Origin of the sequence: Clostridium neuense (assembly GCF_045310695.1) — a bacterium.
GTDB classification, from domain to species: domain Bacteria; phylum Bacillota; class Clostridia; order Clostridiales; family Clostridiaceae; genus Clostridium_S; species Clostridium_S neuense.
In genome coordinates this window covers 1-57,671 of the sequence record NZ_JBJIAA010000015.1, presented here as the reverse complement: position 1 = coordinate 57,671, position 57,671 = coordinate 1, and the positions used below count along the sequence as shown (strand labels likewise).

Here is a 57,671-nt window from a genome sequence, read left to right as displayed (position 1 = left end):
GAGAAGATAATATGTACCAAACCACATTTAAGGAATATATGGATATTGCTTTAGGCAATGAGTTTATAAAGGAAAACTATTGCGAGATGATGGAATATATTCTTGCTTCTAAGAAAAAAGCTTCTTATCAAAAGAGAATAAGCAATATAAAATTTAAAGCTTCTGTGGAATTTCTATATATATTAAAACAATATGTATCTTATTTAGAAAAACAGGATAGAAAATTTACTGATATAATTTTCAAAGGCAATTTGATAATTTCTTCAAAGGACATAGGAGAATTATTTTTTAAAGACTACAAACGCCTGCCACTGAAAAGAAGACTTGAAAAAATTCGGGGGAGAATTTTATTTCTATTAGAGCCTTATGAAAAACAGCTTATAGAAGAAATCGAAAGTGAGCTTAAGGCTGGGGATACTTATATAGATGAAGTGGAAATTATGAAACGAAGTACGATTATTGTAAATGAGCAAATGAAAAATATTTATTATGAAATTAATAGGATAACGGAATTTGATTTGTTAGATATTTATAAAAAACTTTTTCAGAAACTTGAGCTTTTTTATACAAATAATAAATACAATAACACAGAAATTGATGAAATAAAAAGCTATACTTTGGAAAATTTAAAGGTTCGAAGACTTAATTATGAGGATCAGCTGCCGCTTTTATATTTAAAGGTTGCCCTTGGAGATCTTCAAAAAACATCAGAAATCAAATATGTTATTATTGATGAAGCTCAGGATTACACACCTTTACAATATGAGATATTTCATCAGCTTTTTAAAGCTGCTAACTTTACTATACTAGGAGATTTACATCAATCTATAAATCCGTTTATGAATGTAGGAGATTATAGTAATATATCAAATACATTTTCAAAAGATAATACTTGTATAATAAATTTAACCAAAAGCTACAGATCAACAATGGAGATTACTAGGTTTTCAAGAAGGCTGCTTAATAAGGAAATTTCAGACGGATGCGTAGAAAGAAGTGGTACTGAACCTTTAATTCTTGGCTTTATAGATAAGGAAGATATAAAAGAAAGAATTCTTAAAGATATAGAAATATATAAGAAGAAAGGTTATAAATCAATCGGTGTTATAACAAGAACCGTAAAAGAAGCTGAGGAGGTATATAAGGTTTTACAAGACAAGATTAATGTTAAGTTAATCATAAAGGAGGATGATGAATATGTAAGTGATACATTGGTAATTCCGTCATACCTTTCTAAAGGCTTAGAGTTTGATGTGGTGCTTGTATATAATGTAGGGGATGGGAATTACAGCTCTGAGGAAGAAAAGCTGCTGCTTTATACTGTTTGCACAAGGGCACTTCATGTTTTATGCATATATTATTCTGGTAAGTTAACACCATTGCTTAAAAAAAGTTTTTAGTTTTTGATAAAAATAGTATAAAAAATTAACTATTATAGAAGCTTACTAATGAAATATTTAAAGTCAGTTATACATCTAAAGGTGTAGCTGACTTTTTCATGTGAACTATGATTTGCTTTTTATTATTTTGTAACAAAAACTCCTTGCTCAGGTACAGCAATTTCATCAAAGTTATTAACTAGTATATCTAAATGCTTAGTAAGTTCTTGACCATTCATGGGCTCACCATGACTTGGAATTGCTAAGGATGGTTTTAAATCTCTAAGAAGCTTTACTGAACTTTTTGCTGCTTTCCAATTTGTAGTTAAGTACTTTGGTGGACCACTTATTTGTTCTTTGTGTGATAATACGGATAGTATAGATTCCTGTTTTGTAGTGGAAAAAGCATCCCCAACAATAAGTGCACCATCTTTTTCTCGGAATAGAGAAATATGACCATCTGTATGTCCCGGAGTGTGAATCCATTTCCATTCAGGCATTTCAGGTACACTTCCATCACTAGGCAGCGCTTTTACATAAGTAGTTATATCAATACTTGTGTGTGGGAAAGTTGGAGATAATTTTGCAACTATGCCTTTATCAACAGTAGAATCACCCACAGGATAGTCTTTTTTGCCTGTTACATAAGGCATTTCTAATTGGTGAATATATACTGGAATATTCCATAATTCGGATAACTTTTTAACTGATCCTACATGGTCAAAGTGTCCATGAGTGAGAACTATTGATTTTGGTTTGCTATTTTTGCCAAACTTATCTTCAATGCATTGTAATATAAATTTTGCTGAATTTTCAAGACCTGTATCTACAAGAATATAGTTTTCGGCGGTGCCAACCAAAAAAGCATTAACAATTGTAAAATTCATTATTAATATATCTGGAGTAACTTGTAAAGATTTTGTGTTAATTGCAGATAGACCTTCTACTAACTTATTTCCCATTGTATAGCCTTCCTCTCTTGTAATTATAAATAAACTTCTCTAAATTAGTATGCACAATTATTGCACATATTTACTCTATTCGTAAAAATAATGTTTTGGTACTCTTTCTGTGATATGCTGAATTTGCTCGTCTATATAGGAACCAAGTGGTCTACAAGCATCTTCCCAGGTTATTTGCTCCTTACCCTGACTTCCTATAATTACCGCTTCGTCAAATTCACTTACAGGTTCCTTCAAATCTGTTATATCTACCATAATGCCATCCATAAAATAATTAACAATAGGAACTTTATGCCCAGCTATTAAAACTTCCTTCCAACCACGGCTCACACCATCTCCAAATCCGATTCCAACTATAGCTGCCTTAGTGTTTCTTTGGGCTATAAAGTTCCTCCCGTAGCCACCAACTTCACCTTTTTTAATTGTAGAAAGCTTTAGAATACGTGCTTTAAGAGTTATAAGTGAGGCTATACCTTGAGGCAAAGTTATTTGTCCTTCTTTATGTTCCAATCCATATAGCATAATTCCACAGCGGACCATATCATAATGTGCTTCGGGATATTTTAGTATTCCAGAAGAATTGTCAATATGAGCTATTTTAGGCCTTAAGTTTTCTTTTTCTAAATTAGTAATTAAACTATCAAAGCATTTGATTTGTTTATGTGTCATTTCAGCGTTGGAATCAGGGTCTTGAAGATGTGTATATATTCCTTCTATATTTATATGGGGACATTCGTTATGGAGCTGTTTAATAAATGCTATTGCCTTATCACTGCCAATACCATATCTGTTAAGACCGGTGTTTATTTTAATATCTACATTTATAATTTTGTTTTTATTAGAAGCATGCTCTTCTAAGTAATGGACAATTTTATAATTGTCAACCATTGGCGTTATATTATATGTAATTATCCAGGAAACTTGGTAGGGAGCAATTGGCGATAGCATTAAAATGGGAGTTTTTATGCCAGCGTTTCTTAAAGTATAGGCTTCTATAAGTCTAACCAAGCCAAAAGCATCACATTTACAATTTTCTAGTTCACGTGCAATAGGGATTAAGCCATGTCCGTAGGCATTTCCTTTCAGCACAGCCATAAATTTTGTATTTGGCTTTAATAGATTTCGAATAATCTTATAATTTCTGTGGAGCTGACTTAGATTAATATCAAGCTCGTTAATTTCAGGTATAGGATACTTTGAAATTTCATTGCTATTTATATTAGTAGAGGCTGCAATACTATATACTATTTCATCATTCATCTTACTAAGGCTCCTTCATATGTATTTTAAATATATATAATAGTTTTTTTAACCGAGATATTTTTATACGTAAAAGTTAATGTGACAATGATGCATAGTGATATGGAATTTATATTCGTTTATGCGGAATATTTACAAAAGAGTTTTTGATGTTACTTGTATAAGTTGTTTTAATAGAATGGAAGACTATTAAAGAGTGAATGGTAAAAGTTTATTTTGGAGTGCAGTGTATTAAGTGTAAGTTAACTTACCATACAATGATAATATAACTTATTGCTTTAATAAAAACAATTCTTGAAAATAAAAAAATGGCTCCGCGAAAAGGATTCGAACCTTCAACCTATCGGTTAACAGCCGAGCGCTCCACCGTTGAGCTATCACGGAACATCATAATTTGTATTACGATAATATTATGTTCAATATAATGTTATATTATACATCTATACAAAAATTTTATTTTTACAATTGATTTTAAGTAAAAGAGAAGATAAGCAGTTAAGCTGCTTACTTCTTATTTTCTATAGGAGCAGAAAAATGCCCCTATAAAACATTTGGAATTGAGTTAGTTATTTTTGTTGTTATCATTGTTATTTTTGTTGTTATTATTGTTTTGATTGTTGTTATTATTGTTGTTATTGTTGTTGTTTTTGTTGTTATTATTATTATTGTTATTATTGTTGTTGTTGTTTAACATGGTATCACCTCCAATGTTAAATAGCATTGACTAAACTAGTGCATATTATGTGTGGTTTATATTGGAAAATATCATTTGTTTGATTAATCAGTGATGCTTCTTTAATTAATTATAAAAAATAGAAGTTAGAATTTTGATGTGTTATATAAATTTTATATTTATACTGTTTTTATAGATAAGTATGTTAATGTACCCCCTTAAACAAGGTTTGTATTGCGTATTAATTTATGGGATATTATACGGAATAATAAACAAATAAGCGAAAAGAGAATAGTAATTGGCTAATGAGTTTTTAAGTTGGTGGTGAAAACATGCTAAATCAAGGACAAATATTAGAAAGAAAATATGAGGTAATAAAGATTTTGGGGCAGGGTGGTATGGGAACGGTGTATCTCTGCAGGAATAATAGGCTTGGCAATCTTTGGGCAGTTAAGGAAGTAAATAGTGAGCTGAAAAATAAAGTGGATTTTCTTACTGAGCCTAATATTCTAAAGAAATTAAATCATACGGGGATTGTAAGAATTGTTGATATATTTTATGAAGATGATAATTTATATATTGTGGAAGATTATATCGAGGGAAGAAATTTAAAGGAGTATATAGATATTAATGGTCCACTGTCTTCAGAGTTGGTGGTGGATATATCCCTTCAGTTGTGCGGCATATTGGACTATTTGCACAGCTTTAAGCCACCCATTGTATACAGGGATTTAAAGCCGTCTAATGTAATGCTGACCTCAGACAACAAGGTGGTGCTAATAGATTTTGGAATAGCACGAGTTTATAAAGAAAACCAGAAAGGAGATACTGTGATTTTAGGTTCTAGAGGATACATGGCACCGGAACAGTTTATGAATAATCAGTCCAATGTGAAGACGGATATTTATTCTCTGGGTGCTACTATGTTCTTTATGTTAACAGGAAAATCTATAAGTGTTCCTATAGATCCTATGTCTCAGAAAAGCTATCCTGAGCATACAGCTAAAGGATTGGTTGAAATTATTAAAAGGTCCTTAGCTGCAAGGCCTGAAAATCGTTATAGCAGTGTAAAGGCGATTATTTCTGAATTTAATAATCTTGTAGATAATAAGCAATATACTAAAACAATATTGGGACATTCTAATAGATCTTGTACTAAAAGTGTTAAAACAGTTGTTATAAAAAATAAAAAGTATAATAAAAGATTTAAATTAATTATGATAGCAGCACTTGTTTGTATAATAATTTTATCTGTTTTTTTAGCAGCACTTTTAAAAAAGCAATCTAACGAGAAGAAGGTTGGAATTCCTGATGCTCCTAAAACATCTGTAAAAACTGAACCTAAAGAGGAATTAAAGAAGGTTGAACCTAAATTAGAGGAAGAACAAAATAATCAGGAACAAAATGTTAATGACCAGCCTAAGAAGCAATTGGAGAAGAATGTGGAAGAAATAAAGAAAGCAGAAGAAGTAAAGAAAGCAGAAGAAAAACAGAATAAGCTGCAAAAGAAAGCAAAGAAAAAGCCAAAGGTTAAGCATAAGTATGAGAATGGCAAAGATTAAAATAATATGGGCATGGAAATTAATGTAATAATATTTTTTCTACGAACTTGAATCAATGGTATGGGGTTTTGACCCTCAAGATAAAGGAAGTGCAAGGGTATATTATTTTTTAAAGCATACTAAAAAGCGGGTATTCTAAAAAATTAAAGAATATCCGCTTTATTAAAAGAATTATTTTCATAAGTTTAATGCTGCATAATTTAATCATTCAGTTTATCCATTTCTGCCATTCTTTCTAATATAGTCTTCATACACATACGTTTTCTTTTAACCACAAATAGTAGTATTTCTAAAAAGCGATAAATAAATATTATGCTTGATAATGTTTAAGATAAATATAAATTGCACATACTAGCTTAGAAAAAAATATTTAAGGAATAGAATGGAGTGTGATAGATATGAGAAAGCTTTCAGAAGGAGAAGTAATTTCTTTAGCAGGAATATTAAAACTTGAAAGCGACGGTTTAGCTGTTTCAAGAACAATGCATCCACTTATAAATGATGAAGAATTAAAAAAACAAGCAGAAGCAGGTATATTAGCTGCAGAAGGTAGAGTTAAGGGATTACAGCAATTTATTAACGAAAATAGTGTTGTAAAATAGTAAAAGGAGGGAAAATATATGCCAAGTATTTTAGATAATATAGTTAGAAGTACTACAGATATAAATGATGAGGTTATAGCTGCAAATATGCTTGCGTCAGCGAAAGGTGCGGCAGATGCATATTTGAATGCAACAATGATGAGTGCTACTCCAGAATTAAGAGCACTTTATTCATCAAGTCTTTCTGAGATAATTGCTGGTCATTCAGCACTTACTGAATTAAGCATAAATAAAGGTTGGGCTAAACCATATGATCAACCTATAGACCAGCTCACAGAAACTGTAGATAAATCTCAAAGAGTAGTTGAATAATTTAATCATTATTAAGATCAGTGGATAGCTTTGCTTTTACACAATACTATCCACTGTTTTATTAATCTATATGCATTGACAAATATTTTAATTAAAATTATAATTGGTTAGAAGTCTAACAAAACAATGTGGAGGTAAAAGTGGATAAGGAAATACGTATAGGCAAAGAAATACTTGTTCTTGCTCATAAGCTTAAGAGAACAATTGACAAAGATACTGCACAATATGGGGTGACATCTATACAGGGAAGAATAATTGGTTTTGTGTATAATCAATCTAAAAGCAGAGATATTTTTCAAAAAGATATAGAAGCAGAATTTAATATTAGACGCTCCTCTGTTACAAGTGTGCTTCAACTGATGGAAAGAAATAAATTAATTAAAAGGGTAAATGTTTCAGAAGATGCAAGACTAAAAAAAATAATACTTATGGAAAAGGGATTAGAAATTCAAGAGCATGTGCATAACTCTATTGATAAAATGGAGAGCCGTTTAAAGGATGAATTTACAGATGATGAATTAGATACATTTATAAATTTGATCCGTAGATTATCAAAAAAGGTTGATGAGTAGTTGTCATTTTTCAAAGTATTAGTTAGAAATCTAACAAAAGGAGGAAATGTATGATAAAAAAACTAATAAATTACGTAGGAGAATTTAAGAAAGACTCGCTTATAACACCTGTATTTGTTGCCTTAGAAGTAATAATGGAAATACTTATTCCGCTGCTAATGTCAATGATTATAGATAAAGGAGTCGGAAAGGGAAACATTAAGTATGTTTGTATTGTGGGAATAATAATGCTTTTGGCATCATTCTTATCATTATCTTTTGGCATATTATCTGGTAAATTTGCAGCTAGAGCATCTACTGGTTTTGCTAGAAATTTGAGAAGGGCGATGTATTATAATATACAAAACTACTCTTTCGTTAATATAGACAAGTTCTCAACAGCAGGATTAATAACGAGATTAACTACAGATGTAACAAATGTTCAAAATGCTTATCAGATGATAATAAGAATGTTTGTAAGAGCACCATTTATGCTGATTTCAGCTATGGTTATGTCTTTTTATATCAATTCAAAATTAGCCCTTGTATTTTTGGGTGCAATAATTTTTCTTGGTGTACTATTATATTTTATTATGACAGGAGTGCACCCTATATTTATGCAGGTCTTTAAAAAATATGATAATTTAAATGCTAGCGTTCAGGAAAACTTAACGGGAATTCGTGTTGTAAAGGCATATGTAAGAGAAGAGCACGAAATAGCTAAGTTTCATGGGGCCTCTAAAGTTTTATATAATTACTTTGTAAAGGCTGAAAAAATAATAGTGCTTAATGGTCCTTTAATGCAGTTTACGGTTTACGCATGTACCATACTTTTATCTTGGCTTGGAGCAAAAATGATAGTGGCAAAATCCATGACTACTGGAGAACTAATGAGTTTATTTACATATACAACAAATATAATGATTAGTCTTATGGTTATTTCAATGGTATTTGTAATGGTAGTTATGTCAAAAACATCAGTAGAAAGAATTATTGAAGTATTAGATGAAAAAAGTGATTTAACAAATGGAGACAACCCTATTTATGAGATGAAGGATGGCTCTATAGAATTTAACGATGTTAGCTTTAGTTACAGTAAAGATTTAGAAAAATTAAGCTTAAAAAATATTAATGTAAGCATTAAATCTGGTGAGTTTATAGGCATTATAGGTGGAACTGGTAGTGCAAAATCAACTCTTGTTCAGCTTATACCAAGATTATATGATGTAACAAAAGGAGCAGTAAAAGTTTCGGGAATTGATGTTAGAGATTATGATTTAGAAACTCTTAGAAATAAGGTTTCAATGGTACTTCAAAAGAATGTATTATTCTCTGGAACAATAAAGGAAAATTTGAGATGGGGAAACAAAGAAGCAACAGATGAAGAACTTGTTGAAGCCTGCAGAGAGGCTCAAGCAGATGAATTTATACAGACTTTCCCTGATAAATATGATACTTTTATTGAACAAGGAGGAAACAATGTATCTGGTGGCCAGAAACAGAGACTGTGCATTGCAAGAGCACTTCTTAAAAAGCCTAATATATTGATTCTAGATGATTCAACCAGTGCTGTAGATACAAAGACTGATGCACTTATAAGAAAATCCTTTAAGGAGACAATGCCAGATATAACAAAAATTATTATTGCACAGCGTATTTCTTCGGTTCAGGAAGCGGATAGGATTATTGTATTAGATGATGGACAAATAAATGGATTTGGAACCCATGAAGAATTGTTAGCTTCAAATGATATATATCGTCAAGTATATGAATCTCAAGTGAAGGGAGATGATGATAATGCCTAGAATGAATAGAATGCATGGAAAAGGCAGCAAGAATCCTATGAAGACATTAAAGAGGCTACTAGACTATGTATTTAAAAAGTATAAATTCTTGCTTTTCTTGGTCGTAATATTTATCATCATAAGCTCTATTGCCAATGTTATAGGAACACTATTTATAAAAAATTTAATTGATGAATATATAACACCATATTTAAATAAAGCATCAGTTAATTTTACACCACTTTTAAAAGCACTAGGAACCATGGCTACAGTTTATATGATAGGAGTTTTATCAACATACATATACAGCCGCATAATGATTATAGTTGCGCAGGGCTCACTTAAAAGAATAAGAGATGACATGTTTGAACATATGGAAAAGCTTCCTATTAAATTCTTTGATACACATCCTCATGGAGATTTGATGAGCCTTTATACAAATGATACAGATACGCTTCGCCAAATGATAAGTCAAAGCTTACCGCAAGCATTTTCATGTGCAATAACTATCATAAGTGTATTTATTTCAATGATTTTTTTAAGTATACCATTGACTGTTGTTCAAATTTTAATTGTGCTTTTAATATTAAAAGTTACTAAATTTATTGGTGGAAAAAGTGGACAGTACTTTGGACTTCAACAAAAGGATTTGGGTATAGTAAATGGATATATAGAAGAAATGATGGAAGGGCAAAAGGTTGTAAAAGTATTTTGCCATGAAGAAGAAGCAAAGGCTAGATTTGATGAAATAAATGATGCGCTTTTTGATAGCGCTAATAATGCCAATAAGTATGCAAATATATTGATGCCTGTTATGGGTAACATAGGATATCTTAACTATGTATTTGTTTCTATTTTTGGTTCTATTATTGCTATTTCAGGTTTTGGAGGTTTTACTCTTGGTGCACTTGCGTCTTTTTTACAACTAACTAGAACTTTTAATCAAATGATAAACCAGGTATCTCAACAGCTTAACTTTGTTATTATGGCATTAGCAGGAGCAGAGCGTATATTCAAAATCCTTGATGAAAAACAAGAAAAGGATGAGGGATACGTAACCTTAGTTAATGCTAAAGAGGATGAAAATGGAGAAATTACAGAGGTTAAGGAGCACACTGGAACATGGGCATGGAAGCATCCACATGGAGATGGAACAATTACTTATACAAAGCTTAATGGTGAAGTAGTATTTGATGATGTTGACTTTGGTTACAATGATAAAAAAATTATACTTCACAATATAAAGCTATATGCAAAGCAGGGGCAAAAAGTTGCTTTTGTAGGGGCTACAGGCGCAGGAAAGACTACTATTACAAATTTAATCAATCGTTTCTATCAAATTCAAGATGGTAAAATAAGATATGATGGCATTAATATTAATAAAATTAAAATTGACGATTTAAGAAGATCTCTTGGAATAGTGCTTCAAGATACGCATCTTTTTACTGGCACGATTTCAGATAATATTAGATATGGAAAATTAGATGCAACTGAAGAGGAAGTTATTTCAGCAGCTAAACTTGCAAATGCAGATCAATTTATAAGGCATTTACCAAAGGGATATGAAACAGTGATTTCTGGGGATGGAGGAAGTTTATCACAAGGTCAGAGACAGTTACTTGCTATTGCTAGAGCAGCCATTGCTGATCCACCAGTTTTAATACTTGATGAAGCAACTTCTAGTATAGATACAAGGACAGAAATTATTGTTCAAGATGGAATGGATAAACTTATGCAGGGAAGAACCGTATTTGTAATTGCCCACAGACTTTCTACGGTTAGAAACTCTGATGTCATAATGGTACTAGAACAAGGACGTATAATTGAAAGGGGGAGCCATGATGACTTAATAGAGAAAAAAGGCAAGTACTATCAACTATATACGGGAGCCTTTGAACTTGAGTAAAGGAATAGTGTTTCAAAACATTAAATAACATCAATAAATCTAAGGGGAATATCCTCAAAAGTCTAAGAAGTTTCAATAACTCGTTAGTCGCTCAGACAATTGAAACATCTAAGTCTTTTGAGGATATTCCCCTAAGTTTTATAAGATGTTATTTAAATCGTTTCTTCAACACTATTCTTTTACTCCAACAGGAAGTTAAGGAAAAAATTCCTTGGTACCTATGGAATTTTGGATGAAGTAAAAAAACATTTAATACAAGCTAATTAACCAATATATCTATTTTCCTCTATTCTGAAATAATTTTGGGATACTAAACATATTATATATTAGTAAATAGATTGTTAAAGGAGTAATTATGTTTGTATTTATTCTTTTTCTTATAATTGTTGGAACAGCTGCTTATTTTATATTGACTTATAGCAAAAAGATAGAAGAGCAAAAGAGAAAAATAATGGTTTTAGCTAGACAAAATAAAAAGTTAAAAAGTGAAATAAAATATAAGTCTCAAAGTTATATAGAAGAGCAAAAGCTTATTGTAAAATATATTTACAGTGATGTTTCAAGTGGAGTTGTAAATTGTAATGCCGAGTTATATGCTGCACCTACAGAAGAAATTTTCAGCTTGGGTAAAGTTATGAATGGATTAAGTGTTGAAATTTTAGATAGCTGTATTGTCAATAATGAAAAATGGTATGAAATTAGATTTCATTCAAACCAGAATATAAATAATAAGGGATGGATGAAGACAGAGCATATAACTGTTTAAAGTAGTTGGAAATTTTAAATTGCATATGCTAAATGTACACTGCTAAACTGAAAGCTTAATTAGTGCACAATAACTGTGCATTGTGCACTGAGTTAAGTTTGTGCTGTAAGTTCTTCAAAACTTAAAATAAATTTATCTGATTTTTGCTTCAAGTATTCTACTGATGTTGTTGAATATTTATCATGAACAGCTACTACCCTCATTCCTGCTTTTTTTGCAGAGATTAGGGCCATAAGTATATCTTCAAATACAACACATTCACTTGGAAGCGCACCAAGTTTTTTTGCTGCAAGAAGATATATGTCTGGGAAGTCTTTGCATTTTCCAACCTCGTCAGTTATGGTTATTGAATCAAAAAAATCGTATATACCGAGTCTTTTTAGTACAGTTTCGGTGAGAAGAGTGCAGTTGCTTGTGGCGAGGCCAATTTTTATTTTTTGAGATTTCAAAAATTGCAAGTACTCTTTTACTCCAGTTTTTAGTTTTACATCATTTAAATAATGCTTGTATGCCATTTGGTTCCAATCATTCATGATGTCATCTATAGAGTCGGATATATTAAATCTATTTTTAAAATATTTTGCTGTTTCACTAAAATTAAGGTGTTCTATATCACCCCTAAGGTCATTTGGAATTTCTATATCAAATTTTTTTAGATATTCTATATCTATTTTTTCCCAAACCCACATAGAATCAATTAAGGTTCCATCCATATCGAAAATAGCTGCTTTTATTTTGTCAGACATAATTATCACCTCGTCTATAATTTTAACATAAAGCTAAGTTTTAAATAAGAGGTGATTTTTTATGTTAATTTAAATATAATAATTGAGCATAAACTTCCAAGAAATGTACCAAAGGCTGCATCTGTAGGGTAATGAACTCCTAAGTATATTCGAGATATTCCAACTAAAGTACTTAAAATTATAAACAAAGGAGAAAGTTTTGGAAAGAATAAGCTTAGCATTACTGACATTGTAAATGCAGAAGTTGTATGCCCTGAAGGAAAAGAATAATTGTCTACACCTATTTTTATAGCATTTAGGTTACTTAGTTTTATATAAGGGCGTATTCTATTGACACTTTTTTTTATTGTATTAGATAAGAAAGTACTTAATAACATTGCAAGAGTTAATTTAAAACCAAATAAATTTGTAGAAAACCTTGTTAGTATTAATGAAATGAGGCAGAATAAAACTCCAAATGGAACTGAACCAATGTAGGTTATATAGGTCATAAACTTGTCTAAGAAGCTGCACTTTATTTTGAGATTAAGCATTTTCAAAATATCTATGTCATGCTTTTCGATATTTAACAGAAGTTTACTCATAATAATTATAACCCCTTTATATAGATAAACCACTTAAGATATATAGTGAAACTAGCTCAACTACAAACTATTTATGCACCATAATTCCTTGAAAATTGGTATTTTAGAAAATAAATAGTTTAAGTTTTACTATAGATAAACCATTTCAACTATTAAAATTCATGTGCCCCATAATGCACAGAAGACGGCATTTTGATACAAATAAATTTTAAGTTTCAAGGTGGTTTATCTTTAATAAAGTAAATTTGTAGAATGATGTATGGAAGGTTTTAATATACAAATATATTTTTAGTCTTTAAGTGGTTTATCTTTATTTATACACTATAAATATATTATATAAGTGTATTGTTAAGGTTATATTAAATAAATTTTAAAAGTCTCTTTCAAATATTTTTACTTTATCATGATTCTTGAAATCTTCTCCTGAATTTATACCAATTTTATTTAAAATGTCCTTCATGCAGCTGCTATCAAGAGAAATTTTTATCTCCGAGTTTTCTGCTGTTTTATTAGCTTCAATTGTTCCTTTATCTGTTGAAATAATAGCTTTTGGACCGCCAACACATCCGCCAACACATCCCATACCTTCTAGAAAGTTAGCATCAATTCCTTCACTTTGAGCTTTTTCAAGTATAGCTTTACAATCTTTAACACCATCAACATGAAGATGTTTAAACAAATCCTTCTTATTTGGAAATAGCTGCCCTACTGCTTCACCTACTGCAATAGATACACCGCCTGCGCGAGCATATAGTCTCCCCTCTCTTGAAGCATAACTTTTTGTAGGTTCAGGAGGCAATTCCTCAGGAACTATATTTAAAGCATCAAATATATCTTTTACTTCTTGAAAGGTAAGAACGAAATCTATATTTCCTAAAAGATCCTTTTGCTTGATTTCAGCTTTTTTAGCTATGCAAGGTCCTACAAAAACAACCTTGCAATCTGGATTTAATGCTTTTATTACTCTGCCAGAAGCAATCATTGGTGATACTGATGGTGATACGTACTTAACTAAATCCTTGTATGCTCTTTTTACCATTCCGACCCATATAGGGCAGCAGCATGAAGTTATAAGTAAATCATCCTTTGAACTAACATGCTCATCAAACTCAACAGCTTCCTTTAAGGTGAGCATATCAGCAAAAAAAGCTACTTCAACCATGTCAGAAAAACCAATTTTTTTGAATGCACTTCTAAGTTTATCAAGACTTACATTTTCTCCAAATTGACCAGCGATTGCCGGAGCTACTGCGGCTATTACAGTAGTATTGTTTTTTAATAGCTCAAGAATTGGCATAAATTCAGTTTTGTCTAATAAAGAATCCGATGGGCACACTTCTACACATTTTCCACAGTCTGTGCATAAATCAGGATCTATGTATGTGTTCTTTTTTTCCTTGTCTAACAATATTGCATCGAATGGGCAGGATTTTTGACAGAAAGTTTCTTCACCATCATTTGAACATTGTGTAGAACAATCTTTTATTTTTTCAACAAGTTTTATATTGGGATTGTAGTTTTTAATTGCATTTTTTAAAGCTTTGCTAAATTCATTTATATTGGTAAACTTTATATTCGTTCCGCATAAAGCTGATATTACGCTGGCAAGTTCTTCTTTGTTTACAGAATCATCTGAAAGCACATGGTAAACAAATGAATCAAAGGTATCAGAATAATAAGAGTCAACTAAAGATTTAAATAGTTCTGTGTATTTATCAATCAAAATAATCCCTCCTTTATTATTTAGTATATCCAATTTTAAATGTATCTATTTTGCAAAATATAATTTAAATCATAGACAAAGAAATTTTATTGTTATAAAATTTATTATTGTAGACAAATAAATAGTTTAGTTGAAATAATTGTAATAATTTAAGGGGGAACTAATAGTGAGAGATGTCGTAAAAAAGATACTTTTATGTGTGGCAATGGCTGTGTCAATTCAAATGTTATCTGGGGGAAAGCTTATTTTTGCACAAACAAATAGTGTACAAGCTACCTCTGGTAATTCAGTTGGGCAAGCAACAAGTTCTTCGAATACAACTAGTGTTAATCAAATTGCTGAAAAGAGTGGAGTATATCCAGGTAAGATATGGACTATTAGATTGTCAAAACCTGTAGATCCTTCTTCGGTTACTAATGATATAATCAAAGTTGTTGAAAAAGATACTGGCAATTCTTTTAAGGTAAATTTACATATTCAAGATTCTGATTCAAGTTGTATAAACATAATTCCAATAGATAATTATACGAATGGTAAAGAATATTCAGTGATTATTTCAAAAAATTTAAAGTCTAAAGATGGCTCTAATTTAAAAAATGATGTTCAAATGGATTTTAAAATACAGGATCTACCAACATCTGCGGATGACATAAATCAATCAATTATGGAATTTGATAGCTATACGCTTCCAGACCAAGTTCAGGCTAAACTACCTGATGGAAGTACTAAACAGTGGAATGTTCAATGGGACAATAAATCTATTGATACAGCTGTTGTAGGAACTTATACAATTACAGGAAAATTAGAGGGATTAGATGTAACAGTCAAATATAATTTAACAGTTACACCTTATCAAGTATCCAAAATAGGAAATCCGGGAAGACCTCAGCAGTCTGCTATACAAGTAAGCCTAGTTAACTATCTAATGGCTAGTAAGGCTAACAGAGATTCTGTTTACCAAAGGGCTATACAGCTTCATTATGGAGATGCAAGCAATACCTGCGTATATTTTGCAAGTGAAGCCCTAAGAAGAGTAGGATTAAATTTGCCTGCAGACACATGTAATACTGGAGATCTTACAAATAAATTATCAAATCTCGGCTGGAAAAGTGGATGGGATAAAAATGATTTGATTGCAGGAGATTTATGTTTTACTAGAGACATTTCAGGTACCGATTATCCAACTCATGTATACACGTTTATAAGATGGGTAAATCCTTCAGACCATTCATTGGCATATATAGTTGATAATCAACCTTATAGAACTGATGATAATGATGAACTTCATACTAGAGATATAGAAGTAGTTGATGTAGCTGATTACGATGCTTTTAGATATTATATGTACAAGCCTAATTAATAAGAATGAATTTTAGTTAAAGAATTCCTATATAGTTTTGATGATTTGTTTTAAATAAGTATGTTTTTACATTTATTTAAAGCAAATCTTTTTTTTGCAGATAGACAATCTGAAAGATTTAAATTGCCAATACCAAAGTTATCCCTACAAACTGGAATTTATCTCAGTGGACAGTTGACAGAGGACAATTGACAGCTAAGGATGATTTACCTTTTGCTTTGCTCAGGTAAATCTTAAAACTTAATAGTGCCAGCTGCGCTGAGTACTATATTTTAAGCGCTTCGCGCCCATTAAGTTTAAGATTTTTCAAAGCATCGCGGAGAAAAATCATCCTTAACTGTCCTCTGTCAATTGATATATGTTCATATAACCAATATGTTCCAAAATAGAATTCGGCTGATTTTAATATTACAAGTGGTTTATCTTTAGATAACCTAAGATTTGAATTATAACTTTTGGTTCACGATAGTTCAGATATTCTATAAACATGTACACTTTTTTGAAATTTACTATTGCTTTTTTATTGAAGTTCATATATAATAAAACATGTTTGCGGGGTGTGGCGCAGATGGGAGCGCGCGTGGTTTGGGACCATGAGGTCGCAGGTTCAATCCCTGTCACCCCGACCAGTGTAAAACCTCATATTATTTGAGGTTTTATTGTTTTATACAGAAATATTACATCGGGGTGTAGCGCAGTGGTAGCGCGCATGCTTCGGGAGCATGATGTCGCAAGTTCAACTCTTGTCACCCCGACCAAATTTTATCAATTCACAATGCACAGTTCACAGTGAAGGATGATTTTTCTTCGCTATGCTTCGAAAAATATTAAACTTAATGTTCACGCATGGCGTAAAACATAGTGCTCAGCGTAGCTGACACTATTAAGTTCTAAGATTTACCTAAGAGAAACGAATAAATCCACATTCCCTTTAATATCTACTCTGAGTTAAATTCCAGTTTGTCTATCTATATATAGTATAATTTGTAAAATAAGAAGGGGACAACAATATGAAATTGGGTTCAAGTTTGTTTAAAGTAATTGCCAAAAGTCAATTGTTGAGTATCATTTTTGCTGGCATTAGCAGAATCCACATAGACTTATTTACATGTTATAAATATATGTTTAAAAATACTATAATGTTATCTTTAAGTCTCGTTGTTTTTGCAGTATTTTGCATAATAACAAGTATTATATTTTTAAACAAAAGTGTAGTGAATATTTTTTTAGTATCTATAGGTTATATAATATACTGGAGAATATTTTTGAATGTACCGTTTTTTTGCATTGATAATCCAAATGATTATGGTGCTGGACTTTTAGGACTATCTTTAGAAGTGATTTTAGGAATATTTGATTATGTTATTGTAATTTTTTCTAGTATAATTGCTGTATCAATACACATAATTCGTATAAAGAAAGATTTTTATTAGGTTGTCTAACAAAAATGAGCTGTAAATATACATAATCATTTATATATTTAAATAATTATATAACTTAAAATATATTATAATAGTTTATATAAAATTCCGTAGGTACGGAGTAATTTTTTCCTTGCACTACTGTGGGAGTGAAGTAACAGCGATGAAGGAACGATTTAAATAAAGTTTAATAAATCTTAGATTTATTAGCTTTACTTAATGTTTCAAATCGCTGTTACTTCGCATTTTATTGTTTAAAAATACTTATTAAGGGTAAACTATACTCAATATATTAAAAAAATAGTAGGGAGTGTTTTACATGGCAAATTTTTTGATTTCGGCGGTAGTTGATATAGTTCTTATTTTTGCATCATATTTTATATTTAGAAGTGTAATAAGTGGACCTACAAGACATAAAATATATGAAAAGTTTATAAGCTCTTTTGGTAAATTTGTTATATATATTTTTGTAGTATCAACAGCTATAACAGGCTTAGCCGCTTTTATATTATATAGAACAAGGTATGTTGGGTATCTTAACATAATATCGCCAGCGCTGGTTTCAATGTTTATAGGATTTGTTGTATCTACTGTTCCGACAAGAGGAATTAATGAACATAAAAAAAGTGCACATTGATTTTTTATGAGCGTGTTAGATAGAGCTTAAGATTTATTGAGCTCTATTTTTTAATATGTTATATTTTTAAAATATAAACCACGTTTTACTATGTATAGCATGATAATGTAACAAATAATTTGATATTTAATATTATAGTAGTAGAAGAGTATATATAGACAAGGCTATATATCTAAGAAAAGCTAATGATAAATTTACCTTCATTGTGAATTATAATCTTAGTAGAGTTCTAATTTGTCATAATAAACTTCAAATTTATGACTTTTAAGTTTTATGCTACTTATCTATGATGCATTAATAAATTTTAATGGTAATTAGGAGGAGCTTATGAAAAAAATAGTATTAATTGGCAGTGGAGGACATTGTAAAAGCATAATTGATTCCATAAAAGGGTTAAAGAAGTTTGATATCGTAGCAATCGTTGAAAAAAAAGAAGATGGTTTAGGTATAAACAAAATAGAAAAAAATGAAGAATTAAGTTTGCTATATAAATCAGGTATAAGAAATGCATTTATTGCAGTTGGTTCTATAGGAAATCCTAGTGCTAGGATGAAACTTTATGAATTACTCAAAAATATGGGGTATAAATTTCCTGTAATAATTGATAAGACCGCTATAGTATCAAAGAGTTCAAAAATTGAGGAAGGAGTTTTTATTGGGAAAGGAGCAATTGTTAATGCTAACGTTATAATAAAAAAGCAATGTATTATAAATTCAGGAAGTATAGTTGAACATGATTGTATAATAAATGAGTTTGTACATTTAGCACCTGGGGTAACATTAAGTGGAAGAGTTTCAATTGGAGAAGGAACACATGTTGGTACTAATAGTACAATTATTCAAAATGTTGTTATTGGAAAAAATGTGCTTATAGGTGCGGGATCTGTTATTATTAGAGATGTTAGTGACGGAGTTAAGATTTATGGTAATCCTGGTAGAGCCGCAGGGACTAATGAGTAATACTATTATTAAGAAGTTTATTGTTTGTTAAAAATTTGATATAAATATATTTTATTGTTTTAAGTCATAAGAGAATATAGTGAAACTTAAACTATTTATATTCTCAAATACCAATTTCTAAGAAATTATGGTATATAGTTTATAGTTGAACTAGTTTCACTATAAATAGGTATTTATAATAGATTATATATGATTTTTATAAGATTAAAATTTTTTTAAAAATGTTTCTCCAACCTTATAAACATCTCCAGCACCTATTGTAAATAGCACATCTCCCTCGGTTAAATTTTCTTTTAGATAAGCTACTATATCATCAAAGCTGTGGAGGTTTTTACATGGAACTCCATTTTTTCTTATTGCATCTCCAAGCATATCTGAACTTACTACGCCAGTATCTTTTTCTCTAGCTGCATATATGTCTGCTAAAACCAACATATCAACATTAGAAAATGCATTAGAAAATTCATCGAATAAACTTTGTGTTCTTGAGTAAGTATGAGGCTGAAAGACACAGAATATTTTTTTGTGAGGATAGTTCTGTGCAGCTGCAAGAGTAGCTTTTATTTCTGTTGGATGATGTGCATAATCATCTATAACTGTAATGCCAGCTTTTGTTCCTTTTATTTCAAAACGTCTGTGAGTACCATTAAAGCTTTGAATTCCCGCTATTATTGATTTTGCATCAATATCAAGTACAAGAGCAGTTGCTATACTTGCAAGACTATTTAAAATATTATGCTTACCAGGTACATTTAATCTTACATTAAATAAGAATTTATTCCCATCATAAACGTCAAATACTGCACATCCATGATCATCATAGCCTATGTTTTTAGCATTTATTTTACCATTTTCTATACCGTAAGATACTACATTGCATTTTGCTTTTGAGGCAACACGAACAGTTCTTTCGTCATCGTAATTAGCTATTAAATAACCATCTTTAGGTATCAAACTTGAGAATTTTGTAAAGGCATTTTCAATATCATCTATGTCTTTATAGTAATCAAGGTGATCAGCATCGATATCTAGTATGACTCCTATATAAGGAAAGAACTCAAGAAAGGATGCTTTGTATTCGCAGGCTTCTGTGATAAAGTAGTCGCTTTTACCAGCACGTACATTTCCTCCAATTATATCTAAATCTCCTCCTACTAAGATTGTTGGATCGAGATTTGCCTTTAATACTATATGAGAAATAATAGAGGTAGTAGTTGTTTTTCCATGAGTTCCTGATACTGCAACGTTGTATTTATGATCTTTCATTATAGAACCTAAGAATTGAGCTCTTGTCATTAAAGCAATGTTTGATTTCTTGGCATATTCTAGCTCTGGGTTATCATTAGAGATTGCAGCAGTATAGACTACAAGATCTACATCATTTATATTTTCACTATTGTGACCTATATATATTTCTGCACCATTTTTTCTTAGTTTATCTGTAACAGGTGATTCTTTTGCATCAGAACCAGAAACTTTATAGTTATGTTCAAGCAAGATTTCAGCAAGGCCGCTCATGCTGACTCCACCTATTCCTATAAAGTGTATTTTTTTATTTGTATCATGTTCAAAATTAAAAGACATAAACTATTCACTCCCAATATTATATGATTTAGTACTTGAAAGATTAAAAGTAGCTTGATTTAGTTTTAATGTATTTGATTATGTAGCCATATAACAGTTAACAGAGGACAGTTTCTGAGAGAGATAAAAGATAAATCATCTTTAACTGTCAATTGTCAGCTGATTAAAGGATACAAGACTTACTTACAAAATTATAATATTAGTCATTTTAACCTTTCAAGTTGTATATATTCATAGTATTCAGTTTTAATTATATACGAATCTTAAGAAAAACAATACATAAATTCAAAAAAAGTTTAAAGTTTTGAAGATACCTATTGCTTAACGATAGAAATAAGAATAAAATATGAATAATAGTAAAAAATAATTTGCTATAGTTCGTATACAGAATTTAAATAGAACAGGTGGTAAAATGGAAAAGTTCAGCAGAAATAATAGAGTTTCAGCTATAACTAAAATCTTAGTAGAAAACCCTAACAGTATTATAAATCTTAATACATTTACTGAAAAATTTAATGCAGCAAAGTCTACAATAAGTGAGGATATTGTAATTGTAAGAGATGCAATGGAGAGATTAAAAACTGGAAGGGTAGAGACAATTTCTGGAGCAGCAGGTGGAGTTAGGTATATTTGTGATATATCAGACGAAGAAGTGGAACAATTTATAACAGACTTATGTTTAATTTTGAGACAAAAGGAAAGAATAATACCAGGAAACTTTTTATATATGACTGATATAATGTCTGATCCTAAAATAATACACTCAGCTGGATTAATACTTGCTAAACAATTTAATCATATAAACATTGATTATGTAGTTACAGTTGAAACTAAGGGAATTCCGCTCGCATATGAAGTTGCAAAACTTTTAGGAGTTCAACTTGTTGTTGTAAGAAGAGAAAATAAAGCTACAGAGGGACCGGTTGTTACTATAAATTATGTAACAGGTTCATCTAAAAGAATTCAAAGCATGTCTTTATCTAGAATGTGTATAAATAAAGGAAGTAAATGTATATTTATAGATGATCTTATGAAAGCTGGAGGAACAGCATTTGGAATATCAGATTTACTCAAAGAGTTTGATAGCGAATTGGTGGGGACAGGTGTACTTGTAGATAATATGGAAAATCCACAAAAATTAGTTCATGATTATTACTCAATGGTTCAATTTAAAGGTATTTCAGAGGATAATTTTCCAATTGTTGAACCTTCACAAGGACATAAATAATAAAATTTTCAAAAAATTTAATTTTTTTTTCTAAATTTAGAAGGAAAAATATAAATTATAGAGAATATTATATTAAATCATAAGGTAAAGCATCTTTGGAGGTGTATTGTATGCAGATTACAGATGTAAGAATAAGAAAAATTACTTCAGAAGGAAAAATGAAGGCAATTGTTTCAGTGACTTTTGATAATGAATTTGTTGTTCATGACATAAAAGTTATTGAAGGACAAAATGGTCTCTTTATTGCTATGCCTAGCAGAAAGACACCTGATGGTGAGTTTAAAGATATAGCTCATCCAATAAACACATCGACTAGAGAAAAGATTCAGACATCAATATTGGAAGAATATGAAAAAGTAAAAAATGAAGAAGAAACAAAACCACAAACAGAGGAATAAAATAAAAAGGAGTTTAAATACTCCTTTTTATTTTATTCAAAATTATTATACTATTGAAATTATAGTTGCAATAAAATATAATAAGACTTGTTTAAAGCTTGAATATAAATTCAATATATATGTGTAATAGGAAGGGAGTTGAAAATCGTTGGCTTGTATAAGGCTGAACGATGCTTAAATGTATAAATGTGCGTTAATATTAGCCGCAGGTAAGGGTAAGAGAATGAAATCGGACTTGCCTAAGGTCCTTCATAAAGTATGTGGTAAAGAAATGGTGAATATAGTAATAGATACTATGAAAAAATCTGCAATATTAGATTTAAATCTAGTAATAGGAAAAGGGGCAGAACTAGTAAAAGAAGCAACGAAGAATCAAAATGTGTCTTATTCTCTTCAAAAAGAACAGTTAGGAACAGGTGATGCTGTTAAATGTGCTAAGAAATTTTTAGAGGGAAAGAAGGGTACTGTTGCTATATTTACGGGCGATGCTCCTTTAATTACAGAGGATACAGTGAAAAAGGCTATTGAATTCCATGAAAATGGACAATATGCAGCCACTGTTTTAACATCTATAATAGATAATCCAGAAGGTTATGGAAGAATAATAAGAAAAGAAGATGGTTCTTTAAAGAAAATAGTAGAACATAAGGATTGCAATGAAAATGAACTATGTGTTAAGGAAATAAATTCCGCAATGTATTGTTTTGATATTCAAAGTCTTCTTGATAATTTAGATAAAATAAAGAATAATAATGCTCAAGGTGAATATTATTTAACTGATGTTATAGAAATTCTGGAAAGCCAGGGAAAAAAGGTAGGAGCAATTTTAGTTCCATTTGAAGAAACACTAGGAGTTAATTCAAGAGTTCAACTATCTGAAGTAAGTACAATAATGAGAAATAGAATTAATAAGTACCATATGGAAAATGGAGTTACTATAATAGATCCTTTAAATACATATATAGGTCTTGATGTTAAAATAGGTGCAGATACTATAATATATCCTGGAAATGTTCTTGAAGGAAATACTGAAATTAAAGATGGATGTATTTTGTATCCTAATTCAAGAATAGATAACAGTGTTATTGAAAAAGGTGTAAGTATTCAAAGTTCTGTAATACTTGATAGTGAAGTTGGGCAAAATACAACAGTTGGACCTTATGCATATATAAGACCAGAAAGCAAAGTTGGAAATAACGTAAGGATTGGTGATTTTGTTGAAATTAAAAAATCAACAATTGGAGATGGAACTAAGGTATCACATTTAACATATATAGGAGATGCAGAAGTTGGTGGAAACTGTAATTTTGGTTGTGGAACTGTAGTTGTAAACTATGATGGAAAAGAAAAGCATAAAACAATTATAGGAAATCATTCTTTTATAGGGTGCAATACAAATTTAGTATCGCCAGTTACTGTGGAGGATAATACATACATTGCAGCTGGATCGACTATAACAGACAAGGTTCCAGAAGGAGCTTTTGCAATTGCTAGAGCAAGACAAGTAGTGAAAGAGGGGTGGACTAAGAAAAAGGGATTAAGTAAATAAGAATAGGGAGGAATTTTTATCAATGATAAACCATGGAAAAAATATAAAAATTTTCACTGGAAATTCTTATCCTCAGTTAGCTCATGATATTGCGGACATAATTGGAGTTAATGTTGGAGACTCCAAGGTATCAAAATTTAGTAATGGAGAAATATCAGTTGATATTAATGAAACTGTAAGAGGAACAGATTTATTTCTTGTTCAAACCTTATGTGAGCCAGTTAATGATAATATTATGGAACTTTTAATTATGCTTGATGCTTTCAAGAGGGCATCTGCAGGAAGAGTTACAGCTGTTATTCCTCATTATTCATATGCAAGACAAGATAGAAAAGCTAAGGCAAGGCAGCCTATTACAGCTAAATTGATGGCTGATTTAATTCATACCGCAGGTGCGGATAGGGTTCTTACAATGGATTTGCATGCTCCTCAGATACAGGGCTTCTTTGATATACCTGTTGACCATCTTGAAGGAGTGCCTATAATAGCTAAATATTTTAAAAGCTTAAATTTTGAGGCTGATGATGTTATTGCTGTTTCTCCGGATATAGGTGGAGTAAAGAGAACAAGAAAATTTGCAGAAAAACTCCATATACCTATAGCTATAATAGATAAAAGAAGACCAAAACCTAATGTTTCAGAGGTTATGAGTATAATAGGCGATGTAAAAGATAAGAGGGTAATACTTGTTGATGATATGATAGATACTGGTGGATCAATTGTAAATGCAGCAGAAGCCCTTCTTAAAATGGGAGCAAAAGAAGTTTATGCTTGTTGTACTCATGGAGTTCTCTCAGGACCAGCAATCGAAAGGTTAGAGAATTCTCCAATAAAGGAAATTGTAACTTTAAATACAATCCCAGTTGAAGCTAAGAAGCAAATAGAAAAAATAAAGGTTTTATCTGTAGCACCTATATTTGCTGAAGCTATAAGAAGAATATATGAAGATATATCGGTAAGTAAAATTTTCCATGAAGAATAAAAAAGGCGGTTTTAAACCGCTTTTTTAGTTAATAATTTATTAATAATGGTGATTTAATTAAAAAAGTGTGCTAAATTATAATTATATAATATTTAGTGTTTGGAGTGAGTATATGGATAATTCATTGGGTAAAGTTCTAATAGTAGATGATGATGAAAATATAAGTGAAGTAATAAAATTGTACCTTGACAGCAGCGGATATTCAACTAAAGTGTGTAGTGATGGAAAAGAAGCTGAGGATAATTTTTTAGAATATAAACCAGATATAGTACTTTTAGATATAATGTTGCCTAAAATAGATGGCGTAGATGTACTTAAGTGGATAAGAAAAGAATTTAATACTCCGGTTATAATGCTTACTGCAAAAGGAGAAACTTTTGATAAAGTACTTGCACTTGAACTTGGAGCTGATGATTACATAGTTAAGCCATTTGAGCCTAAGGAACTTATAGCAAGAGTAAAAGCTGTACTTAGAAGAACAAGTATGGAGGATGTATCTAAAAATGAACTGGATTTTGAAGATTTAAAAATAGATATGGGATCTTATACTGTAATTTATAGGGGAGAGGAAATAAAAATGCCTCCTAAAGAATTTGAACTTTTATTTTATCTTGCAAATAACAAAAATAAGGTTTTTACAAGAGAACAGCTGTTGTGTGAGGTATGGGGGTATGATTATCCCGGAGATTCTAGAACAGTTGATGTACATGTAAAAAGGTTAAGAGAAAAATTAAAAGGTGGACCTAATTGGCAAATAGAAACAGTATGGGGCGTGGGATATAAATTTGAGGTTAAGTAGTATGAAAAATGGATTGTTTTCTAAAATGATAGCAGCCTTTACTATAATTATTTCACTTAGTTTTGTAATAACTTCGGCATTTTTATCATTTTGGTTTCAAAATTATTATTTAAGTCAAAGAAGAAGCCAAATAGTGACTGAAGCTCAATTTGTGAGAAATGCCGCAATACAATATTTTGCAGGGAACATATCACAAGATAGGCTGAATGATACTCTTGAAACATTGGCTGAATATCTAAATCCAGATATAAAGGCAGATATGTTTATAATGGATGGATATGGATATGTTTATGCAACATCTAATTCTGAGTATTATAAGCTCATTGGAAAGCAAATTGTAAGTAAGGATATAAGGGATGTAAGAAATGGCAAGATGGTAGAAAATACCGATGTATACAACAAAATATTTGGAAAAGCTGTTCATACATATGAAATCCCTATAACTTATAATGGCACATTTGAAGGAAGTATAATGATAAATACTTCTGTTAATGATATTAGACATCCACTTAGAAGAGTATATATAATAATATGGATATCAGCTATATTTGCAATAATTGCAGCATGCTTTGTAATATATTATTTTTCACAGAAAATTATAATTAAACCTTTATGGGAAATTAATAGTGTTGCAAGAAAGATAGCGAAAGGTGAAGTTGATAAGAGAGTTGATGTTAAATCTGAGGATGAAATAGGTGAACTTGCACAATCTTTTAATTTTATGGCAGATTCCCTTGAAAAAGTGGAGAATAATAGAAGGGAATTTATATCAAATGTATCGCACGAAATTAGATCACCTATAACGTCTATAAAAGGGTTTATTGGTGGTATACTTGATGGAATAATACCTAGAGATAGAGAAAGATATTATCTATCTTTGACTTATGATGAAATAAATAGACTTACAAGACTTGTAAATGATTTGCTTGATTTATCTTCTATGGAAGCTGGCCACTTAAAATTAAATATTGTAAAATTAAATATTAATGAAATGATAAAAAATACTGTAATTAAATTTGAAACAAAAATAAATGAGAAAAAATTAAAAGTTGATGTGTGCTTTAACTCTGATGATTTATATGTATTAGGTGATGAAGATAGGATAAATCAGGTTTTGACTAACCTTATAGATAATGCTATAAAATATGTAAATGACGATGGAAGTGTAAGAATATCGACAAAAGAAAAATCAAATAAAGCATATATATCAATTTATAACAATGGACCCCAAATTAATGAGGAGGACTTTAAACATATATGGGATAGATTTTATAAATCCGATAAATCACGTACCACTAAAATGAGTACTGGTCTTGGACTTCCCATTGTAAGAAGTATACTTACGCAGCATGGAGAGGATATACATGTTGAAAACAAAAAAGAAGGCGGAGTTGAGTTTACTTTTTCACTTAAACTGTCAACTTAATTTATTGAATTATAATAATTTATTCATAATTCTTTAAAGTACTAAGCTTATAATATAATAAATAATCCTATATGGGGGTGCACTAATTGCCAAACGATGATAATGAAGTAAAGGATGTTGATTGGAGAGAAGTAAATATAGAGGACAATGACAATAGTCTAGGCCAAATTAAGTTTAAAAAGAACAGGAATAGGTCTAGATTAAAATCGGCATTAAGATTTGTTCTTATGGTGGTTGTTGCGTCTATTTCTGGTGCTGTTACAGCTGCATATATTGTTAATGTTAAATATTCAGATTCTTTGGTTAAGAGCAATACTCCTATATTTCAAAAAAAGAAAGCGTTAAGCAGCAATAATATCAATAGTGATACTTCAGTAGCTGAAAATTCTATAAATAAAGTTGCGCAGGAAGTTGGACCGTCAGTTGTTGGAGTAACAAATGATCCAAATGGGTTTAAGGGAAAAGGCGAGGATGCTGCAGGATCGGGAGTAATAATTAGGTCAGATGGGTATATAGTGACTAATTATCATATTGTGCAGGATGCAAATACTATAACTGTTAAATTGCCTAATGGGAAAAATGGCAATGTATTTAAAGCTACACTTGTTGGCTTCGACGATTTATCAGATTTAGCAATAATTAAAATAAATTCGCGTAATCTGCCTGCTGCAGTGTTTGGAGATTCTTCAAAGATAAAAATTGGAGATAATGCTGTAGCTATTGGAAATCCGCTTGGTGAAGAGTTTCAAGGATCTGTTACGCTTGGAATTATAAGTGCTATAAATAAGAGTATAAATATGTCCGATGATACCACTGGAGAGATATCGAAATATAAAATTATTGAGACAGATGCTGTAATAAATCAGGGGAATAGTGGAGGAGCACTATGCAATGAAAACGGAGAAATTATAGGTATAAATAGCCTTAAACTTGGAACTAAATATACCGATTCTGGTATAAGTGTTGCAATATCAATAAACGAAGCAAAGAAAATAATAGATCAAATTATAAAAAACGGTAAAGTTACAAGACCATTTCTTGGTGTAGTTGGAGGAACTGCACTTGCCGATAAGAATAATGGAATTCAAGGGGCTTATATAAAAACAGTTGTAAGTGGAAGTGGGCTTGCAAAGGCGGGAATAAAGCCAGGCGATATAATAGTTGAATTAGATGGAGTTAAGGTCACAAGTATTGATGACATAAGAGACATAATTCAAGACAAAAAAATTGGAGATAAGCTTCCATGCAAGGTATATAGAAAGGGTAAATATATAAAGTGTGAAGTTGCATTATCTGAAAATAAAGAATAAAACTAATAATTTAAGAAAGTAATGAAAGTAGTGATAGATAGTATGTTTTTAGTAGTTGGACTTGGAAATATTGGAGAAGAATATGCCCATACAAGGCATAATATTGGGTTTGATGCAGTGGATACATTAGCGAATAAGTTTAATGTAGCAATAAATAAGTCTAAGTTTAAAGGAATGTATGGAAGCTTAAATATAGGGGAAAATAAAGTTATATTATTAAAACCATCCACATACATGAATTTAAGTGGAGAAAGCGTTTTGGAGGCTGCTAATTTTTACAAAATAAAAGAAGAAAATATTATAGTGCTTTACGATGATATAAGTTTTGAAGTTGGAAGGCTTAGAATAAGAAGAAAAGGAAGTGCTGGCGGCCACAATGGAATTAAAAATATTATTCAGAACTTATCTTCAGATGAATTTACAAGAATAAAAATAGGCGTTGGACAGCCTAAAGGCGATCTTGTTAAACATGTTCTTGGACGTTTCAGTGATGATGATAGACAAAAGATAGAAAAAATTTTAAAAGTAACTTGCGATGCAGTTGAATGTATTATAGACAAAGATGTTGAAAGTGCTATGAATAAATTCAATTGCATTGAAGTTTAATAAATTTAAGAGGTGTTAAGATGAGACTTAAAGGGCTTATGCAGCCTCTGAAAAGTGATAAAAGATTTCAAGATGCTGTTCACAATATAAAAAATCATGAGTTCCCTATAGAACTAAGAGGAATTTCGGAATCGGGAAAAAGCTATATTATAAACGGGTTGTATGAAGAAACAGACAGCCCATTTTTGGTGATTACAGATAGCGATATTGAGGCAAAAAAGATATATGAAGATTTATCGTTATATATGTCAAATGTTTATTATTTTCCTACAAAGGAGATAGTTTTTTATAATATATATGCTATATCCGGAGATTTAAGGTGGGAAAGGTTAAACGTTATAAAGCACATGCTTTCTAGAGGTAAGAAAATAATAGTAACTTCTTCGGAAGCTTTAATTTCAACATATATACCGGTAGAGTTATATAAAAAGTATACTTTTAAACTTTCACTTGGAGAAACATTAAATTTAGATGATTTCATAGCAAAACTTGTTCAATCAGGATATGATAGAGTTGAAGCTGTAGACTCAAAGGGTCAATTTTCAGTTAGAGGGGGAATACTTGATGTTTATCCTCCGACATCGGTTGTACCATACCGAATTGAATTTTTTGGAGATGAAATTGATTCAATTAGAAGTTTTAATACTGAATCACAGAGAAGCATAGAAAAGGTTAACAAAATAGAAATTTTTCCGGCAAAAGAAATAGTACTTCCAGATGAAAATATAAAATATGGATACGAAAGAATAAAAAATGAGTTAGAAGCTTCAGTAAAAGCATTTTTAAATAAAGATGAAAAAGAAAATGCAGAAAAGTTGAAAAAAACTATAGAATATAATCTTGAAAGCCTTAAGGAAAAAGGTACATTTGAAACTATAGATAGTTTTATGCCTTATTTTTTTAAGAGTACTTCATCATTTTTTGATTTTATGAAGGATGCAGTTATTTTTATAGATGACTTTGAAAGATGTAAAGGTAAAATAGAAAGTGCATATTACGAATTTGAAGAGAATTATAATGGATTTTTAGAAAGAGGAGACATACTTCCAGGACAAGGCAATATCGTTATTTCCAGGGAACAACTAGAGCTTATGCTGGCTGAGGGCAGAGTTGTAAAATTATTTTCTCTTGAAAATTCAAGTGATAAAAATTTAACAAGCAGAAGCTTTTATTTTAAGGAAATTACTCTTTTAAGTTATCAGGGAAAAATGGAGATGCTGATAAATGATATAAAAGAGAAAAAGAAAAATAGATATAGCATACTGATACTTAGTGGTACAAGAGCTAGAGGTCAAAGATTGGTTGATACTTTAAGAGATTTAGATATAGAAAGTGTGTATAGGGATGATGTTAGTGATATAAACCGTGGTGAAGTTGTAATTACGTACGGCAGCCAGATTAAAGGTTTTGAGTATCCTGAACTTAAGCTTTGTGTAATAGCTGATAAAGAGATATTTGGAGAATCTAAAAAAAAGAAGAAAACAAGGAAGAAGCAAAAGGGTGTAAGTAAAATAAAGAGTTTTACTGAACTCAAGCCAGGAGATTATGTTGTACATGTTAATCATGGAATAGGAATATTTAAAGGAATAGAACAGCTTGATGTACAAGGCCACAAAAAGGATTATCTTACTCTTAGCTATGCTTTAGATGATAAACTTTATGTTCCAGTAGAGCAGCTTGATTTAGTTCAGAAATATGTTGGAAGTGAAGGAAAGGCACCTAAAGTAAATAAACTTGGCACAAATGAGTGGAATAAGGCTAAAAGTAAAGTAAGGAAATCAATAAATGAAATTGCTGAGGAGCTTGTAAAATTATATGCAGTTAGATCCACTGTGACTGGATTTAAATTTTCAAAGGACACTGTTTGGCAAAAACAATTTGAAGAGGAATTTCCATACAATGAAACGCCTGACCAAAATTTAGCTATAGAAGAAATAAAAAAGGATATGGAAACTGGAAAGGTAATGGACAGATTAATTTGTGGAGATGTTGGCTATGGAAAGACAGAAGTGGCTATAAGAGCTGCATTTAAATGTGTTATGGACGGTAAACAAGTAGCCTTTTTGGTTCCAACAACTATTTTAGCAGAGCAGCACTATAATAACTTTGTAAAAAGATTTTCTGATTTTCCAGTTAAAGTCGATATGATAAGTAGATTTAGAACTACTTCTCAGCAAAACGCTACATTAAGGGCTCTTAAGGAAGGCAATGTAGATATAATAATTGGAACTCACAGAATACTTAATAAAGAAATAAAATTTAAAGATTTAGGACTTTTAATAATAGATGAAGAGCAAAGGTTTGGAGTAAATCATAAGGAAAAATTAAAGCAGTTTAAAAAGAATATAGACGTACTTACTTTATCTGCAACGCCTATACCTAGAACGCTTCATATGTCACTTACTGGTGTTAGGGATATAAGTGTCATAGAAACTCCACCAGAAGAGCGATATCCAGTTCAAACCTATGTAGTTGAATATAATGATCAACTTATAAGAGATGCGGTTATGAGGGAAATGGGCAGGCATGGACAGGTATTCTTTGTTTATAATAGAGTTGAAAATATAAAGGAAATGAGTGCTTATATTTCTAAATTAATACCAGAGGCAAGAGTAGCTATAGCTCATGGACAGATGACAGAAAGAGAACTAGAGAAAGTTATGGTAGAGTTCATGAATAATGAACATGATTTATTGATATGCACAACAATAATAGAAACAGGTATTGATATTCCTAATGTAAATACTATGATAATATATGATGCTGATAAAATGGGACTTTCTCAACTTTATCAACTTAGAGGTAGAGTCGGAAGAACAAATAGAATGGCATATGCTTATTTTACTTATAGAAAAAATAAAATTTTAACAGAAGTTGCAGAAAAAAGACTTAAGGCTATAAAGGAATTTACAGAATTAGGCTCAGGCTTTAAGATAGCCATGAAGGATCTTGAAATAAGAGGTGCTGGGAATATAATGGGCTCAGCCCAGCATGGTCATATGGCATCGGTGGGATATGACTTGTACTGTAGAATGCTTGAAAATACTATAAAGCAAATAAAAGGTGAAATTGATGAAGAGCCTGTAGAGTCAACTGTAGATCTTAAAGTGGATGCATATATTCCATCTTCGTATATACAGAATGAAACACAAAAAATTTCTATTTATAAAAAGATAGCAGCTATAGATTCGTACGATGAGATGCTGGAGGTTAGAGAAGAGTTAGAGGATAGATTTTCTGATATACCAGAGGCGGTTAATAATCTTATAGATATAGCTTACTTAAGAAATATTGCAAGCAGTCTTGGGATACTTGAAGTAAAGGATAAAAACACTCAGATAGAGCTCCAATTTGAAAACAATGAAAAAATTAACGAAAGTTTAATAAAAGGTCTGCTTGAGAATTATAATAAGGAAATTGTATTCAAAATGGGTGAAAAGCCAACCGTAGTATACAGTTTGAAGAATATAAAAAGGGATAATATGATAAAAAAATTAAAAGAACTTTTACAATATATGAAGTCTATAGTTGAAACAAAGTAATTTTATGATACAATAAAGTTTGTGTATAATTAAAAAAGTTACTGATATGAGATTTAATTAAGTAAATAATTAGAAAAGTGAGGTAAGTTTATGAAGAATGCAAAAAAGATTATAAGTGCATTAATGCTAGGAATGTTTGTATTTTCAGCTGTCGGATGCGATATGATAGAGAAGACGCCAGAAGGAATTGCAAAACAAGTGGTTGCAAAGGTAAATGATGAAAAGATAACAAAAGGTGATATGGATAAGCTACTAAAACAGTCTGGAGTAATCGCAAGTATTGAACAGCAATATGGAACTAACTATTCAAGTAATGAAGAAGCAATGAGTGCTTTACAGCAGCAAAAAGAACAGCTTCTTGATCAAAAAGTAACTGAAGTATTAGTGCTTCAAAAAGCAAAAGAACTTAAATTAGTGCCAAGTGATTCTGAGTTAGATAAACAGGTAACTACTCAGTATAATGCAACAAAGAAAAACTATAAAACAGAGTCAGCTTGGAACACAGTTCTAAAAAATGCAGGTTTTACAGTAGCTGATCTTAAGCAGCAAATAAGAAATGGCATAATAGAACAAAAAGTTTTAAATTACATATACAAGGGAATAAGCATAACTGATGCACAAGCACAAGCATATTATGAAAAAAATAAGAGCCAATATACAGAACAACCAAATACAATTAATGTATCACATATATTACTTAAAACTGAAGATGATGCCAAAAAAGTTGAAGCAAGATTAAAAAATGGAGAAGATTTTGCAAAGGTTGCTAAAGAAGTATCTACTGACGATGGTTCTAAGGTGAAAGGCGGAAACTTAGGAAATATACAGCAGGGTGATACAAATTATGATCCAACATTTTTGGCTGCAGCATTTAAATTGAGTGATGGTCAAGTAAGTGATCCAGTTCACACCCAATTTGGATGGCATGTAATTAAATGCATAAAGAAAACAACTTACCCTGTAAAAGCATTTGATAAAGTTAAGGCAGAGATAAAAAGTACTCTTTTAAAGCAAAAGCAGCAGACTAAGCAGCAAGATACTATAAACAAGTGGAAAAAGGCAGCTAGCATAACTAAATATGAAAAGAACCTATAAATAAAAAAATCCATAGAAGGTAACTTCTATGGATTTTTTTATAAAGAAACTATGCATATATGCATAAAATTTCAAAATAAGTTGGATACTATAAATGTAAAAAAATTTTAGGAGGGAAACAAGTGATGAAAGCAACAGGTATTGTTAGACGTATAGACGATCTTGGAAGAGTTGTAATACCAAAAGAAATAAGAAGAACTCTTAGGATAAGAGAGGGAGATCCTTTAGAAATATTTACAGACAGAGAAGGAGGAGTAATTTTAAAGAAGTATTCTCCTATAAATGAACTTAATGATTTTGCAAAAGAATATGCAGAGTCATTAAATTCATCAATAGGGCAAATGGTAGTAATATGTGATAAAGATGCCATAATATCAGTCAGCGGATCTGCTAAAAAAGAGTATCTTGATAAAAGAGTAAGTGATGAAATTGAAGGCTTAATGGATGAAAGAAAAGCATTTAATATGGCTGAATCAGGAAAGCCAATGCCATTATATGATGAGGATGAAGCTGAAGGAAAGTACACAGCACAGGTTGCAGCACCTATAATAGCAGAAGGTGATGCAGTTGGTGCAGTAGTCATTTTTTCAAAAGATGAGGGTGTAAAATTTGGAGAAATGGAAGAAAAAATGGCGGAAACAGCAGCTTTATTTTTAGGAAAACAGATGGAGCAATAACATAATACAGTAATAATACCTCTAAAATTTAAATATTAATACTTATAGAAATTTTGGAGGTATTTTAATATGAAAAAACAATCTTTAATAAAGGGGACATTTATATTAGGCATAGCAGGTATAATTGCTAAATTTCTAGGACTATTTTTTAGATTTCCACTTGTCATGCTTATAGGTGATAATGGAATAGGATATTATCAAATGTCATATCCTCTATATACTTTTTTTATTGCAGCAGCATCAGGAATACCTGTAGCTGTGTCAAAAATGGTTTCAGAAAGAAATGCAGTTGGAGACAGAAATGGCATAATACTAATACTTAGAAAAGCAATTCTTCTTATGGCTGTGCTTGGGGGAGGATTTACAGTTTTTCTTCTAATATTTTCTAGAGAGCTTGTAAGATTCCTTAATTGGGATAGTCATGCCTTGTATTCCTTAATGGGTATAGCTTTTGCACCACTATTTATATCTATAGTAAGCCCGCTTAGAGGTTTTTTTCAAGGACTTCAAAATATGACACCAACAGCTATATCACAGATATTAGAGCAAATAGGAAGAGTAATCGTTGGAGTTGGACTAGCATATATGCTTTTGAACAGAGGCGTAGAATATTCAGCAGGTGGTGCTGCGTTTGGTGCAACTTTTGGAGCTATAATGGCTGGAATATATTTGTTTTTTAAGTACATTAAGGCTCAAAAACAGCTTGGTAAAGTTAAGGTTAAAAATGATAGTTCAATTTTAACGAAAATAATATGTATAGCTATACCAGTATCACTAGGTTCAGCTGTGGGAAGCATAATGAGCCTTTTAGATTCCATTCTAGTACCACAAAATTTGCTTAGAGCAGGCTTTGACTACAGACAGGCTACTGAGCTGTATGGTCAGCTTACAGGAAAAGCATTTGTGCTTGTTAATGTTCCTCTTACTCTATCAATGGCACTTTGCATTTCAATTGTTCCAATGATTTCAGAAGCATTCATCTTAAATAAAAGATTTGAATTAGTTAATAAAGTTGATACAGCATTAAAAATGTCAATGATTATAGCAATACCATCATTTTTGGGATTATTTTTTATGGCTAATCCAATAATGCGATTAATATTTCCAGGACATTCGTCTGGAAGCTATATTTTGAGATATTTAAGTATAAGTATACCTTTTATAATTTTATTTCAAGCCACTACAGCTATTTTACAGGGGATAGGAAAGTATCTACTGCCTGTTATAAATTTATTTATAGGATGCGTGATTAAGGTATTTATAACCATACATTTTGTTCCTGTAGCTAATATAAATGTTTACGGTGCAGTAATAGGAACCATAGCTGGATATTTTGTTGCTACTATGCTCAATGTAATAGTATTTACTGTGAAGTTAAAAATTAAGCCTAAATACTATGATATTTTAATAAAACCTGCTTATGCTTCGATAATTATGATAATAGGTGTTGTAATTATTTACACGTATGTTTATAATAAAACAATGAATAATATAATAAGCTGTGGTGTTTCTGTACTTCTAGGTGTTATAGTCTATTCCATGCTTATTGTTGTTTTTGGAATATTTAGCTATGGTGATATTAAACGGAGAATTGTTAAAAAGTATAGATAATCAAGGTGAAACTTAATTTATATATGTTCCCAAACCTCAATTTTTATGGTATTATGGAGCATGCATAAATTAATAATTAAATTATATTTACCATAAAAGAAAAGAGGTAGAAGGTTTAGTGATTAAAATTGTTGGACTTGGACCTGGATCAAAGGATGCAATTACTTTTGGTACTTTAGAACTATTAAAAAACAGCAGTAATGTTATTCTAAGAACGGAAAAACATCCTACAGTAAAGTATTTAAAAGAAATGGGCATAAAATTTCAAACTTATGATGAAAAGTATGAAAAAAGTGAAAGCTTTGATGATGTGTATAACTCTATAGCAGAAGATATAATAAAAAAGTATTCTAAAGCTGAAGAAATAGTTTATGCAGTTCCAGGGCATCCTCTTGTTGCAGAAAAGTCTGTTGAGATACTATTAAAGCTCTGTAAAGAACAGGGTATACAAGCAGAAGTACTTCCAGCAGTTAGTTTTATTGATGTTGTTATGGAAAGACTTCAAATTGATCCTGTTAAAGGATTAAAAATAATAGATGCGTTTGATATGAAAAATCAAATTTTGGATAAAAGAATAGGTTTAATAATAACGCAGGTATATAATAAGTTTATTGCTTCAGATGTAAAGCTTGCACTGCTTGAGTACTATAATGATGATACAGAGATATGCTTTATAAGAGCAGCAGGGGTAAAGGGTATGGAAAGCATAAGGACCATGCCGTTGTATGAACTTGATAGACAAGAGGACATAGATTATTTGACCTCTGTATATATACCAAGAGATATAGAAAATAACAAAGACTTTTATGATTTACTTGGTATTATGGATAAACTTAGAAGTAATGAAGGCTGTCCATGGGATAGAGAGCAAACTCATGAATCCATAAAAAAAGCTATGATTGAAGAAAGTTATGAGGTTGTTGAAGCAATTGAGAAAAATGATGATAATGCTATAATTGAAGAACTTGGAGACGTTCTCTTTCAAATAGTTTTTCATGCTCAGCTTGGAAAAGAAGAAGGAATGTATAATATTAATGATGTAATATCAGGTATATGCAATAAAATGATATATAGGCATCCTCATGTATTTGGAGATTCAAATTGTGAAACATCTTCAGAAGTAATTAAAAAGTGGGATGAAATAAAGAAAGATGAGCAAGGATTGAAATCTTATACAGATGAATTAAGGCATGTTCCTAAAATTTTACCTTCACTTATGAGAGCAGATAAAGTTCAAAGAAAAGCTGCCAAGGTTGGATTTGATTTGGACAATATTGAATGTGCATTTAACAAGGTTTTAGAAGAACTTAGTGAAGTAAAATGTGAATATAAAGGTGACAAAAAGGATAGAATACTAGAAGAAGTTGGAGATTTAATATTTTCTGTAGTAAATGTTGCTAGATTTCTTGACATTGACAGTGAATTTGCATTAAATTATACTATAGATAAATTTATAAAACGCTTTGAGTACATAGAAAACGAAGCTTTTAACCAAAAGTTAAAATTAGAGGACATGACCTTAAAGCAAATGAATAAACTTTGGGATGAAGTTAAATCAATTAAAAAAGACAAAATTCAATAAAAATATCTTTCGAAAGAAGGATTTTTATAATTTATGCAGAATATGCTAATGTATAGTTAAGCATACTCTTAAAATTTAAGGAGGTAACAAAAGTGAATAAGGCAGAATTAATAGCTAGTATAGCAGAAAAAGGAAATTTAACTAAGAAGGATGCAGAGACAGCATTAAAAGCATTTATAGAAAGTATTGAAGAATCTCTAGAAAAGAACGAGAAAGTTCAATTAGTTGGATTTGGAACTTTTGAAACTAGAGAAAGAGCAGAAAGAAAGGGTAGAAACCCAAGATCAAAAGAAGAAATAACAATACCAGCTTCTACTGTACCAGTATTTAAAGCAGGAAAAGAATTTAAAGAGAGAGTAAATAAATAATAAATTAGTTACAAATTAAAAATCCCGGTTTATCCGGGATTTTTAAGTTAATCTTACACGGGGTTTGGGCGAAGCCCATTATCCTTCTATAACGAGGATAAAGCACTCGGTATAATACACGGGGTTTGGGCGAAGCCTATTATCTTTTGTTATGTGTTATGAACTGAATTAAATATAGACTCACTGAATATTTGTTTAAATCATATAATAACCATTAGGAGGAAAAAATGAGATTAGATAAATACTTAAAGATTTCAAGAATAATAAAAAGAAGAACTGTTGCCAAAGAAGCCTGTGAGAGTGGAAGAGTATCTATTAATGGGAAGGTTGCAAAACCAAGTACAGAGGTAAAGGAAGAGGATATAATAGAAATTAGATATGCTTCAAAAGTATTAAAGGCTAAAATTTTGAACATTTCAAATCATGTACTTAAAGAAGAAGCAAAACAAATGTATGAAGTAATATCAGGTGAAGAAATTTAGGTTATAACTTCCATCTATTCTACATATATATTAAAAAGTAGAGTAGGAGGTAATCTGTTATGGAATCAAAAAAAGAATCAAATACTGATAATAATAAGAAAAGTCTTATGACCATAGAGAATAGAAGAAAGCTTTTACTTACAGGTGTAAGCGAAGTTGTTAGTTTTAATGATGAGCAAATTATACTTAATACCAATGTAGGCTCGCTTGTTATTAAGGGAAGAGAACTTAAAATGAATAAATTAGATGTACAAAACGGAGATATAATTATAATCGGTATAATAAATTCCTGCGTATATAATAGCAACGAGGATAAGCATAATAAAGATAGCATCTTATCAAGATTGTTTAAATAGGTGAAAAATTATGGTTTTGACTATATACGGTCAGTTTGTTTTTTTATTATGCAATTTCATAGCAGGAATTGTAGTTGCAGGACTTTTTGATTTGTACAGGGTTATAAGAAATATAAAAAAGGTAGGCAGGATACTTGTTTTTATACAGGATATAATATTTCTTATCTTGTGTGCATTAATTGTATTTGCATTCTTATTGTACACAAATGAAGCTTACATAAATATTTATGTATATGCATTTATGATATTAGGAATAATTTTTTATGCCAAGGTAATAAGTAAAGGTTATGTAAAAATCGTAGATAGTATATTAAGAAAGTTAATGAAAATTACGAGGATTACCATAAATTTTATAATTTTCATTTTTGAATCAATATTCTTAAATAAAAAATAAAAATTACTAAATAAATATCTTGAATAAATTTGAAAAAGCTTTTAAAATGTATATATGGGTATTAAAGTTTTTACTCTAGAGGAGAGTTTTATTTATGAGAAGGAAATCAAAAATAAAAATTATAATACTTGTAGTTCTCGTTATAAATATAGGATATATATTTGTTAATCAACAGCTTACTATGTCAAGAATTAAAGATGATATAAAAGCTAAGCAAAAGACTGTAGATAAACTCAGCATTGAGAATAGAAAGTTACAGGATGAAATTAAACTTACTAAGACTGATAAGTATACTGAAAAGCTCGCAAGAGAAAGATTAGGTCTTATAAAACAAGGCGAAACTCCTGTAATAGATTCAAGTGAAAAACACAAATAGTTTAATAAATTATAATTAACATACACAATATATATAATCAAGGAGGAGTCTTTTTAATATGACCTTAAAGGCAGGAAGTATTTTAGAAGGTACTGTTGTTAATATCACCAATTTTGGAGCTTTTGTTGAAGTAGATGGAAAAACTGGACTTGTTCATATATCCGAGGTGGCAGATTCATTTGTTAAGGATATAAGAGAATATTTAAAGGAAAAAGATAAAGTAAAGGTTAAAGTTCTTTCCGTAGATGACAATGGAAAAATAAGTTTGTCGATAAAGCAAGCTTCTGCACCTAAGAAATCAGCAAGACCAATTGAGATAGATTGGGCAAAGAAAGGTAAGCCTCAGCCAACTGTAAACTTTGAGGATAAGTTATCAAAGTTTTTAAAAGACAGTGAAGAAAAATTTCAAGATTTAAAGAAGCATCAAGATTCTAGAGCAAGAGGATATAGAAAAAATTCAAGTAGTTAAGATGAGTTTGTAATTTTAGTTTAAGAGGGTTTATGGGTAAAATGCTGTAACTATTGAGGTTTCAATGTTGTTTATCTTTAATAACCCTCTTAAATTTTGTTTAAATTAAAAAATCATTTGATGATAAAAATGCCTAATTTACTAGTTATCTCTTATATTTTGAAGAAGTGAATTTAAGGTAGTTTTAAGTTTTTTAATAAATAAACAAAAAAGTTTTAAATTATTGTTGACAATAGTGTGGGTATCATATATAATAAATACTGTCGCTGATGAGTGGCATGCCGAAGTGGCGGAACTGGCAGACGCACAGGACTTAAAATCCTGCGGTGCTAATCACACCGTACCGGTTCGATTCCGGTCTTCGGCACCACATATATCGCGGGGTGGAGCAGTTGGTAGCTCGTCGGGCTCATAACCCGAAGGTCATAGGTTCAAGTCCTGTCCCCGCAACCATTAGTTTTGACAATGCCGAAGTGGCGGAACTGGCAGACGCACAGGACTTAAAATCCTGCGATGCTAATCACATCGTACCGGTTCGATTCCGGTCTTCGGCACCATATATATCGCGGGGTGGAGCAGTTGGTAGCTCGTCGGGCTCATAACCCGAAGGTCATAGGTTCAAGTCCTGTCCCCGCAACCATTATGGCGGAATAGCTCAGCTGGCTAGAGCATTCGGTTCATACCCGAAGTGTCGTAGGTTCAAGTCCTATTTCCGCTACCAAAGGCTGTTTGAATAAAACAGCCTTTTTGTTTTTTTTAAAATGCTTTATTAATTTTTTGTATGTTAATATTGCATGTTTAAAATATGAAATTTTGTACATAACGTTATAAAAAAAGTGAAATGTGAAAATAAAAAAGTATGCGTACTCATAATGTAAAGTTATAGTATTTTATATATAGTAAAAATAAGTAAATAAGTATTGTAGGGATAAATGTCTTAAAAAAAACTTTTTTAATAAACACCAATTGACAAACATTTCCAGAAGGCTTTGCTATAATTAATTTAAATTGTTTGTTATGGGTGGTGGATGTTAGAATGCAGTACGATAGCAATGTATTAACCTATGAGAGAGTTTCTAAAGAAAGCAAGAAAGACACTAAAGTTAACAATATAAATAAAATATTTATTATAAAGCTTATGCTATTTGTAGTTAGTTCATTTTTTATAAGTAGAGTTGTAATTGTTGATTCTATGGCTCCATTTGGAATTGCTTTTATAATGGTAATTTTAAATTTTAAGGTTGATAAAAGGGTAGGTGCAATATCATGTATTTCATCTGCACTTGGATATATTTCTATTCACAGTGAGCTTAAAGATTTTCATATGTATATAATATCTATTTTAATTATGAGTGTTACAGCTTTTGCTTTAAGTAAAATTTCAAAAGTTAAAAGGTTAATCTTTATGTTTTTTACTATTTTTATAGAGTTTACTATTTTTAAACTTTTGATTTTAAATTTGACAGCAGAGTCAGCCTTTTTATTTTCATTAATACAAACTGCTTGCACAGTGTCATTATATTATATTCTCAACTATTCTATTATATGCTTTGAGAATATTAACTCTAGACATCTTTTTTCTAATGAAGAAATAATAAGTATGGCGGTAACGATTTCTATTGCTATTTCTGGAACCAAGGGAGCTGTTCTTTTTAATGTATCAATAAGAAACACATTATCGATGTTTTTTATATTGATTTTAGCATATGTAAGTGGAAGTGCAGTAGGAGCAGCATCTGGTATAGCACTAGGGGCTATAGTTGGAATGAACACAGATAATATTCTTATATATATAAGTATATTTGGTATAGCTGCACTAATCGTTGGTGTTTTTAAGGAATCAGGCAAATTAACATCAGGTTTGTCATATGTTATTATTCTTTCTATATTAATTTTATATTGCAAAAATCATGGAGATTTAAATTTTATAGAAGTTTTTTTAACTTGTGGTATATTTTTTGCAGTGCCAGATAAGATTTATGAAAAAATTAGAAAAGAAATTAACTGGGATGAAAAGCAGGAAATTATAAATGATAATTATATTGACAAAATAAAAGGTGTTTTTGTGAGTAGGCTTGATAATTTCTCGGAAGTTTTGTTTACTATGTCAAATATATTAAATAATTTAGCAGATAACGATAAACTTGCACTTAAAACTAAGAGCTGTGGACTTATTGAAAATCTTGCAGATAGGGTTTGCGGCAGCTGTAACATGCGAAGTATATGTTGGAAGAGAGAAACTTATTATACTTATGCAGCATTTGAAGAGCTTATCCAAAATTATCAAAATAATATTTTTAAATTGCCTAAAGAAATAGAAAAGAAATGTGTAAAAAGAACATCGCTTATTAAAAACACTGAAGATATAGTTAATAATTATATCATTAATGAAATGTGGAGGATGCAGCTGAGCAAGGGAAGAGAAATTATGTCATCACAGATAAATAATATGGGAGGCTCCATTAAAGAGATATTAGCCGAATTTAAAAGTGAATTAAAATTCAACAGTGATATGGAAAGAAAACTAATAAAGATTTTAAGCAAAAACAATATTGAGTTTAAGGATTTGATATGTTTAAATTCTAAAAATGGAAAATTAATAATAAAAATGACAATGAGGGCATGTGGAGGAAGACAAATTTGTGTTAAGGATGTACTGCCTATTATAAATAGATCTGTAGAAAAAATTATGTGTGTCGGGGATGATGGATGCAGTATATCTCCTGAAAATAATTTATGTACCGTAGTATTTGAGGAAACTCCTAAGTACTATGTAGCTTCATATGTTAGTAGAGTTTGCAAAGATGGTGAAAAACAAAATGGAGATAGCTATAGCTTTGGCAAAATGAAAGACGGTAATTATATGGTAATGATAAGTGATGGTATGGGCTATGGACCTCAGGCTCAGCGTGAAAGTAAAGCTGTTGTGGATTTGATAGAAAAGTTTACAACTGCTGGTCTTAGCCAAAATACCGCTATAAATGCTGTTAATTCTATTATGACACTTAAATTTAATGAGGATGAAAAATTTTCGACAGTTGATTTGTGCAACATAGACCTTTATTCTGGTAGCACAGAATTTTTGAAGGTTGGAGGAGTTAATAGCTTTATAAAGCGTAAAAATAAGGTTCAAGTAATTAATTCCAAGACCTTGCCAATTGGTGTACTTGATAAAGCAGATATCCAGGTTACTAGCAAGAGCGTACAAAATGGTGATGTAATAGTGATGATAAGTGATGGTGTAATGGATTGTAAAAAAGAGGATAAGGGGGAATCTAAGTGGATTGTAGATTTCCTAAGTAAATGCGATGGATCTAAACCTAAAGAACTTGCAGAAATAATTATGAATAAGGCATTGGAATTTTGTAGTGGAAAGGCAGAAGATGATATGACAGTAATAGTAAATAAGGTATATAATTTGTATTAATATTATAAAGTAATTTTAAAAAATTGTGGTATAATAGTAAAGCAATATGCATTGATAATTACATGAAAGATTAAAACTGCAACTACTACAGTTTTGCAAATAATGATATTTTATATCTTAATCAATTTACAGAGTACAGTTGATGATTAGAGGTTGAAAGTTATTTGTTTTTTATACTGAAAACTGTAAAACTTTTCAACTGTTAACCTCAAGCTATCCACTATTAATTGTCAACTAGAGTGTGGGAGTGTTATTTTTGATAGATAAGGTTATAGAAACTATAGAGAAAAATTCTATGTTTAATAAAGGCGACAGAGTTGTAGTGGCTGTTTCCGGAGGCCCTGACTCCATATGCCTTCTTCATCTTTTAAACTCCATTAAGAGTAAATTTGACATGGAAATTTGTGCGGCCCATGTTAATCATTGCTTGAGAGGAGCCGAGGCCGATGCAGATGAAGAATTTGTAAGAAGGTTCTGCGAAGAATTAAATGTAGATTTTTATGTTAAAAGGGTAGATATAAATAAGCTTGCTAAAGAAAAAAAATTATCTAGTGAACTTGCAGGAAGAGAGGCAAGGTATGATTTTTTTGAAGAGGTAATGGAAAAGTTTCGAGGTAACAAGATAGCAATTGCGCATAATGCAAATGATAGGGCGGAAACAATACTCATGAGAATAATAAGGGGTACTGGACTTGATGGAATGGTAGGTATAAAGCCTATGAGAGATGAAGTCTTTGTAAGACCGCTTATAAATACAAGTAGAAATGATATAGAAAAATATTGTTTGGATAATAAAATTTCTCCAAGAATAGATAAAACAAATCTTGAGAGATTATATACTAGGAATAAAATAAGGCTAGATTTAATACCTTACATAATGAATAATTTTAATGAGGATGTCGTGGCAGCTTTAAATAGATTAGGTGACATTGTAAGTATTGATAATGATTATATGCAAAAAATTGCAAATAAAAAATACGATAGTTATTGTTATCTAGATGAAAAAAATATTATAATAAAAAAGGAAGCTTTTTGTGAACATGAAGCTGTTTTATCAAGAATGATAAGAAGAGCTATTAGTGAGCTTACTGGAAATGTGTATAATATTGAAAAGAAACATGTAGAGGATATAATTCATATTCAGCAGGTAGGAACTGGTAAGAAGGTTAATCTCCCTAATAATATTGTTGCACACAATAATTATGGGGATATTTGTTTTGAAGTTAAAAGTAATGATATTATTGATAATAAAAAAATATATGAGGCAAGCATAGAAAATTCACATGTAATATCGTTTAATGGATTCAAATTTGAGGTTACTTTGCTAGAAAGCAAAACTGATATAAAGCTTAAACAGGATGATTATGTAAAATATTTTGATGCTAATAAAGTAGGAACAAATATAAGCATAAGATATAGGAACGATGGTGATAAATTTAAACCACTTGGTATGAAATCATTTAAAAAGCTTAAGGATATATTTATCAATCTTAAAATTCCACGTGAAGATAGGATAAAAATTCCTCTTATATGCTTTGGCAATGAAATAGCATGGATTGTAGGGCATAAAATAAGCGAGGACTTTAAAATAGATGATCAAACAAAAACAATTTTAAAAATAAAGGTTGAAAGAGAGGATAACTAATGAGGGAAGACATTGAAAAAATATTAATTGATGAGGAACAAATAAGTAAGAAAATCAAAGAAATTGGTAACAATATAAGTAGAGACTATAAAGAAAAAGATCTTATACTTATAGGAGTACTGAAGGGTTCAGTAATGTATATGGCTAATCTTGCTAAAGAAATAGATATTCCGTGTACAATGGATTTTATGTCAGTATCAAGCTATGGTAATTCCACAACTTCATCAGGAGTGGTAAAAATATTAAAAGATCTAGATGCTAGTATTGAAGGAAAAGATGTATTAATAGTAGAGGATATAATAGATTCAGGAATTACTCTTAAATATCTTCAAAAGTATCTTAGAGCAAAGAATCCAAATAGTGTAGAAATAACAACACTTTTAAATAAGCCAGAAAGGAGGAAGGCTGATATATATGTAAAATATGTAGGCTTTGAAGTTCCTGATTATTTTTTAGTTGGATATGGACTTGATTATGCTGAAAAATATAGAAATTTACCTTACATAGGTATTTTAAAGGAAGAAATTTATAAATAATTAATATATATTTTATTGTAAACAAAAATACGTTGTGATACAATCTTTAAATAACTAACTATACATATAGAGAGGGGGGCCTAGATTGAAAAAAATTTCTAGTGCTACGATATGGATTGTAGCAATTATATTGTTTATTGTTGCTGTGTTTGCTTTGTCCCAACAAGGAAAGAGCAGCAATGTAATAAGTTTTAATGAATTTCAGAAAGAATATACTCAAAATAATATAAAGAGCTTCCAAATGAAAGATGATAAGATGACAGTTGATGGAAAGCTAAAAGATGGAAGAACTTTTGAAACAGTTGTGCCACTTGAAAGACTAGATCAATTTCTTTCAGATCATCCTAATAATGGAGAGGTTGAAGAGTCTTATGTACCTCCAACAAATGTTCCAGCTTGGTTTGGTTGGATACCTAATATACTGCTTATATTGATGATGGTAGTGATTTGGGTAATGTTTATGCAGCAAGCCCAAGGTGGTGGAGGAAAAGGTGTTATGGGCTTTGGAAAAAGCAAAGCTAGAATGACATCACCAGATGATATGAAAAAACGAGTAACCTTTGAGGATGTTGCAGGTGCCGATGAGGAAAAGGCAGAGCTTGAGGAGGTAGTTGACTTTCTAAAGCAGCCTAAGAAGTATATGGAAATGGGTGCAAGGATACCTAAAGGAGTTTTATTAGTAGGACCACCAGGAACAGGAAAAACTTTACTTGCTAAGGCTGTTTCAGGAGAAGCAGGAAGACCATTTTTCAGCATATCAGGTTCTGATTTTGTTGAAATGTTTGTTGGTGTTGGTGCTTCAAGGGTAAGAGACTTATTTGATCAAGCAAAGAAAAATGCTCCATGCATAGTTTTTATAGATGAAATTGATGCTGTAGGTAGACAGAGAGGTGCAGGACTTGGTGGTGGCCATGATGAAAGAGAGCAAACACTAAACCAGCTTCTTGTCGAAATGGATGGTTTTGGAATAAACGAAGGTATAATTGTAATAGCAGCTACAAATAGACCAGATATACTTGATCATGCACTTTTGAGGCCTGGTAGATTTGATAGGCAAGTTTTTGTAGGTGCACCAGATGTAAAAGGTAGAGAAGCAGTATTAAAAGTACATTCAAAAAATAAAAAGCTTGATCCAGACATTAAACTTGATGTACTTGCTAAAAGTACACCTGGTTTTACAGGAGCCGATCTTGAAAACTTAATGAATGAGGCAGCACTTTTAGCTGTTAGAGATAAAAAGAATTCAATTGGAATGGTTGAACTTGAAGAAGCAGTTAAAAGGGTTATAATGGGACCAGAAAAGAAGAGCAGAGTTATAGATGAAGAAGACAAAAAACTTACAGCTTATCATGAAGCCGGCCATGCAGTTTTAGGAAGACTTCTCCCAAATGGTGATCCTGTTCATCAGGTAAGTATAATTCCTAGAGGTATGGCTGGAGGATATACAATGCATCTTCCGGAAAAGGATAGTTCTTATATGTCTAAGAGTAAGTTGCTTGACGAGATGGTTGGTCTTCTTGGAGGAAGAGTTGCAGAAAAGCTTGTAATCGGAGATATAAGTACTGGAGCTAAAAGTGATATAGAAAGAGCAACAAGTATTGCGAGAAAAATGGTTATGGAATATGGTATGAGTGAGGAACTTGGAACTATTAGTTTTGGTAAAGATCAAGATGAAGTTTTCCTTGGAAGAGACCTTGGAACAAACAGAAACTTTAGTGAGGAAATTGCAGCTAAGATTGACAGCGAAATTAAGAGATTCATTGATGATGCATATATGAGAGCTGAAAAGCTGCTTAAGGAAAATATGTCAAAGCTTGATGGTGTTGCAAAAGCCCTTCTTGAAAAAGAAAAAATTGAAGCTGATGAGTTTGAAGAGATATTCCAGAATAGTTAATGTGATACAAAATTTAAAAAGTAAAACTAGTATAGTAAAATGGAGAAGAAAACTTCTCCATTTTCTGCAAATGAAGAATAGTGTAAGAAAGCAATTTAAATAAAATTTAATAAATCATAGGGGGTATATTTTAAAAAGATCAGACCTTTCAATTTATTTGAATGATAATGAGTTGTTGAAAGGTTTTGAAATTTGAAAAATGTGCCCCCTTAAATTTTATTTAATGCTGCGAAAGATTATTTTTTCATGTTTATTGTGCTATAATTAAAAAGTAATTTTTGATAAACATATATAATGAAGGGAGGTTCCGCTGTTAAATATATATTATAGGAATAATGGCGGTGTTTATTTATGAAAACAGATATTGAAATAGCTCAAGAAGCTAAAATGGAACCCATAGTAAAAATTGCTAATAATATTGGACTCACAGAAGACGACATTGATTTATACGGTAAATATAAATGTAAAATATCACTTGATGTTTTACAAAGGAACAAAGACAAAAAGGATGGAAAGCTAATACTTGTGACGGCTATAAATCCAACTCCAGCTGGGGAAGGAAAATCTACTGTAACTGTTGGGCTTGGCGAGGCTCTATGTAAAATGAATAAAAATACTGTAATTGCATTAAGAGAACCATCACTTGGACCTGTGTTTGGAATTAAAGGTGGAGCTGCTGGCGGCGGTTATGCGCAAGTAGTACCAATGGATGATATTAACCTTCATTTTACAGGAGATATGCATGCTATAACTTCAGCAAATAATTTACTTTGTGCTGCTATAGATAATCATATTCATCAAGGAAATGCATTGAGAATAGATCAAAGAAGAATTGTATTTAAACGAGTCATGGACATGAATGATAGAGCGCTTAGAAGTATAGTTGTAGGACTTGGTGGAAAGGTTAATGGATTCCCACGAGAAGATGGCTTTATGATTACAGTGGCATCTGAAATAATGGCTATACTATGCCTTGCAAATAATCTTATGGATTTAAAAGAGAGAATGGGAAAGATACTTGTTGCTTATGATCTTGATGGAAATCCCGTGTACTGTAAGGACTTAAATGTTCAAGGAGCAATGGCACTTTTGATGAAAGACGCCATAAAACCTAATTTAGTTCAAACACTTGAAAATACTCCAGCAATAATACATGGAGGACCTTTTGCTAACATAGCCCATGGATGTAATAGTATATTGGCTACTAAAATGGCATTAAAGCTTGGGGATTATGCTGTAACAGAGGCAGGTTTCGGTGCGGATTTGGGAGCAGAAAAGTTCCTTGATATAAAGTGCAGATATGGAAATTTAAAACCAGATTGTGTTGTTGTAGTTGCAACAATAAGAGCACTTAAACATCACGGTGGTATAGATAAGGCAGAGTTAAGCACACCTAATGTTGAAGCACTTAAAAAAGGTATTTCAAATCTTGAAAAACAAGTTGAAAATATTAAAAAATACGGTGTTCCTGTAGTAGTTGCTATAAACAAATTTATAACTGATAGTGAAGATGAAGTTAAATACATAAAAGATTTCTGCAGTAAATTAGGAATTAAAGTTGCACTTACTGAAGTATGGGAAAAAGGTGGAGAAGGCGGACTTGATCTTGCAAAAGAAGTAATAGATGTACTTGAAAATGAGAAGAGCAATTTTAAATGCTTATATGATGAAAAACTTAGTATAAAAGAAAAAATGAATATAATAGCTAAGGAAATATATGGAGCTGATGGGGTCGAATATTTACCTCAAGCGCAAAAACAAATAAAAGAAATAGAAAAGTTTAATTTGGATAAACTACCTATATGTGTTGCAAAAACACAATATTCATTATCGGATAATCCAGCACTTTTAGGAAGACCAGAAGGTTTTAAAATAACTGTAAAAGAAGCAAGAGTATCTAATGGAGCGGGATTTATAGTAGTTCAAACAGGAAATATAATGACTATGCCAGGACTTCCTAAAGTACCAGCCGCTAATAAAATGGATATATTTGAGGATGGCTCTATAGTCGGTTTATTTTAAGGAGTGTAAATTATTGTGATATTGGTTTTAGACGTTGGAAATACAAATATAGTTTTAGGAGTATATGATGATAAAAAGCTTGTGGCTGAATGGAGGCTAGCAACAACGTCTGCAAGGACTGCTGACGAGTATGGAATACAAGTTTTAAATCTTTTTTACCATGATAAACTTGAGCCAAACAATGTTGAAGGGGCTATAATTTCTTCCGTTGTTCCTAATGTAATGTATTCCCTTGAACATATGATAAGAAAATATTTTGATATTTATCCAATAGTAGTTGGACCTGGAGTTAAGACTGGAATAAATATAAAATATGATAATCCTAGAGAAGTTGGAGCAGATAGAATAGTTAATGCTGTAGCTGCTCACGAACTGTATAAAAGGTCTCTTATAATAATAGACTTTGGAACAGCTACGACCTTTTGTGCAGTAAGAAAAAATGGAGATTATTTAGGAGGGGCAATATGCCCAGGGGTAAGAATATCTTCTGAAGCCTTATTTCAAAGGGCAGCTAAGCTTCCAAGAGTAGAGCTTATAAAAACTCCAAGTTTAATCTGCAAAAATACAGTATCTAGTATGCAAGCAGGTATTGTTTATGGGTATATAGGTCAAGTTGAATATATAGTAGAAAAAATGAGTAGGGAGCTTATTGAACTAGGAGAAGAAAAGCCTTTTGTAGTTGCAACCGGAGGACTTGCTAAACTGATAAGTGAAGAATCAGATAAAGTTGATGTTATTAATCCTTTTATTACACTAGAAGGACTTAGAATAATTTATGAAAAAAATAGAAGTAGGTGATTTTTTGAAAATATCTGGACTTGAGTTTGAAAATAATGTATTTTTGGCTCCTATGGCTGGTGTTACGGATATTGCCTATAGAAAAATATGCAGTGAAATGGGCTGCGGTCTTACTTATACTGAAATGGTAAGTGCTAAAGCCCTATATTACGGAAGCGAAAAAACTGAAGAGCTGTTTAGAATATCAGATGAAGAAGGTAGAGCTGCTGTTCAAATTTTTGGAAGTGAACCTTTGATTATGGCAAAAGCATGTGAAATTTTTAATAAGGATGATAAGATATGTATCATCGATATTAATATGGGATGTCCTGCACATAAAATTATAAAAAATGGTGAAGGTTCAGCACTTATGAAAAATCCTAAATTGGCAGCGGAGATAGTGAAAGAGGTAAAAAAGGCCACATTTAAACCAGTTACAGTTAAATTTAGAAAAGCATTTGATGAAAATAGTATAAATGCAGTTGATTTTGCAAAGATTATTGAAGAAGCTGGCGCAGATGCTATAACAGTTCATGGGAGAACGGCTGTACAAATGTATACTGGAACGGCTGATTGGAATATCATAAAAGAAGTAAAAGAAAATGTAGGGATTCCTGTAATAGGGAATGGAGATGTATTTTCTCCAGAAGCTGGACTTAGATTGATTAATGAAACAAATTGTGATGGGATTATGATTGCAAGAGGAGCACTCGGAAACCCATGGATTTTTAATCAGATAAGGGATAATATAAAAACTGGAAGTTATTCTTACCCAAGTGATACAGAAAAAATAGATATGTGCATAAAACATTATAAAACTGCGCTAAAATATTACGATGATGGTAAGGTTGTTAGAGAAATGCGAAAACAGGTAGCATGGTACATAAAGGGAATAAAGAATTGTACAGATATTAAATGCAAAATTAATACTACTAGCACCAGTGAAGAGGCAATAGAAGTTCTAAAAAATTATAAACAAATTTTATTATAAATATTGTAATTAAAAATTAAAAATGGAATAAATATATTGTAAAATACAAATCAATATTGACAATAGTAAAGGGCTGCTTTATAATTACTTAAATCAATATATTTATAAGGGTTTAGACTTTAATCTTATGTAAAGGGGAGAATTATAATGAGTGATGGAAAAAAGTATGTCATTACTTATTCAGGAGTAAAAAAGTTAGAAGAAGAATTACAGTATTTAAAAACTACTAAGAGGAAAGAAATAACTGAAAAGATAAAATTAGCTCTTTCATTTGGTGACTTAAGCGAAAACTCTGAGTATGATGAGGCTAAAAATGATCAGGCATTTCTTGAGGGAAAAATAGCACAAATAGAAAACATGCTTAAAAATGCCGTGATTATAGATGAAAGTGAACTTAAAAATGATATTGTAAGTGTTGGATCAAAAGTTAAAGTAATGGATTACGAATTTGATGAAGAAGTTCTATTTTCAATAGTAGGTTCTGCTGAAGCTGATCCTATGGAAAATAAGATATCAAATGAATCTCCAGTTGGTAGTGCTCTTATAGGTAAAAAAGTTGGAGATGTTATAGAAGTTCAAGTTCCTGATGGCGTGAATAAGTACAAAATATTGGACATAACAAGATAATTTGGAGGTGTAGTAATGTCAAATGAGGAAAAGCAGTTGACAAAAGAAGAAATTAAGAGGAGAAAGCTTGAAGCAAAGGCTGAGGCTGAAATGAATGATCTTCTAAGGGAAAGAAGAGAAAAATTATCAGCTCTTCAGGAACAAGGCAAAGATCCTTTTGATGTATATAAGGTTGAAAGATCACATACAGCTAAACAAATAAGCGATAATTATGATGAACTCGAAGGAAAAGAAGTATCTGTTGCTGGAAGACTTATGTCTAAAAGAGTTCATGGAAAAGCAGGTTTTTCAGATTTATATGATAGATATGGAAAAATACAGTTATATATAAAAATAGATGATGTTGGCGAAGAAAAATTGAAAGAATATAAGACTTTCGATTTGGGAGATTTCTTATCAGTTACAGGTAAAGTATTTAAAACAAAGACTGGTGAGATAACTTTACATATAACCGATTTTGAACTTATAGCTAAATCACTAAAACCACTTCCTGAAAAGTTCCATGGACTTAAGGATCCTGACTTAAAATATAGACAAAGATACGTGGATTTAATCATAAATCAAGATGTAAGAGAAACGTTTTTAAAGAGAACAGCTATAATTAAGTACATAAGAGAATACTTAGATAGCAGAGATTATTTAGAGGTTGAAACTCCTATATTATCTCCAATAGCTGGTGGAGCAGCAGCTAAACCATTTGTAACTCACCATAATGCTCTTGATATTGATATGTATCTTAGAATTGCAACAGAATTATATTTAAAGAGATTAATTGTTGGTGGCTTTGAAAGAGTTTATGAAATAGGAAAGAACTTTAGAAATGAAGGTATAGATGTAAGACATAATCCAGAGTTTACAGCAATGGAATTATATGAAGCATTTTCTGATTACAATGATATGATGGAACTTACTGAAAACTTAGTTGCCTATGTGTGTGAAAAAGTTAATGGAACTACTAAGGTTACTTATGAAGACACAGAAATAGATTTTGCACCACCATGGAGAAGAATAACTATGGTAGATGCAGTTAAAGAGTATTCTGGAGTGGATTTTAATAATATTAAGACTGATGAGGAAGCAAGAGAAATTGCAAAGGAAAAGCATATAGAGCTTAAGAAAGAACTCAAGGATTGTACAAAGGGTGATATCTTAAATGCATTCTTTGAAGAATTTGGTGAAAAGAATATGATGCAGCCTACATTTGTATATGATTATCCAGTTGAAATATCACCACTTACTAAGAAGAAGAGAGGAAATCCTGATTTCACAGAGAGATTTGAAGGTTTCATATATGGAAGAGAAATATGCAATGCTTATTCAGAATTAAATGATCCTATAGTTCAAAAAGATAGATTTTTACAGCAGCTTAAAGAAAGAGAGCTTGGCGATGACGAAGCGTACATGATGGATGATGATTTCATAAATGCTTTGGAAATAGGCATGCCTCCAACAGGTGGACTTGGAATAGGAATAGATAGACTTATTATGTTCCTAACTAATGCATCATCTATAAGAGATGTAATACTATTCCCAACAATGAAACCAACCCCAAGCAGAGAATAATAAAAGCATAAATATAAATGGAAAGTCAAAGTTTATGACTTTCCATTTATATTTATATAATTTTACTAGTAAAGTGCTAATGTTGTGTAAACCTTGATATTTCTAGGCATTATATGACAATAATTACCCAGTTTACTTTAAAATTTATATAAATAAGAAAAAAATATAAAAAAATTTAAAAAAACTATTGCATTTTTTCTGGTGCGTGATATAATAATATACGTGGTCAGCAAGAACACAAAACATTCCGCGATAGCTCAACGGTGGAGCACTCGGCTGTTAACCGATAGGTTGAAGGTTCGAATCCTTTTCGCGGAGCCATTTTATTTTTTGATAAGTTAATATTCATACAATGATAAAGATAAGTAGTTGTGTATTTTTTAAGAGAGACTGTGGATGGTGAAAACAGTTAAAGGTGCATAATGAAGTGGAGTCTTTGGAGTAATAATATAATGTAAAGCAGGGCTATTGCCAAAAAGGGTGGAACCGCGGAATTTTATTTCGTCCCTTTGAGGTGATGGCTTTTTTTGTATATAAAAATAAAAGATAAATTTTAGGAGGTAGTAATATGGCTGTTGAAAAGACTATGGATAAAATAGTATCACTAGCAAAGAGTAGAGGATTTGTATATCCGGGCTCAGATATATACGGAGGTCTTGCAAATGCATGGGATTATGGTCCTTTAGGTGTAGAACTTAAGAATAATGTAAAAAAAGCATGGTGGAAAAAGTTTGTGCAGGAAAGTAAGTATAATATTGGATTAGATTGTGCTATTTTAATGAATAGAGAAGTTTGGGTTGCATCTGGCCATATTGGAGGATTTTCAGACCCACTTATGGATTGTAAAGAGTGTAAATCAAGATTTAGAGCCGATAAATTAGTAGAAGAAGATTTAATAGCTAAGGGAGAAGAAAATGCTAGTGCCGATGGATGGACTAATGAGCAGCTAAAAGAGTATATAGAAAAAAATGAAATAGTATGTCCAAAGTGTGGAGCTAAAAGTTTTACAGATATAAGAAAATTCAACTTAATGTTTAAAACCTTTCAAGGAGTAACAGAAGATGCATCGTCAGAAATATATTTAAGACCAGAAACGGCTCAAGGAATATTTGTTAACTTTAAAAATGCTCAAAGAACTTCAAGAAAAAAGATACCTTTTGGAATAGGTCAAATAGGAAAAGCATTTAGAAATGAAATAACTCCAGGTAACTTTACTTTTAGAACAAGAGAATTTGAGCAAATGGAATTAGAATTTTTCTGTAAACCAGGAACTGATTTAGAATGGTTCAATTACTGGAAGGATTATTCTTGGAACTTCTTACTTAACTTAGGATTGAGTAAAGAGAATATAAGATTTAGAGATCATGCACCTGAAGAACTTGTATTTTATAGCAAAGCTACATCAGATATAGAATATTTGTTCCCATTTGGCTGGGGAGAACTTTGGGGAGTAGCGGATAGAACTGATTATGATTTAACACAGCATATGAATCATTCAGGTCATGATATGAATTATATTGATCCTGTAACAAATGAGAAGTATATCCCATATGTTATAGAACCATCATTAGGTGCAGATAGAGTAACATTAGCATTTTTAATTGATGCTTATGATGAAGAAGAACTTGAAAATGGAGATAAAAGGACTGTGCTTCATTTCCATCCTGCAATAGCTCCAATTAAAGCGGCGGTATTACCATTAAGTAAAAAGCTGTCAGATAAAGCTTCTGAAGTATATGATAACCTAAGCAAGAAATTTAATATAGAATACGATGAAGCAGGAAGCATAGGAAAGAGATACAGAAGACAAGATGAAATAGGAACTCCATTCTGCATAACAGTAGATTTTGATACACTAAATGATGAATCAGTTACTTTGAGAGATAGAGATACAATGGATCAAATTAGATTAAAAATAGATGAGCTTGATAAATTTTTAGAAGGAAAAATTGAATTTTAATATAAGCAAAGTATATTATAGAGGGAAAGAGTATTAGCTCTTTTCCTTTAAGTTTTATTTTATAGTATTTAATCAAAAAAGAAAAATGCCGGATTCAAAAATCCGGCAAAATAGGGTTTAATCATGGGGATATGTTATATGTTCAATTAAAACTTGGGGAATTATATTAATGTTTTCCTTACGGCACAAATTTATTATATCATAACATTCATTAATTTTTCAATACCCTACACAAAAATTTTTATAATAATTAAATTTATTAAAATTCGACATAAGTAAATTGATGAATTTTGTTATAATATAGTTTGATTATTTATAATTTACATTAAAGAAGCTTTAACTCCTTTTTATTTTATATCAAAGTGGTATAATAAAAAATTAGAAATAGGAGGATGGAGAAATGAATAAGGATTTTAAAAAATTTAAACAATTTATTTTTGGCAAAAAAACAGCAGTAGTTGGTATGGGAATAAGCAACAGACCATTGATACACTTTTTAGTTAAGCTTGGAGCAAAGGTAACTGCTTTTGATAAAAAAAGTAAGGAACAACTAGGTAATGATGTTATAAGTGAATTTGAAAAAGTTGGAGTAAAATTAGAACTTGGAGAAAATTATCTTAGTAGATTAAATGGATTTGATGTTATATTTAAAACTCCATCTATGAGAATAGATAGTGAAGCATTGCTCAAGGCAAAAGAAGAAGGGGCATATATAACTTCTGAAATGGAAGAGTTTATAAAATATTGTCCTGCAAAAATATTTGGAGTAACAGGCAGTGATGGAAAAACAACAACTACTACTTTAATATATAATATGCTAAAAGAAGAAGGATATACAGCATGGGTTGGAGGAAACATAGGTATTCCTTTGTTTTCAAAAATTGAAGAAATTAAAGCTTCTGATAAAGTTGTATTGGAACTTTCTAGTTTTCAACTTATGACTATAGATGTATCTCCAGAAGTTGCAGTTGTAACAAATTTAAGCCCAAATCATTTGGATATACACAAAGACATGAATGAATATATTGAAGCCAAAAAAAATATATTTAGATATCAAAACGAAAATGACGCTTTAGTGTTAAATATGGATAATGATATAACTAGAGGCATGGTAAAAGAAGCTAAAGGTAAGGTTCTTTTATTTAGTAGAAAAGAAAAAGTGGAAAAAGGAGCTTATTATAGTAATGATAAGTTATATCTATTTGGAAAAGAAGTCTGTGATAAAGACGACATAGTTATTAAAGGAATGGATAATGTAGAAAATTATATGACTGCTTTTTGTGCCGTTAGTGACGATGTTTCTATAGAAAATATGAAAAAAGTTGCAAGAACTTTTTCGGGAGTTGAGCACAGACGTGAATTTGTAAGGGAACTCGATGGAGTAAAATATTATAATGATTCCATAGCTTCAAGTCCAACAAGAACTCTTTCAGGATTAAATGCTTATGGAAAACCAGTTATATTAATAGCAGGGGGATACGATAAGCATATACCATTTGAACCTTTAGCTGAAAAGGGATATGATAAAATAAAAACTCTTATATTAGTAGGAAATACTAAATACAAAATTAAAGAAGTGTTTGATAAATTCGAAAAAGAAAAAGGAGTTAAAATTCCTATCATAATGACTGAAACATTTGAGGAAGCTGTAGATGCAGCTAGAAAAGTAGCAGAAAAAGAGGACATAGTAACGCTATCTCCTGCATGTGCAAGTTTTGATATGTTTCCTAACTTTGAAGATAGAGGAAAAAAGTTTAAAAGTTTAGTTAATGCCCTAAGATAATATTATAGATATTCTAATGAGCATGAGAATTAAATATAATTTATAACTAATATTTTATAGTTCACAGTAAATGATATAGCGGGTACTGTGAACTATATTTTGTGTTAAATACAAATAAACTATATCTAGAGTATCATTATAAGAAAATATCAGAGATATAGAGGAATGTGATGAATTATAAAGATAACTTTTGAAAATGATATTTATTGAAATAAAATCATGTTATAAACGTGTTATTATATTAAACGTCGTCGCAAGACGAAAGCAATTAATGAGTTCTGAAAAACCTTAAAAAAAAGTGTTGACAGAGCAAATTAAAAATGATATTATGTAAAAGCTGTCTCGTGCAGCACATTGAACTTTGAAAATTAAACAGAGAAAAGATAATGAACCAGCAATTCTTTTGAATAGAAGAAATTCTATT

The 57,671-nt window shown here is 30.9% G+C and carries 49 protein-coding genes and 9 tRNA genes (1 of these 58 running past the window's edge); 50 read left to right on the top strand and 8 right to left on the bottom strand.

What is annotated here, in order from left to right:
* On the top strand, positions 1-1,400 hold the 3' portion of the coding sequence (helD, locus tag ACJDT4_RS17215; protein WP_406788814.1) for an RNA polymerase recycling motor HelD. 841 nt of this gene lie to the left of the window's left edge; 1,400 of the gene's 2,241 nt are visible here — the last part of the coding sequence; its start codon lies beyond the left edge, outside the window; it ends in the stop codon at positions 1,398-1,400.
* Between the two features lie 122 nt (positions 1,401-1,522).
* On the opposite strand, the gene ACJDT4_RS17210 is transcribed toward helD, so the two are convergent.
* The 4 genes from ACJDT4_RS17210 to ACJDT4_RS17195 all read right to left on the bottom strand — a co-directional run bounded on the left by ACJDT4_RS17210 (position 1,523) and on the right by ACJDT4_RS17195 (position 4,295).
* Positions 1,523-2,341, bottom strand: coding sequence for an MBL fold metallo-hydrolase (locus ACJDT4_RS17210; protein WP_406788813.1), 819 nt, complete (start codon positions 2,339-2,341; stop codon positions 1,523-1,525).
* Positions 2,342-2,416: 75 nt separating this feature from the next.
* The gene (alr, locus tag ACJDT4_RS17205) at positions 2,417-3,601 is read right to left on the bottom strand and encodes an alanine racemase (RefSeq protein WP_406788812.1); all 1,185 of its coding nucleotides are present in this window, start codon (positions 3,599-3,601) and stop codon (positions 2,417-2,419) included.
* A gap of 309 nt (positions 3,602-3,910) precedes the next feature.
* Positions 3,911-3,985 (bottom strand) — tRNA-Asn (locus ACJDT4_RS17200).
* Positions 3,986-4,163: 178 nt separating this feature from the next.
* Complete coding sequence (locus ACJDT4_RS17195) at positions 4,164-4,295, bottom strand: hypothetical protein (RefSeq protein WP_406788811.1); 132 nt, start codon at positions 4,293-4,295, stop codon at positions 4,164-4,166.
* A 311-nt stretch (positions 4,296-4,606) separates the two neighbouring features.
* On the opposite strand from ACJDT4_RS17195, the gene ACJDT4_RS17190 reads away from it, so the two are divergent.
* The 7 genes from ACJDT4_RS17190 to ACJDT4_RS17160 all read left to right on the top strand — a co-directional run bounded on the left by ACJDT4_RS17190 (position 4,607) and on the right by ACJDT4_RS17160 (position 11,757).
* On the top strand, positions 4,607-5,836 hold the full coding sequence (locus tag ACJDT4_RS17190) for a serine/threonine-protein kinase (protein WP_406788810.1): 1,230 nt from the start codon (positions 4,607-4,609) through the stop codon (positions 5,834-5,836).
* Between the two features lie 398 nt (positions 5,837-6,234).
* Positions 6,235-6,438, top strand: coding sequence for a hypothetical protein (locus tag ACJDT4_RS17185; RefSeq protein WP_406788809.1), 204 nt, complete (start codon positions 6,235-6,237; stop codon positions 6,436-6,438).
* 18 nt (positions 6,439-6,456) lie between these two features.
* Positions 6,457-6,750: a spore coat protein gene (locus ACJDT4_RS17180; RefSeq protein WP_406788808.1), complete on the top strand. Its 294-nt coding sequence runs from the start codon at positions 6,457-6,459 to the stop codon at positions 6,748-6,750.
* A 140-nt stretch (positions 6,751-6,890) separates the two neighbouring features.
* On the top strand, positions 6,891-7,322 hold the full coding sequence (locus ACJDT4_RS17175; RefSeq protein WP_406788807.1) for a MarR family winged helix-turn-helix transcriptional regulator: 432 nt from the start codon (positions 6,891-6,893) through the stop codon (positions 7,320-7,322).
* A 50-nt stretch (positions 7,323-7,372) separates the two neighbouring features.
* Positions 7,373-9,106: an ABC transporter ATP-binding protein gene (locus ACJDT4_RS17170; protein WP_406788806.1), complete on the top strand. Its 1,734-nt coding sequence runs from the start codon at positions 7,373-7,375 to the stop codon at positions 9,104-9,106.
* Positions 9,099-10,991 carry an ABC transporter ATP-binding protein gene (locus ACJDT4_RS17165; RefSeq protein ID WP_406788805.1) on the top strand — a complete coding sequence of 631 codons (1,893 nt, stop codon included), beginning with the start codon at positions 9,099-9,101 and terminating at the stop codon, positions 10,989-10,991. Before ACJDT4_RS17170 ends, ACJDT4_RS17165 begins: the two co-directional genes overlap by 8 nt.
* Positions 10,992-11,346: 355 nt before the next feature.
* Positions 11,347-11,757, top strand: a complete 411-nt coding sequence (locus tag ACJDT4_RS17160) for an FtsB/FtsL family cell division protein (RefSeq protein WP_406788804.1) — start codon at positions 11,347-11,349, stop codon at positions 11,755-11,757.
* A 92-nt stretch (positions 11,758-11,849) separates the two neighbouring features.
* Here the strand turns inward: ACJDT4_RS17160 and ACJDT4_RS17155 are convergent, their stop codons facing one another.
* The 3 genes from ACJDT4_RS17155 to ACJDT4_RS17145 all read right to left on the bottom strand — a co-directional run bounded on the left by ACJDT4_RS17155 (position 11,850) and on the right by ACJDT4_RS17145 (position 14,810).
* The gene (locus ACJDT4_RS17155; protein WP_406788803.1) at positions 11,850-12,503 is read right to left on the bottom strand and encodes an HAD family hydrolase; all 654 of its coding nucleotides are present in this window, start codon (positions 12,501-12,503) and stop codon (positions 11,850-11,852) included.
* A gap of 59 nt (positions 12,504-12,562) precedes the next feature.
* Complete coding sequence (locus ACJDT4_RS17150) at positions 12,563-13,087, bottom strand: phosphatase PAP2 family protein (RefSeq protein WP_406788802.1); 525 nt, start codon at positions 13,085-13,087, stop codon at positions 12,563-12,565.
* Between the two features lie 370 nt (positions 13,088-13,457).
* Positions 13,458-14,810, bottom strand: a complete 1,353-nt coding sequence (locus tag ACJDT4_RS17145) for a [Fe-Fe] hydrogenase large subunit C-terminal domain-containing protein (protein WP_406788801.1) — start codon at positions 14,808-14,810, stop codon at positions 13,458-13,460.
* Between the two features lie 166 nt (positions 14,811-14,976).
* On the opposite strand from ACJDT4_RS17145, the gene ACJDT4_RS17140 reads away from it, so the two are divergent.
* The 6 genes from ACJDT4_RS17140 to ACJDT4_RS17115 all read left to right on the top strand — a co-directional run bounded on the left by ACJDT4_RS17140 (position 14,977) and on the right by ACJDT4_RS17115 (position 19,188).
* On the top strand, positions 14,977-16,170 hold the full coding sequence (locus ACJDT4_RS17140) for an Ig-like domain-containing protein (protein ID WP_406788800.1): 1,194 nt from the start codon (positions 14,977-14,979) through the stop codon (positions 16,168-16,170).
* A gap of 553 nt (positions 16,171-16,723) precedes the next feature.
* A tRNA-Pro gene (locus tag ACJDT4_RS17135) sits at positions 16,724-16,799 on the top strand.
* A 54-nt stretch (positions 16,800-16,853) separates the two neighbouring features.
* Positions 16,854-16,928 (top strand) — tRNA-Pro (locus tag ACJDT4_RS17130).
* 252 nt (positions 16,929-17,180) lie between these two features.
* Complete coding sequence (locus ACJDT4_RS17125; protein ID WP_406788799.1) at positions 17,181-17,603, top strand: hypothetical protein; 423 nt, start codon at positions 17,181-17,183, stop codon at positions 17,601-17,603.
* A 307-nt stretch (positions 17,604-17,910) separates the two neighbouring features.
* Positions 17,911-18,228, top strand: coding sequence for a hypothetical protein (locus ACJDT4_RS17120; RefSeq protein WP_406788798.1), 318 nt, complete (start codon positions 17,911-17,913; stop codon positions 18,226-18,228).
* 327 nt (positions 18,229-18,555) lie between these two features.
* On the top strand, positions 18,556-19,188 hold the full coding sequence (locus tag ACJDT4_RS17115) for an acetyltransferase (protein ID WP_406788797.1): 633 nt from the start codon (positions 18,556-18,558) through the stop codon (positions 19,186-19,188).
* A gap of 204 nt (positions 19,189-19,392) precedes the next feature.
* On the opposite strand, the gene murC is transcribed toward ACJDT4_RS17115, so the two are convergent.
* Complete coding sequence (murC, locus tag ACJDT4_RS17110) at positions 19,393-20,772, bottom strand: UDP-N-acetylmuramate--L-alanine ligase (RefSeq protein ID WP_406788796.1); 1,380 nt, start codon at positions 20,770-20,772, stop codon at positions 19,393-19,395.
* A gap of 412 nt (positions 20,773-21,184) precedes the next feature.
* Here murC and purR point away from each other — a divergent pair, with 412 nt between their 5' ends.
* From purR to murD, 36 genes are all read left to right on the top strand, one after another.
* Positions 21,185-22,000 (top strand): pur operon repressor, encoded by an 816-nt coding sequence (purR, locus tag ACJDT4_RS17105; protein WP_406788795.1) that lies wholly within the window; start codon positions 21,185-21,187, stop codon positions 21,998-22,000.
* 110 nt (positions 22,001-22,110) lie between these two features.
* Positions 22,111-22,398: a septation regulator SpoVG gene (gene spoVG / locus ACJDT4_RS17100; RefSeq protein ID WP_406788794.1), complete on the top strand. Its 288-nt coding sequence runs from the start codon at positions 22,111-22,113 to the stop codon at positions 22,396-22,398.
* Between the two features lie 178 nt (positions 22,399-22,576).
* The gene (glmU, locus tag ACJDT4_RS17095; RefSeq protein ID WP_406788793.1) at positions 22,577-23,947 is read left to right on the top strand and encodes a bifunctional UDP-N-acetylglucosamine diphosphorylase/glucosamine-1-phosphate N-acetyltransferase GlmU; all 1,371 of its coding nucleotides are present in this window, start codon (positions 22,577-22,579) and stop codon (positions 23,945-23,947) included.
* A gap of 22 nt (positions 23,948-23,969) precedes the next feature.
* Positions 23,970-24,929, top strand: a complete 960-nt coding sequence (locus ACJDT4_RS17090) for a ribose-phosphate diphosphokinase (RefSeq protein ID WP_406788792.1) — start codon at positions 23,970-23,972, stop codon at positions 24,927-24,929.
* 112 nt (positions 24,930-25,041) lie between these two features.
* Entirely contained in the window at positions 25,042-25,728 is a 687-nt protein-coding gene (locus tag ACJDT4_RS17085; protein ID WP_406788791.1) for a response regulator, read from the top strand.
* A 1-nt stretch (position 25,729) separates the two neighbouring features.
* Complete coding sequence (locus ACJDT4_RS17080) at positions 25,730-27,154, top strand: HAMP domain-containing sensor histidine kinase (protein ID WP_406788790.1); 1,425 nt, start codon at positions 25,730-25,732, stop codon at positions 27,152-27,154.
* Positions 27,155-27,240: 86 nt separating this feature from the next.
* Positions 27,241-28,464 (top strand): S1C family serine protease, encoded by a 1,224-nt coding sequence (locus tag ACJDT4_RS17075; RefSeq protein WP_406788789.1) that lies wholly within the window; start codon positions 27,241-27,243, stop codon positions 28,462-28,464.
* A 42-nt stretch (positions 28,465-28,506) separates the two neighbouring features.
* Positions 28,507-29,070, top strand: a complete 564-nt coding sequence (pth, locus tag ACJDT4_RS17070) for an aminoacyl-tRNA hydrolase (RefSeq protein ID WP_406788895.1) — start codon at positions 28,507-28,509, stop codon at positions 29,068-29,070.
* Between the two features lie 20 nt (positions 29,071-29,090).
* Entirely contained in the window at positions 29,091-32,612 is a 3,522-nt protein-coding gene (gene mfd, locus ACJDT4_RS17065) for a transcription-repair coupling factor (RefSeq protein ID WP_406788788.1), read from the top strand.
* A 90-nt stretch (positions 32,613-32,702) separates the two neighbouring features.
* Entirely contained in the window at positions 32,703-33,707 is a 1,005-nt protein-coding gene (locus ACJDT4_RS17060; protein ID WP_406788787.1) for a peptidylprolyl isomerase, read from the top strand.
* A gap of 125 nt (positions 33,708-33,832) precedes the next feature.
* Positions 33,833-34,384 carry a stage V sporulation protein T gene (gene spoVT, locus ACJDT4_RS17055; RefSeq protein ID WP_406788894.1) on the top strand — a complete coding sequence of 184 codons (552 nt, stop codon included), beginning with the start codon at positions 33,833-33,835 and terminating at the stop codon, positions 34,382-34,384.
* Positions 34,385-34,453: 69 nt separating this feature from the next.
* Positions 34,454-35,995 carry a putative polysaccharide biosynthesis protein gene (locus ACJDT4_RS17050; protein ID WP_406788786.1) on the top strand — a complete coding sequence of 514 codons (1,542 nt, stop codon included), beginning with the start codon at positions 34,454-34,456 and terminating at the stop codon, positions 35,993-35,995.
* 118 nt (positions 35,996-36,113) lie between these two features.
* Positions 36,114-37,577 (top strand): bifunctional methyltransferase/pyrophosphohydrolase YabN, encoded by a 1,464-nt coding sequence (yabN, locus tag ACJDT4_RS17045; protein ID WP_406788785.1) that lies wholly within the window; start codon positions 36,114-36,116, stop codon positions 37,575-37,577.
* A gap of 62 nt (positions 37,578-37,639) precedes the next feature.
* Positions 37,640-37,945 carry an HU family DNA-binding protein gene (locus ACJDT4_RS17040; RefSeq protein WP_479723307.1) on the top strand — a complete coding sequence of 102 codons (306 nt, stop codon included), beginning with the start codon at positions 37,640-37,642 and terminating at the stop codon, positions 37,943-37,945.
* Positions 37,946-38,172: 227 nt separating this feature from the next.
* Positions 38,173-38,427, top strand: a complete 255-nt coding sequence (locus ACJDT4_RS17035) for an RNA-binding S4 domain-containing protein (protein WP_406788784.1) — start codon at positions 38,173-38,175, stop codon at positions 38,425-38,427.
* A gap of 59 nt (positions 38,428-38,486) precedes the next feature.
* Positions 38,487-38,783, top strand: a complete 297-nt coding sequence (yabP, locus tag ACJDT4_RS17030) for a sporulation protein YabP (protein ID WP_406788783.1) — start codon at positions 38,487-38,489, stop codon at positions 38,781-38,783.
* A gap of 10 nt (positions 38,784-38,793) precedes the next feature.
* Complete coding sequence (gene yabQ, locus ACJDT4_RS17025) at positions 38,794-39,177, top strand: spore cortex biosynthesis protein YabQ (RefSeq protein ID WP_406788782.1); 384 nt, start codon at positions 38,794-38,796, stop codon at positions 39,175-39,177.
* 94 nt (positions 39,178-39,271) lie between these two features.
* Positions 39,272-39,553 carry an FtsB family cell division protein gene (locus tag ACJDT4_RS17020; RefSeq protein ID WP_406788781.1) on the top strand — a complete coding sequence of 94 codons (282 nt, stop codon included), beginning with the start codon at positions 39,272-39,274 and terminating at the stop codon, positions 39,551-39,553.
* Between the two features lie 58 nt (positions 39,554-39,611).
* Complete coding sequence (locus ACJDT4_RS17015; protein WP_406788780.1) at positions 39,612-40,022, top strand: S1 domain-containing RNA-binding protein; 411 nt, start codon at positions 39,612-39,614, stop codon at positions 40,020-40,022.
* 280 nt (positions 40,023-40,302) lie between these two features.
* Positions 40,303-40,392 (top strand) — tRNA-Leu (locus ACJDT4_RS17010).
* A gap of 7 nt (positions 40,393-40,399) precedes the next feature.
* Positions 40,400-40,475: transfer RNA gene (locus ACJDT4_RS17005), tRNA-Met, on the top strand.
* A gap of 14 nt (positions 40,476-40,489) precedes the next feature.
* A tRNA-Leu gene (locus tag ACJDT4_RS17000) sits at positions 40,490-40,579 on the top strand.
* Positions 40,580-40,586: 7 nt separating this feature from the next.
* Positions 40,587-40,662, top strand: a tRNA-Met gene (locus ACJDT4_RS16995).
* 4 nt (positions 40,663-40,666) lie between these two features.
* Positions 40,667-40,743: transfer RNA gene (locus ACJDT4_RS16990), tRNA-Met, on the top strand.
* Between the two features lie 315 nt (positions 40,744-41,058).
* Positions 41,059-43,449, top strand: coding sequence for a stage II sporulation protein E (gene spoIIE, locus ACJDT4_RS16985; RefSeq protein WP_406788779.1), 2,391 nt, complete (start codon positions 41,059-41,061; stop codon positions 43,447-43,449).
* Positions 43,450-43,705: 256 nt separating this feature from the next.
* Positions 43,706-45,094 (top strand): tRNA lysidine(34) synthetase TilS, encoded by a 1,389-nt coding sequence (gene tilS / locus ACJDT4_RS16980; protein WP_406788778.1) that lies wholly within the window; start codon positions 43,706-43,708, stop codon positions 45,092-45,094.
* Positions 45,094-45,630 (top strand): hypoxanthine phosphoribosyltransferase, encoded by a 537-nt coding sequence (gene hpt / locus ACJDT4_RS16975; RefSeq protein WP_406788777.1) that lies wholly within the window; start codon positions 45,094-45,096, stop codon positions 45,628-45,630. The genes tilS and hpt overlap by 1 nt, the downstream gene beginning before the upstream one ends.
* Before the next feature lie 85 nt (positions 45,631-45,715).
* Positions 45,716-47,524: an ATP-dependent zinc metalloprotease FtsH gene (ftsH, locus tag ACJDT4_RS16970; RefSeq protein ID WP_406788776.1), complete on the top strand. Its 1,809-nt coding sequence runs from the start codon at positions 45,716-45,718 to the stop codon at positions 47,522-47,524.
* A gap of 351 nt (positions 47,525-47,875) precedes the next feature.
* Positions 47,876-49,546 carry a formate--tetrahydrofolate ligase gene (locus ACJDT4_RS16965; protein WP_406788775.1) on the top strand — a complete coding sequence of 557 codons (1,671 nt, stop codon included), beginning with the start codon at positions 47,876-47,878 and terminating at the stop codon, positions 49,544-49,546.
* 15 nt (positions 49,547-49,561) lie between these two features.
* Positions 49,562-50,344, top strand: a complete 783-nt coding sequence (locus ACJDT4_RS16960; RefSeq protein ID WP_406788774.1) for a type III pantothenate kinase — start codon at positions 49,562-49,564, stop codon at positions 50,342-50,344.
* 4 nt (positions 50,345-50,348) lie between these two features.
* Positions 50,349-51,314: a tRNA dihydrouridine synthase DusB gene (gene dusB, locus ACJDT4_RS16955; protein WP_406788893.1), complete on the top strand. Its 966-nt coding sequence runs from the start codon at positions 50,349-50,351 to the stop codon at positions 51,312-51,314.
* A 147-nt stretch (positions 51,315-51,461) separates the two neighbouring features.
* Positions 51,462-51,941, top strand: a complete 480-nt coding sequence (greA, locus tag ACJDT4_RS16950; RefSeq protein WP_406788773.1) for a transcription elongation factor GreA — start codon at positions 51,462-51,464, stop codon at positions 51,939-51,941.
* A gap of 15 nt (positions 51,942-51,956) precedes the next feature.
* Positions 51,957-53,504 carry a lysine--tRNA ligase gene (gene lysS / locus ACJDT4_RS16945; protein WP_406788772.1) on the top strand — a complete coding sequence of 516 codons (1,548 nt, stop codon included), beginning with the start codon at positions 51,957-51,959 and terminating at the stop codon, positions 53,502-53,504.
* Between the two features lie 246 nt (positions 53,505-53,750).
* Positions 53,751-53,825, top strand: a tRNA-Asn gene (locus ACJDT4_RS16940).
* A 247-nt stretch (positions 53,826-54,072) separates the two neighbouring features.
* Entirely contained in the window at positions 54,073-55,464 is a 1,392-nt protein-coding gene (locus tag ACJDT4_RS16935; RefSeq protein ID WP_406788771.1) for a glycine--tRNA ligase, read from the top strand.
* A 400-nt stretch (positions 55,465-55,864) separates the two neighbouring features.
* Positions 55,865-57,247 (top strand): UDP-N-acetylmuramoyl-L-alanine--D-glutamate ligase, encoded by a 1,383-nt coding sequence (gene murD / locus ACJDT4_RS16930; RefSeq protein WP_406788770.1) that lies wholly within the window; start codon positions 55,865-55,867, stop codon positions 57,245-57,247.
* Positions 57,248-57,671: the final 424 nt, after the last annotated feature.

Excerpts from the sequence above, each read along its gene's own strand:
- ACJDT4_RS17210 (WP_406788813.1), bottom strand. The coding sequence starts at position 2,341 with ATGGGAAATAAGTTAGTAGAAGGTCTATCTGCAATTAACACAAAATCT.
- alr (WP_406788812.1), bottom strand. The coding sequence starts at position 3,601 with ATGAATGATGAAATAGTATATAGTATTGCAGCCTCTACTAATATAAAT.
- ACJDT4_RS17195 (WP_406788811.1), bottom strand. The coding sequence starts at position 4,295 with ATGTTAAACAACAACAACAATAATAACAATAATAATAATAACAACAAA.
- ACJDT4_RS17190 (WP_406788810.1), top strand. The coding sequence starts at position 4,607 with ATGCTAAATCAAGGACAAATATTAGAAAGAAAATATGAGGTAATAAAG.
- ACJDT4_RS17185 (WP_406788809.1), top strand. The coding sequence starts at position 6,235 with ATGAGAAAGCTTTCAGAAGGAGAAGTAATTTCTTTAGCAGGAATATTA.
- ACJDT4_RS17180 (WP_406788808.1), top strand. The coding sequence starts at position 6,457 with ATGCCAAGTATTTTAGATAATATAGTTAGAAGTACTACAGATATAAAT.
- ACJDT4_RS17170 (WP_406788806.1), top strand. The coding sequence starts at position 7,373 with ATGATAAAAAAACTAATAAATTACGTAGGAGAATTTAAGAAAGACTCG.
- ACJDT4_RS17165 (WP_406788805.1), top strand. The coding sequence starts at position 9,099 with ATGCCTAGAATGAATAGAATGCATGGAAAAGGCAGCAAGAATCCTATG.
- ACJDT4_RS17160 (WP_406788804.1), top strand. The coding sequence starts at position 11,347 with ATGTTTGTATTTATTCTTTTTCTTATAATTGTTGGAACAGCTGCTTAT.
- ACJDT4_RS17155 (WP_406788803.1), bottom strand. The coding sequence starts at position 12,503 with ATGTCTGACAAAATAAAAGCAGCTATTTTCGATATGGATGGAACCTTA.
- ACJDT4_RS17150 (WP_406788802.1), bottom strand. The coding sequence starts at position 13,087 with ATGAGTAAACTTCTGTTAAATATCGAAAAGCATGACATAGATATTTTG.
- ACJDT4_RS17125 (WP_406788799.1), top strand. The coding sequence starts at position 17,181 with ATGAAATTGGGTTCAAGTTTGTTTAAAGTAATTGCCAAAAGTCAATTG.
- ACJDT4_RS17120 (WP_406788798.1), top strand. The coding sequence starts at position 17,911 with ATGGCAAATTTTTTGATTTCGGCGGTAGTTGATATAGTTCTTATTTTT.
- ACJDT4_RS17115 (WP_406788797.1), top strand. The coding sequence starts at position 18,556 with ATGAAAAAAATAGTATTAATTGGCAGTGGAGGACATTGTAAAAGCATA.
- murC (WP_406788796.1), bottom strand. The coding sequence starts at position 20,772 with ATGTCTTTTAATTTTGAACATGATACAAATAAAAAAATACACTTTATA.
- purR (WP_406788795.1), top strand. The coding sequence starts at position 21,185 with ATGGAAAAGTTCAGCAGAAATAATAGAGTTTCAGCTATAACTAAAATC.
- spoVG (WP_406788794.1), top strand. The coding sequence starts at position 22,111 with ATGCAGATTACAGATGTAAGAATAAGAAAAATTACTTCAGAAGGAAAA.
- glmU (WP_406788793.1), top strand. The coding sequence starts at position 22,577 with ATGTATAAATGTGCGTTAATATTAGCCGCAGGTAAGGGTAAGAGAATG.
- ACJDT4_RS17090 (WP_406788792.1), top strand. The coding sequence starts at position 23,970 with ATGATAAACCATGGAAAAAATATAAAAATTTTCACTGGAAATTCTTAT.
- ACJDT4_RS17085 (WP_406788791.1), top strand. The coding sequence starts at position 25,042 with ATGGATAATTCATTGGGTAAAGTTCTAATAGTAGATGATGATGAAAAT.
- ACJDT4_RS17080 (WP_406788790.1), top strand. The coding sequence starts at position 25,730 with ATGAAAAATGGATTGTTTTCTAAAATGATAGCAGCCTTTACTATAATT.
- pth (WP_406788895.1), top strand. The coding sequence starts at position 28,507 with ATGTTTTTAGTAGTTGGACTTGGAAATATTGGAGAAGAATATGCCCAT.
- mfd (WP_406788788.1), top strand. The coding sequence starts at position 29,091 with ATGAGACTTAAAGGGCTTATGCAGCCTCTGAAAAGTGATAAAAGATTT.
- ACJDT4_RS17060 (WP_406788787.1), top strand. The coding sequence starts at position 32,703 with ATGAAGAATGCAAAAAAGATTATAAGTGCATTAATGCTAGGAATGTTT.
- spoVT (WP_406788894.1), top strand. The coding sequence starts at position 33,833 with ATGAAAGCAACAGGTATTGTTAGACGTATAGACGATCTTGGAAGAGTT.
- ACJDT4_RS17050 (WP_406788786.1), top strand. The coding sequence starts at position 34,454 with ATGAAAAAACAATCTTTAATAAAGGGGACATTTATATTAGGCATAGCA.
- ACJDT4_RS17035 (WP_406788784.1), top strand. The coding sequence starts at position 38,173 with ATGAGATTAGATAAATACTTAAAGATTTCAAGAATAATAAAAAGAAGA.
- yabP (WP_406788783.1), top strand. The coding sequence starts at position 38,487 with ATGGAATCAAAAAAAGAATCAAATACTGATAATAATAAGAAAAGTCTT.
- yabQ (WP_406788782.1), top strand. The coding sequence starts at position 38,794 with ATGGTTTTGACTATATACGGTCAGTTTGTTTTTTTATTATGCAATTTC.
- ACJDT4_RS17020 (WP_406788781.1), top strand. The coding sequence starts at position 39,272 with ATGAGAAGGAAATCAAAAATAAAAATTATAATACTTGTAGTTCTCGTT.
- ACJDT4_RS17015 (WP_406788780.1), top strand. The coding sequence starts at position 39,612 with ATGACCTTAAAGGCAGGAAGTATTTTAGAAGGTACTGTTGTTAATATC.
- spoIIE (WP_406788779.1), top strand. The coding sequence starts at position 41,059 with ATGCAGTACGATAGCAATGTATTAACCTATGAGAGAGTTTCTAAAGAA.
- hpt (WP_406788777.1), top strand. The coding sequence starts at position 45,094 with ATGAGGGAAGACATTGAAAAAATATTAATTGATGAGGAACAAATAAGT.
- ACJDT4_RS16965 (WP_406788775.1), top strand. The coding sequence starts at position 47,876 with ATGAAAACAGATATTGAAATAGCTCAAGAAGCTAAAATGGAACCCATA.
- greA (WP_406788773.1), top strand. The coding sequence starts at position 51,462 with ATGAGTGATGGAAAAAAGTATGTCATTACTTATTCAGGAGTAAAAAAG.
- lysS (WP_406788772.1), top strand. The coding sequence starts at position 51,957 with ATGTCAAATGAGGAAAAGCAGTTGACAAAAGAAGAAATTAAGAGGAGA.
- ACJDT4_RS16935 (WP_406788771.1), top strand. The coding sequence starts at position 54,073 with ATGGCTGTTGAAAAGACTATGGATAAAATAGTATCACTAGCAAAGAGT.
- murD (WP_406788770.1), top strand. The coding sequence starts at position 55,865 with ATGAATAAGGATTTTAAAAAATTTAAACAATTTATTTTTGGCAAAAAA.